We start from the raw sequence: 56,907 nt of genomic DNA, 5'->3' as shown, positions 1-56,907 counted from the left end.
GATCGAGCCGGACTTGTAGGCGTCCGGGGTGATCTTGTTGTCCGTACGGACGACGGAGACGTCACCCTTGCCGCTCTGCGCGTCGACCTTCCAGCCCTTCTCCGCGATCCAGTTGAGGAACGCGACGTCCTGCGTGTTGCCGAGCTGCGGCGTGGCGATCTTCTTGCCCTTGACGTCGTCCAGGGACTTGATCTTCTTCGGGTTGACGACGAGCTTCACGCCGCCGGACGCCGAACCGCCGATGATCTTCAGGCTCTTGCCGTTCGACTTGGTGTAGCCGTTGATGGCGGGGGAGGGGCCGATCCAGCCGATGTCGATGGAACCGGCGTTGAGCGCCTCGATCTCGGAGGGACCCGCGTTGAAGGTCGACGGCTTGATCTTGGTGCCGCCCAACTCCTTCTGGAACAGGCCCTCCTGGACGCCGACCAGCGCGGTGGCGTGCGTGAGGTTGGGGAAGTAGCCGATCTTCACCTCGTCGGCGGAGAGCTTCTTGGCGCCCGCCGCGACCGCGTTCTGCTTGTCGTCGTCGGTGGACTTCGAGCCGTAGCCGCAGGCGGTGAGCAGAACGGGGAGCGCTGTGATGACAGCGAGGGCGCGCAAGGTCTTGAGCGGTCGTACGGCAGACACGGAGGTGTCCTCTCAGGGAACGGGCGGATCAGGGAGGTGCCGATGGCGAGGGGGGTGAGGGCACGCACAGGTGTCCCGCTCGCCGGCCCGCGGTGGCATCGGTGCTGTCGCGCGGGTCGCGGGAAGCGAGCGGAGGTGCGTGGTGCCGTGGAGCCGGCCTCAGGATGTGCTGCGGGCGGCCGTCAGCAGGGCCGACAGATGGCGCTGGACGTGCGGCCGAAGTCGATGTGGCGGCGCGAGGTCAGGAGGGGAAGCGGCCGCTGTGCGCGCTTGAGCGTTCTCATGGCCCCCCGATCCCTAGTATTCCTACCTGGCTGGTAGGGATCGTGGCAGAAAGTGGCGCCCACCCCAAGGGCGTGTTCATATGGTGGACGCCACTATCTCAAATACTGGGATATGATCGCTTCTCGGACTCTTCTCCCAAGGCTTCGCGGGCTGTTTTCGCAGGTCAGGAGGGCAGGACGAACGGCGGGTGGACGCCGTTGAGAACGTAGTCACCGACGTCGCGGAGCCGGTGGGCGACGGGGGCGTGCAGGGTGTGCGCCCGGGCGTTGCGCCAGAAACCGTCGAATCCCAGCCGGGCGGAGGTGGCACGGGCGCCGACGATGTCGAGGGCGCGGGCGGTGGACTCCTGCGCGGCGCGGGAGGCGGCGGCCTCGGCCATGGCCACCAGGGCGGCCGTCTCGGCGTACGCGTCGTAGGTGATGTCCTCGCCGTGGGCCAGCAGGTCCTGCACGGCGGCCACCGCCTGGTCGGCGAGGGCGGAGGCGGAGCGGGTCAGGACGGTGAGTTCGCCGTAGACGGTCAGCACCTGCGGGTCGTGGGAGGTGCCGGGCGGCCAAGTAGGGTGCTGCCAGGGCGAGTTCGCCGTGCGGCTGTCGTCGCGGACCTCGGCGAGCACGCCCTCGGCCATGCCGAGACAGAGCTGCACGGAGACGAGGCGGCCGACCGGTGAGGCGAGGGCGGACCGGGGCGACAGGATGTCCTCGTCCGTGGACAGCGAGCCGAGCACGTCGCTCGCCTTCACCGGCACGTCGTCGAACTCCACGCTGCCGCCGGCCGCGAGGCGCTGGCCGAAGGTGTCGGTGTCGCCGTCGATCCGTACGCCGCGATGGGCGGGGTCCACCAGGACGGCGAAGGGCTCGCCGGTGTCCTCGCGCACGCCGCGCACGGCGAGGCGGTCGGCTACCAGGGCTCCGGTGGGGTAGCTCTGCCTGCCGTTGAGCACCAGGCCGCGGGAGGTCCGGGCCAGCGGCAGCGGCGGCTCCTGGCGGGCGAAGGAGCCGCCCCAGCACCACTCCGCGGCCGCGGACCGCTCCTCGATCCGTGCGCCGGGCGCGGGTTCGGCGAGGAGCCGGGCACTGTACGACAGGAAGTAGTGGCTGCCGAGGAGTTGACCGATCGCGCCGTCGGCCGCGGCGATCTCCCTAACGACGGCGTAGACCGTGGGCAGGTCCGCGCCGCCGCCCCCCGACTCGGCCGGCGCCAGGAGCGTCAGCAGGCCCGCCTCGCGCAGCCGGGACACCTCGTCGAACGGGACCTTGCCCGCCTGCTCCCTGGCCACGGTGTCCGTGGCCAGGTCGTCGGCCACCTCCCGCGCCACGCGCAGCCAGTGCGCGTGGCCCGGCCCGGGGCTCTCGGACGGCGAGGCGGGGCGGAACGGCGGCGAGGCCAGGCCCATGGAAGTGCTCTCCTCAGTCTCGGCGGCAGGGAGCGGCGTCGGCGCCCTGCTGCTGGTCGGGCACGTACTTGTAGCCCAGGCGGCGTACGGTGACGATCCGGTGCCGGTTGGCCGCGCCCAGCTTGCGGCGCAGGCGGGCGATGTGGACGTCCACGGTGCGGCCGTCGCCGATGTGGTCGTAGCCCCATACCGCGGTCACCAGCTGGTCGCGCGTCTGTACGTGGTGGGGGTGCAGCACGAGATGTGCCAGCAGCCCGAACTCCAGGTAGGTGAGGTCGAGTTCGCGTCCGCCGATCTCGGCGACGTGGCGCGCGGGATCGATGCGTACGAGGTCGTCGTCCCGCGTCGGCCGGGTCGGCGCCGCGGCCGTGGTGACGACCGGCCGGATCTCGGGCCGCGGCCGGTCCTTGGCGAACAGCTCGGCGGGATCGGTGCCCTCGGGGACGAGGACGAGATAGCCGACGAGCGGCGCGGAGGTGCGGCCGCGGGCCTCGTCCAGGACGGCACCGTCGACGACGGCGTCGCCGAGCACGGGGTGGCCCACCAGGCGGAGATGGCGCGTGTCGGGCAGCGGCTGATCGTGCGGGGTGGCCTGGGCCGGAAGTGCTGTGGTCATGGGGGTTGTCCCTCAGAAGTGTGTCGAGCCATCGGGCGCGCTGGGTGAGTCGCCTGATCGCCTGGGAAGGGGGCGGAGAGGCGCCGGCGAAGGGGTGGGCCGGGTGCCTTACGCGAGACAGCAGGCGGCGCTGACGACGTGACCGAAGTCGACATGCCGACGACGAACGAGTCGTTGCTGCGTACGGGACATGTCCCTCATGCTGCGCATCCGCTTCGCGCAGCGTCAAGCTTTCCCTAGTAAATCGATAGGGAAAGTAGGGAAAGTCTCACACTCTGAGAACGAACGGGCGCCGACCCTTCGCCCGCCGTCTCTACTCGCCCCGGTGGACGGCTACTTGGTGAGGTCCGCGACCAGCTGGTCCATCCCGGGCAGGGCGAGCAGCTGCCGCTGGAAGCCGGGAGCGCGCTGCCGGAAGGCCGGGTCGTCGAGGACGCGGCGGCAGGCGTCGGTGAGAGCGGTGGCGGCGTCCTAGGGGCGCACCGTGAGGCCCAGACCGAGGTCGGTCAGCCGATCAGCGTTGACCGGCTGGTCGGCGAAGAGCGGGACCGCGACCATCGGCACACCGGCGGACAGGGATTCGCGGATGCCGTTGGCCCCGGCATGCGTGACGAACAGGTCGCAGGCCGGCAGCAGCAGCCGCTGCTGGACGAAGGAGGCGAGGTGGACGTTGCCGGGCCGCGGCCCGGTCCACGCGCGGGGGTCCTGGTGGGCGCCGAGCGCCACCACGCCCTGGCACGGGAGGGCCCCGAGCGCCTCGACGACGTCCTTCAGGACCGAGTCGCCGCTCAGCATGTGGCCGGTGTTCGACCCCAGGGTCGCCAGCACCAGCGCGAACTCCGGCAGGGGCCGCGCGGCATGTGCCGCGGCCAGCTCGGCGAGCGCGTCGAGACCGTCGTCGATGGTCCGGCCGGGATGTTCGATCAGCCCGTCCGTGAAGAAGACCACGGTGGCCGCAGGGGCAGGAAGCGGGCATGGTCGGGGCGGGGCTGCTCCGGGTCCACGCCGAGCGGCAGACCGGGCTCGGCCAGCAGGTACTGCACGTCGTGCTCCGGGGTGATCAGCAGCGGCGGGACGTGGCCGGCGGTGCTCCAGCTCAGGCGCCAGCCCGGTCCCTCGGTCACGTCGGCCCTGCGGTCAGCCCGTCCGCAGAACGTCGAGTGCCGCCAGCGCCACATGCAGTTCGGTGCGCTGCTCGCCCGACTCCAGGTCGCACTCCAGCAGCCGCTCGACGGTGCGCAGCCGCTGGTAGACCGTCTCGCGGGAGAGGTTGCCGCGGCGGGCCGTGGTGGTCTTGTTGCCGGCCGCGTCGAGGTAGTGGCGCAGGGTGGTCATGAGATCCGTGCCGTGCCGGGTGTCGTGGTCGACCAGGCGGCCGAGCAGGCGCTCGGCGTACTCCTGGATACGGACGTCCTCGCGCAGCGCGAACAGCAGCCGGCGCAGGCCGATGTCGGACAGCTCGTGGAAGGAGCGGCCCTCGGGCGGCCGCGTGCCGGGCGGCACCGCCTCCACCGCGCGCCCGGCCTCGCGGAAGGAGCGCGCGGCGTCGGAGAGGTCCGTCACCTCGGAGCCGACGCCGACCACGGCCTGCGGATCGACGGCGAGCACGGCACGGCTGAGCCGCTCGGCCGTCGGCCGCCACGGCCCCGACCCGGCGCGCAGGCCGAGCAGGACGCCGAGCCGGCCGGGCGCGAGCACGCCGGTCAGCGCCGGAACCCCGGCTGCCCGCAGGTCCTCGGTCACCCGGCTCTCCGCCTCCGCGTCGCCCGCCTCCGTCCGCAGGTCCACCCGTACGGCGACGAACGAGCAGTCCGCGACGGGCAGGCCCAGCGCGGCGAACCGGGCCTGCGCGTCGGCGGCGGAGCTGTGGCGCTGTTCGGCAAGGTCGCGCAGGGCGCCCCGGTGGGCGGTGCGCTCCCAGGGCGTGGCGTGGATGAGACGGGCGATGGTCAGGGCCATCGCCGTCCGCTCCAGGACGGTGACGTCCTCGGGCCCGAAGGCGGCGGAACCCGCGCGGACCGGGAGCATGACGGCGCGCCCCCGGCGCTCGCCCTGGTACTCCACCGGTGCCACCAGCCAGCCCTCGGGACCGCACACCTCGGTGCGCTCGCGGGACGGTACGGCCCTGGAGCGCCGTTCCCAGCCGGCGAGCGCCTCCTGCACCGTGCAGCCGGAGGGCTCGCAGATCAGCGCCTGGTGCGCCAGGTTCTCCAGGACGACGGTCCGGCCGCTCATCTCCGCCGCCGCGCGCACCACCTCCTCGGGGTCCGCGCCGCGCAGGGTGAGCGCGGTGAACGCCTCGTGGATGCGCTGCGTCCGGCGCATCGCGTCCGCCTGGTTGCCCAGCAGCAGCGCGTGGACGACCTGGGTCACGTCCAGGAAGTTGACGTCCGCGGCGAGCGTGACCAGCGGCAGGCCACGGACCCGGCAGGCGTCCACGAGGGCGGGCGGCGGGCGGTGGTAGCGCCGTACGAGCTCGATGACCAGGGCCGCGGCCCCGACGTCGGCGAGCTCGTCGACGTACCGGCGCACGCCGGCCGGCTCTTCGGGCAGGGGCATGCCGGTGGTCAGGACGAGTTCGCCGCCCTTGAGGAAGGACGCCGGGTCCGTCAGCTCGGTGATGTGCACCCAGCGCACCGCCCGGTCGAGGTGGGCCACCCCCGTGACGACCTGCGGCTGCCCGGCGGCGAGGACCGGCAGGGCCAGCGCGTCGGCGACGGTGAGCGGACGGCGCGCCCTGTCGGAGGGCGTTCCGATGGCCGTGGTGGAGGTCGTCCCGGTCGTCGTGGCGGTGGTCTCGCGCTCGGGGGGCTCGTTCTCGCGCATAGGGCCTACCTGCCCGCCCGGACACGGTGACAAGCGGCGCTGACCTGCACACGGGGGAGCGGACCCCCTCCACAGTGACCAGGATCGGCGGGACGGTCCGCGGTGCGGCTGACACAACGTCCGAACACCGCCCTCCGGCTGGACAGTTCAGGCGTTGTCGGCGCCCGCGGCGGCCGGGACGCTCGAAGGAACGGCGTACCCCGTACGGCCCAGGAGGCCACCATGACCGCACTGTCGCCGCACCTCCGCCAGGCCACGCCCGTCGTGGCGGCCCGGGGCGAGGGCGTCCACCTCTACGACGAGGACGGCCGCCGCTACCTCGACTTCACCGCCGGCATCGGCGTCACCAGCACCGGCCACTGCCACCCCCGGGTCGTGGCGGCGGCGCAGGAACAGGTCGGCTCGCTCATCCACGGCCAGTACACGACCGTCATGCACCGGCCCCTGAGGCAGCTCGTCGACAAGCTCGGGGAGGTGCTGCCCGCCGGCCTGGACAGCCTGTTCTTCACCAACTCCGGCAGCGAGGCCGTCGAGGCCGCACTGCGGCTGGCCCGCCAGGCCACCGGCCGCCCGAACGTCCTCGTCTGCCACGGCGGCTTCCACGGCCGTACCGTCGCCGCGGCCTCCATGACCACCTCCGGCATCCGCTTCCGTTCCGGCTTCTCCCCGCTGATGGGCGGCGTGGTCGTCACCCCGTTCCCCACGGCGTTCCGCTACGGCTGGGACGAGGAGACCGCGACCCGTTTCGCCCTGACGGAACTCGACTACACCCTCCAGACCATCTCCTCGCCCGCCGACACCGCCGCCGTCGTCGTCGAGCCGGTCCTCGGCGAGGGCGGCTACGTGCCCGCGAACCGCGCCTTCCTGGAGGGCCTGCGAGAGCGGGCCGACCGGCACGGGTTCCTGCTGATCCTCGACGAGGTGCAGACCGGCGTCGGCCGCACCGGCCGCTTCTGGGGCCACGACCACTTCGGCGTCACCCCGGACGTCCTCGTCACCGCCAAGGGCCTCGCCAGCGGCTTCCCGCTGTCGGGCATCGCCGCCTCCGAGGAGCTGATGAGCAAGGCGTGGCCGGGCTCGCAGGGCGGCACGTACGGCGCCAACGCCGTTGCCTGCGCGGCCGCCTGCGCCACCCTCGACGTCGTCCGCGAGGAGAAGCTCGTGGAGAACGCCGACGCCATGGGCGCACGCCTGCGCGCCGGACTCCAGGACATCGCCGACCGCACGCCCGCCATCGGCGACGTCCGCGGTCTCGGGCTCATGCTGGCCAGCGAGTTCGTCACCGAGGACGGCAGCCCCGACCCGGACACCGCCTCCGGGGTGCAGCGGGCCGCCGTCGACGAGGGCCTGCTCCTGCTGCTGTGCGGGGCCTGGAACCAGGTCGTGCGGATGATCCCCGCGCTGGTCGTCGACGAGAGCGCGGTGGACGAGGGACTCCAGGCGTGGGCGAAGGCGGTGGCGGCCGGCACGGCCGGTTAGGCGGCACGACCCGCTGGACGGCCCGGCCACGGACGCCCGCCCCTGCCCACCGCAGACCCAGCCCAGCCACCGGGAGGCACCCCATGACCGACACACCCACGCAGTTGTTCATCGGCGGCGCCTGGGCCGACGCCGTCGACGGCGCCACCATGGCCGTCGACGACCCCGCCACCGGCGAGATCCTCGCGCACGTCGCCGACGCGGGCCCCAAGGACGCCCGGCTCGCGGAGGACGCGGCCGTCGGCGCCCAGCGGGAGTGGGCCCGTACGGCGCCGCGCGCCCGCAGCGAGATCCTGCGCCGCGCCCACGAGATCATCCTCGACCGCACCGACGAACTCGCGCACCTGATGACCGCCGAGATGGGCAAGCCGCTGGCCGAGGCGCGCGGCGAAGTCGCCTACGCCGCCGAGTTCTTCCGCTGGTTCTCCGAGGAGGCGGTGCGGGTCGACGGCGGCTACGGCACCCTCCCCGACGGCCGCAACCGCATGCTGCTCACCCGCCGTCCGGTGGGCCCCTGCCTGCTCATCACCCCGTGGAACTTCCCCCTCGCCATGGGCACCCGCAAGATCGGTCCCGCCGTCGCGGCGGGCTGCACCATGGTGCTCAAGCCGGCCCCGCAGACGCCCCTGTCCAGCCTGGCGCTCGCCGCGATCCTCCAGGAGGCGGGGCTGCCCGACGGCGTGCTGAACGTCGTCACCACCTCCCGGGCCGGGGAGGTGTGCGAACCGCTCCTGCGCGGCGGGCGCATCCGCAAGCTCTCCTTCACCGGCTCCACCGCGGTGGGCCGGCTGCTGCTCGCCCAGTGCGCCGACAACGTCGTCAGGACCTCCATGGAGCTGGGCGGCAACGCGCCGTTCATCGTCTTCGACGACGCCGACCTCGACGTGGCCGTGGACGGGGCGATGGTCGCCAAGATGCGCAACATGGGGGAGGCCTGCACGGCGGCCAACCGCTTCTTCGTCCACCGTTCCGTGGCCGAGGAGTTCGGGCGGCGGCTGGCCGCGCGGATGGGCGCGCTCGTGGTGGGTCCCGGCACCCGCGACGGCGTCGACGTCGGCCCGCTCATCGACAGGGCCGGCCGGGGCAAGGTCGAGGAGCTCGTGGCGGACGCGGTGGAACGCGGCGCCCGCGTACTCGTCGGCGGCCGTACCCCCGAGGGGCCGGGCTGCTTCTACCCGCCGACCGTGCTCACGGACGTCGCTCCCGGCAGCCGTCTGATGGACACGGAGATCTTCGGGCCCGTGGCCGCGATCCTCACCTTCGACGAGGAGGACGAGGTCGTCGACCGCGCCAACGACACCCCCTGGGGACTGGTCGGCTACCTCTTCACCGAGGGCCTGGACCGGGCCCTGCGCGTCGGCGAACGGCTGGAGGTCGGCATGGTCGGCCTCAACACGGGCCTGGTCTCCAACCCGGCGGCCCCCTTCGGCGGTGTCAAGCAGTCCGGCCTCGGACGCGAGGGCGGCCGGGTCGGCATCGAGGAGTTCCTGGAGTACCAGTACCTGGCGATTCCCGTGCGCTGACCGGGCCGCCGGGTGCGGGACCGGTGTGGCTCCGCCCTAGACGGGTCTGTCCGCGGTGCTCCTCGCCCTCCGGGCGGAGCGCAGGTAGGCGGACCAGCCGCCGGGCGGAGTCTCGCCGACTTCGAGGGCACGCAGCCTGGCGAGGACGGCGGGGTTCTGGACGTCGAGCCAGTCGACGAACTGCCGGAACGACACGAGCCGTACGTCCTTCTTGCCGGCGATCTGTTTGAGGGTCTCTTCGACGGCGTCCATGTAGATGCCGCCGTTCCATTCCTCGAAGTGGTTGCCGATGTACAGGGGCGCGCGGTTCGTCTCGTAGGCGCGCTGGAAGCCGGCCAGGTAGGAGTGCGTGGCCTGGATGCGCCAGGCCGGGTAGTTGTAGGAGGGGGCGCGGGTGGAGTTGCGGGACTGGTTGGCGAGGATGTTGTAGTCCATCGACAGGACCTCGAAGCGGTGGCCGGGGAACGGGATGCTCTGCAGGGGCAGGTCCCATACGCCGTGCTTCTTCGAGGGCCAGCGCTGGACGCCGCCGGGCGAGGAGGCGTCGTAGCGCCAGCCGAGCTCGCGGGCGACCGGCAGCAGGTTCTCCTGGCCGAGCAGGCAGGGGGTGCGGCCGCCGATGAGCTCCTTGTCGTAGTCGAAGGGCAGCGACGGGTGGTCGTGCCAACCGGTGGTGGTGCGCCAGGTCTTGACGAACGTGCGGGCCTGTTCGATCTCGCTGCGCCACTGGGCGGGCGTCCAGTTGGCCACGGAGCCGGAGCCGGAACAGAAGTGGCCGTTGAAGTGGGTGCCGATCTCGTGTCCGTCGGTCCATGCCTGGTGGACGTACCTGAGCGTCTCCTTGAGGTGGGCGTTGGTGAGGTAGCCGATCTCGGAGGCCCCCCGGGGGTTGTTGGGCGGGTCGTAGAGCCGCTTGCGCTCTTCGGGGAGCAGGTAGAGGCCGGAGAGGAAGAACGTTATGGGGGCGTCGTGCCGGCGTGCCAGTTCGAGGAAGCGCGGGAACAGGCCGGTGCCGACCTCGCCGGCGCCGTCCCAGGAGAAGACCACGAACTGCGGTGGCCGTTGGCCCGCCTCGAGAGGCGTGGGCGCCGCGGGCTGTCTGGGCTGCGGACCGGTGTGCGCGGTGGAGCCGTCGCCGATGAGCCGGGGCACGGCCTGCGCGGCGCCACCCGCGGGCCCGTCGGGGAGGCGGCCGGGGTCCGCCGGGGCTCGGCCGTGCTGTGTGCCGTGCCCGCACCCGGCGAGCGTCGCGGCGGCTGCGCCGAGGCCGACGCCCAGGCCGAGGCGTGCCGCCCTTCTGCGGCTGAGGTCACTCATGGGCATCCCAACCCGCGCCGTGCGAGGGCGCGTTGTGCGTCCCCCCATGGACAATCAGAACTATTGCACCATAGAGCAGATAAAATGATTAACGTCCTATTTCTGACGGCGTGGCACGCAAAGGGCTGCTCAAGAGCGTGTGAGGTTCCGGCATGGCCGCCGGGCCGGGTCTGCCCAGGCGCCGTGCCGGCCGCCTCGCCGGATGCGAGGATGAGGGCGCCATGACAGCAGGGTGGTGTTCTCGCACGCTACGGGCCGCGGTGTTCGCGGCCGTCTGCGTGCTGCTCGCCGCCCTGGGGCACGTCCTGATGTCCGGAACCGACGTGCCCGCGTGGGCACTTGGCGCCGGCGCGGCCGTCACGGGCGGTGCGGGCTGGTGCCTGGCGGGCCGCGAACGCGGCCTCCCGCTGATCGTGACGGTCGTGGTCGCCGCCCAGACGGCGCTCCACTCGGCGTTCTCGCTGGCCCAGTCGGCGGCGGGCGGTACGGACTCCATGGACGCCATGCACATGGGCTCCGCGCCGTCCATGGGTTCCATGGGCTCCATGCCCATGGGGCAGATGGCCATGGACGGCATGCACGGGGACGCCACGCACATCGACCTCATGAACACCATGGGTCAACCCGTCGGCGGCACCTCGTCGTTCGGCATGCTCGCCGCCCATCTCCTCGCCGCGCTCCTGTGCGGGCTCTGGCTGGCCCATGGCGAACGCGCCACGTTCCGCATCCTGCGGGCGCTCGCCGCCCGGCTGACCGCGCCGCTGCGGCTGCTGCTCGCGCTGCCCGACACCCCGGACCGTCCGCGCCTCCGCGCCCGCCGGCACCGCTCGGAACGGGCGCCGCGTCTCCTCCTCGTCCACGCGATCACCTCTCGGGGCCCGCCCGCGGGGACCGCTGTCGTCTGAGACAGCCGGTACCCCGAGGCCGCCCGACCGCGCCTCGGGTCACGGTCGTACGCCCGCGCAGGCGCCGTACGGCCGTCTCCCCGTTGCGGACCATCCGAGAAGGACATCAGGTGATCACTCCTGCCCTCCGCCAAACCCGCCGCGGCCACGCCGCACAGGACGAGTCGACGACCGCCTGGGCGCTGGCCGCGCGCGGCGGCGACACCGTCGCCGTGGACCACTTCGTCCGCGCCCTGCACCGGGACGTCCGGCGCTACGTCGCCCACCTGTGCGCCGATCCGCAGGCGGTCGACGACCTGGCGCAGGACACGTTCCTGCGCGCCCTCGGCAGCCTGCACCGCTTCGAGGGCCGTTGCTCGGCCCGCGTCTGGCTGCTGGCCATCGCCCGCCGCGCGGTGACCGACAGCTACCGGTACGCCGCCGCCCGGCCCCGACTGTCCGATGCGGCCGACTGGCAGCTGGCCGTGGAGAAGGCCCAGCCGCGCGGCCTGCCGGGCTTCGACGACGGCGTCGCCCTGCTCGACCTTCTGGCCGCACTGCCCGAGGAACGCCGTCAGGCCTTCGTCCTCACCCAACTCCTGGGCCAGTCCTACGCCGAGGCGGCCGAGGTCGCCAACTGCCCGGTCGGCACGGTCCGTTCGCGCGTGGCACGGGCCCGCGAGACGCTGCTGGCCGCACTGAACGGAGTGACCGGACCCGCGCGCACATGAAACGACGACCGGCCCTCACATGCGGCGGGATGTGAGGGCCGGTCTGCGCGGCCGGCCCACAGGGGCCGGCGGCTCTACCGCCGGGCGGCCCGGCGCCGGCGTGCCACCAGCACCGCGCCCGTGCCGGCGGCGACGGCCGCGGCGGCCGCCCCCGCGAGGGGCAGCGTCGCGCCGGATCCGGTGCTCGCCAAGTCGCCGTCCGCGGCGGGGGAGTTCGGGTCGCCGCCGGTGGAGTCGCCGCCCGAGGAGCCGCTGCCGGAGCCGGCACCCGTGCTCGGGGTGGCGGTGGCGGAGCCCCCGGAGCCGCCCGTCGAGCCGGCACCGCCGGTCGCCGTTCCGGAGCCGCCCGTCGAGCCGCCGCCCGCGACGGCGAGCGTGATGGCGGCCTTGTCGTCGGCGGTGTTCGTGTCGAACGGCCGGGGTTCACCGGCCAGTTCCACCGATCCCTCGGCCCGCGGCACCGCCTTGTCGATCCTCAGCTTGAACGTGTAGATCTCACCACGGCCCTCGTCCTCCCAGGACTCGCTGGTGCCGCACTCGTAGGTGCGGGCGGCCACCTTGTCGCAGAAGCCGTGGCCCTTGGTCACCGTCGTCCCGGCGGGCATCTTGATCCGGACCTTGGTCACCGAGACGGTCCCGTCCCGCAGCACCCAGGCCGGTCCCGCGTTGGTGAACTTCACGGTCAGGTCGACCGTGTCGCCGACGGCGCCCTCGAGCCGGTCGCCCGTCACCTGGAAGTCGGCCGTGTTGTCCGCGGTCACCTTCACGTTGGCGTCGTCCCAGTCGGGGTGGTCGCCGCTGGGGCCGGCCGGGGTGGCGTCGGGCCGCTCCACCAGCTTGACCGCGGGGCCGGTGCCGCGCACGGGCTCGCTCGCGTTGTCGTCGAGGCCGGGCTCGGTGGTCTCCACGACCACGCGCAGCCGGTCGTAGAGCGCGTGGTCGAGGACCTTCAGGGTCAGGGCCTTCTCGGGCGCGTAGACCGTGCCGGGCTCGAGGGTCTGGTCGAACTCGCAGACCGCCTGGGACCGGCTCGGCTCCTCGTCGTAGGAGGGGATCTCGTAGCGCAGGCAGTTGGCGGGCAGTTCGGTGTGGCTCAGCCCGCGGGTGACGGTGTACGTGAGCCAGACCTTGTCCGCCGCCGCGGTGCCGGTGTTGGTGAAGGTGACCGGAACGTCCACGCTGCTGCCCGGCTTCACCCCGTCGATCGGGGCCACCTTGCCCAGTCTCACGGCCGCGGAACCGTCGTCGGCGCCGGCGGGTGCGGCGCCCAGGGCCATGAGGGCGACGGCACCGACCGCGCAGGCGGTCTGGCGGAGCGGACGGCGGCCGGGAGAGCTCTGAAGCATGTGGGGGGTCCTCTGGTGAAGCGTCGATGGCGGACGAACGAACTGCGTGGGAACGCGAGTTCCCTCACAGGAGACATACGGGGGAGCCGGATGGTTGCGCTGTGACGGACGAGTGCGCCGGTGACGTGCGGGGCGTGTTCCACCGGGGTGTCCGCGATGCGGGACGGCTCTCTTGACGTGGCCGCGCGCCGGACCGACACTCCAGTTGGGAATCCTAGTGAATGGGTAGGGAAGTATGAGGCGCCTCGAGCCGGTCACCGTCCGCGTGATCCGTGCGCTCCTTCTCACCTCCCGCCGCCACATCGACCTGCAGCGCGTGTGCAGCTCGATCAGCCCCCAGGGCTGAGTAGCCCGACGTCGCTTCCGCCGCGCGTACGTCCGCGCCCGCTCCCGGGGAGAACCATGTCCGTCACACCGCTGGCCGCCCACATCGACGACCGGTCCGTGCCCGTCTTCCGCGGCCGGATCGGCAGCGACGCCCGCAGCGGCCACTACGCCGTTCCCGGCCGCTACCGCCTGCACCTGTCGACCGCCTGTCCCGACGGTCTGCGCATCGCCGTCACCCACGGCCTGCTCGGCCTCGACGCGGTCTGTCCCGCGACCTTCCTGCCCGCCGTCCCCGACTGCCCCGAGGGCGGCCACTCCGTCCTGCGCCCGCTGTACGAGGCGAGCGCGCACCGCTACACCGGTCCGGCGATCGGGCCGGTCCTCAGCGACGACTGGTCCGGGCGGATCGTGAGCACCCACGCCCCGGACATCATGCGCGACCTCGCCCGGCGCTTCGGCGGCGACCGGCCCTCGCCGTACCCGTGCGGCGCCGAGTCGGAGATCGAGGCCGTGGAGCGGATGTGCGCCGGCGGCATCGAGGACGCCGCCCAGCGCGCCGGAACGGCCGGCGGTGATCAGGACGAGCGCGTCGCGGCCCTCGACACGCTGCTGGAGACGCTGGCCGCGCTGGAACGCTGGCTGGTCGGGCGCACGTACCTGATCCGTGACGAAGTCACCGCCGCCGACGTCGAGTTGTGGGTCGCGCTGGTCCAGCTCGACACCGTGCACCGCCACCATCTCGACGCCTGCGCGGTGCAGCGCATCGCCGACCACCCGGAGCTGTGGGCCTACGCCCGCCGCCTGACCGCCCACCCGGCCTTCGGCCCGCACCTCGACCTCGACGGCATCGAGCGCCGCCACCACGCCCGCTGCCGGGGGCTGGAGGCCGCCGGATCCGCCGTCCAGATCCTGGACTGGGCCAGGCACGCGGGCTGTTAGCCGGTCCACTCGGTGGACCGACATTGACAGACGATCCGGCACATGTCTTAAATTCCGGGCAACCGTCCCGACGGACGGACCCTTTCCAGCAGACGCGAGGCCCGCAGGGCCGGAACAGCGACGGTGACCTCATGGACGCAGCTCCCAGGACGGCCGCGAGCCGCCTTCAGGGCTGCGTACGGCCGTACGCGAACCCGCTCGTCGCCGACCGCGCCGTCGATCTGCTCCGCGTGAACAGCGCACTGTGTACCGCACCGGGCCGCGCCCGCCGCCAGGGCTGACACCTCTCCGCAGTCCTCGCACCTTCTGAGCATCTTCTGACGAACACCGCACGTGCGGTGTGCCGTTGTCCGCCCAGCCCACGGTTCACGCGCATCCGGGTGCGCTGCGTCCTGCCGCAGCGCACGCCCGCCGCGGCCCGGGCTGTCCCACTCCGCCGGAGCCCGCCATGAGCCAGCCCCCAGGCGCCGCCGTGTCCCTCGCCGAGGCACCGCCCGCCGACACCCCGTCAAAACCTCCCGCCGCGCAGCGAGTTCTGCCGCTGAGACGCCCCGGCCGGTGGATCGCCACCGCCGTCGTGCTCGTCCTCGCCGCCCAGTTCGTGCACGGCCTGACGACCAACCCGTTCTACCAGTGGGACCGCTTCGGCTACTGGTTCCTTCGGCCGACCATCCTCGACGGACTGCTCATCACGCTCGAAGTGGCCGCCTACAGCGCGGTGCTGGGCCTGCTGGGCGGCATCCTGCTCGCGCTCGCCCGGCTCTCCGGGAGCCCGGTGCTGCGGGCGGTCAGCTGGACCTACACCTGGGCGCTGCGCTCCATCCCGCTCATCGTGGTCCTGCTCTTCCTCTACAACTTCAGTGCCCTGTACAGGACGTTGAGCGTCGGCGTCCCCTTCGGGCCCGCCTTCTTCTCCTTCGACGAGTCCAGGCTCGCCACCGACATGGTCATCGCGGTCATCGGCCTCAGCCTCAACGAGGCGGCCTACGCCGCCGAGGTCGTCCGCGGCGGCATCCTCTCCGTCGACCAGGGCCAGCACGAGGCGGCCGCGGCGCTCGGCCTGCCGAAGAGCTACCAGTTCCGGCGGATCGTCTTCCCGCAGGCGCTCAGGTCGATCACCCCGAACTACGTCAACCAGCTCATCGGCCTGATCAAGAGCACCTCGCTGGTCTTCTACGTCTCGCTGCTGGACCTGTTCGGCTCCGCTCAGACCATGGGCGCGACCTACCCGGGCGACATCGTGCCGCTGCTGCTGGTCGTCACCGTCTGGTACCTGATCCTGACGAGCGCCGTCTCCGTCGTCCAGTTCTACGTCGAGCGGCACTACGCCCGCGGCGCCACCCGCGCCCTGCCGCCGACGCCGCTGCAGAAGCTCCGCACCGCGCTCACCGACCTGCGAGCCCGCGTCCGCCGGGAGGCCGCCGTATGACCACCGACACGCTCGCGACGCCGGCCGGCGTCGAGGCGGCCACCGTCGAGGTGCACGACGTGCACAAGTGGTACGGCACCCACCGGGTCTTGGACGGCGTCTCCCTGACCGTCCGGCCCGGCGAGGTCACCGTGATCCTCGGCCCGTCCGGCTCCGGCAAGTCCACCCTGCTGCGCGTCATCAACCACCTGGAGAAGCCCGAGATCGGCCATGTCAGCCTCAACGGCGAGCTGATCGGCGTGAAGCGGCAGGGCGGCCGAAGGGAGATGGGGGTCCCCCCGGCCGAAGGCTGGGGGAGGCTCAAGGAGCTGAGCGAGCGGGCGATCCTGGCCCAGCGCGGCCGGATCGGCTTCGTCTTCCAGAACTTCAACCTCTTCCCGCATCTGACCGTCCTGGACAACGTGGCCGCCGCGCCGGTCGCCACCGGCCGGCTCGGCAAGCCCGAGGCCCGGGAACTCGCCCGCGAACTCCTCGGACGCGTCGGCCTCGCCGACCGCACCGGCGCCTACCCGCGCCAGCTGTCCGGCGGCCAGCAGCAGCGCGTCGCCATCGCCCGCGCCCTCGCGCTGCGCCCCGGCGTCATCCTCTTCGACGAACCCACCTCCGCGCTCGACCCCGAACTCGTCGGTGAAGTCCTCGCCGTCATCAAGGACTTGGCGGCCACCGGCACGACCCTCGTCATCGTCACCCACGAGATCGGCTTCGCCCGCGAGATCGCCGACCGGGTCGTCTTCATCGACGCCGGAAGGATCGTCGAGGAGGGCCCGCCCTCGGAGGTCCTCGACAAGCCCCGCCATGAGCGGACCCGGGACTTCCTGAGCAAGGTCCTCTGACCGCGCCGCCCCCCACGGACACCTCCACCCATTCCCCTTTCTCCCAGCGACAAGGAACGGTCATGTCTGTCCACTTCACCCGACGCAGCCTGATACGCGGCCTCACCACGGCGACCGCCGTCGCCACCCTCGCCACCGGGCTCGCCGCCTGCGGTGGGGACAGCGACGCCGCCACCACGACCGGCGCCGCCTCCGGCGGCGTGACCATCGGCCAGGTCTCCAACGGCGCGGCCAGGCCGACCACCCTCAAGGTGTCCGAGGTGAAGTCGATCAGCGCCGAACTGCCGGCCGCCGTCAGAAGGAGCGGCAGACTCACGATCGGCATCGGCGCCCTGCCGTCCGGATTCCCGCCGCTGGCCTACGTGGGCAGCGATCAGAAGACCCTCACCGGCGCCGAGCCCGACTTCGGCCGCCTGGTCGCCGCCGTCCTCGGACTGAAGCCGGAGACGAGGAACTTCACCTGGGAGAACCTCTTCGTCGGCATCGACAGCGGCAAGGTCGACGTCGCCTTCTCGAACGTCACCGACACCGAGGAGCGCAAGAAGAAGTACGAGTTCGCCTCCTACCGCCAGGACAATCTCGCCTTCGTGGTGCCGAAGAAGAGCACCTGGAACTTCGCCGGCGACTACGAGAACCTCGCCGGCAAGACCGTCTCCGTCAGCTCCGGCACCAACCAGGAGAAGCTCCTGCTGGAGTGGAAGGCCAAGCTGGCCAAGGAGGGCAAGAAGCTCACCGTCAAGTACTTCCAGGACAGCAACAGCGTCTACCTCGCCCTGTCCAGCGGCAAGATCGACGCCTACCTCGGCCCCAACCCCGGCATCGCCTACCACAACCGCCAGGTCGCGAACACGCCCAACGCCACCCGCACCGCGGGCACCTACTCCGGCGCCGGCGCCAAGCTCCAGGGCCTGATCGCGGCCACCTCGAAGAAGGACAGCGGGCTGGCCAAGCCGATCGCCGACGCCATCGACCACCTGATCGAGAACGGGCAGTACGCCCAGTGGCTCAAGGCCTACAACCTCTCCAACGAGGCCGTCGCCAAGTCCGAGGTCAATCCGCCCGGCCTGCCGCTCGACAACTCCTGACCCACCACGCCACGTCAGCACCGGAGCCGACACCCCATGTCCTCGCACATCCTGGACAACCCCGCCTGGGCCGCGCTCACCGGCCCCCACGCCCACTTCGCCGAACAGGTGGGCCGAGCCGCCCGGTACCCGGCCGACGTGGCCCCCTTCCACGCCGTCGCGGACACCGCGGACGTCACCGCCTGGGCCGACCTGGCCGCCCTCGTCGGCCCGGGCGGCACCGCGTCCGTGCGCGGTGTCACGCAGCCACCATCCGGCTGGGAGACCGTGCGCACCGGCCACGGCGTGCAGTTGACCGACACCGGCCTGCACGCCGCGTTCGACCCGGAGGCGGTGCGCCTCGGCCCCGACGACGTGCCCGAGATCCTCGACCTGGTCGCCCGCACCCGGCCGGGCCCCTTCCTGCCGCGCACCGTCGAGATGGGCACCTATCTCGGCATCCGCCGCCAGGGGCGGCTCGTCGCCCTGGCCGGTGAACGGCTGCGTCCGCCGGGCTGGACCGAGATCAGCGCGGTGTGCACCGACCCCGGTCACCGCGGCCAGGGCCTGGCGACCCGGCTGGTCCGCGCGGTCGCCGCGGTGATCAAGGAGCGCGGCGAACGCCCCTTCCTGCACGCCAGTGCCACCAACGCGGGCGCCATCCGCCTGTACGAGTCGCTCGGCTTCACCCCGCGCAGCCGTACCGTCTTCGCCCTCGTCCGGTCGCTCGAGGCCGCCGTACTGGAAGAAACGGCGTAGCGATGCCGTTGTCCCTGTCCAAGGCACTCGTACGGAGGTGGGGCACGTGACACGGATTCGCCGTGCCGTCCACCTCCACTCCCGGCCCCACATCGATCTGCAGCGCGTGGCCGGCGCCCTCTGTTGCTCCTGAACCGGTTTCACCGCCGCCGTGCACCCACCTCCGCGGGCCGGCGTGATCTCGTACGGACCTCCAGGAAAGGCACGCTTGTGTCCTCAACTCCCGCTTCCCGCCTGCACCTTGCCGTCGCCCTCGACGGAACCGGCTGGCATCCCGCCTCCTGGCGCGAGCAGGCGGCCCGCCCCCGCGAGCTGTTCACCGCCGGATACTGGGCCGATCTGGTCGCCGAGGCCGAGCGCGGCCTCATCGACTTCGTGACCCTGGAGGACGGCCTCGGCCTCCAGTCCTCCCACTACGGCGAGCTCGACGGCCGCACCGACCAGGTCCGCGGCCGCCTCGACGCCGTCCTGGTCGCCTCCCGGATCGCGCCCCTGACCCGGCACATCGGCCTGGTGCCGACCGTCGTCGCCACCCACACCGAGCCGTTCCACATCTCCAAGGCGATCGCCACCCTCGACTACGTCAGCACCGGCCGCGCCGGCCTGCGGGTGCAGATCAGCGCCCGCCCGCACGAGGCCGGCCACTTCGGCCGCCGCACGTTCCCGCCGATCAGCCTCGACGAACTGCGCACCCCGGCCGGCCAGGAGCGGCTGACCGAACTCTTCGACGAGGCCGCCGACCACGTCGAGGTCGTGCGCCGGCTCTGGGACAGCTGGGAGGACGACGCCGAGATCCGGGACGCCGCCACCGGCCGCTTCATCGACCGCGACAAGCTGCACTACATCGACTTCGAGGGCCGGCACTTCAGCGTCAAGGGCCCCTCCATCACGCCCCGCCCGCCCCAGGGCCAGCCCCTGGTCACCGCGCTCGCCCACCAGACGGTGCCGTACCGGCTCGTCGCCCGGCAGGCCGACGTCGGCTACGTCACCCCGCACGACGGCGCCGAGGCCCGCGCGATCGTCGCCGAGATCGGCGCCGAGCAGGAGGCCGCCGGGCGTGCCGGTGAACTCCTGCACGTCTTCGGCGACTTGGTGGTCTTCCTCGACGACGACCAGGCCGCCGCCGAGGACCGCCGCGCACGCCTCGACGCCCTGGCGGGCGAACCGTACGAGAGCGACGCGCGCATCTTCGCCGGTACGCCCGCCCAACTCGCCGACCTTCTGCAGGAGTTCGCGGGGGAGGGGCTGAGCGGCTTCCGGCTGCGGCCCGCCGTCGCCGGGCACGACCTGCCGGCCATCTCCCGGGGCCTGGTCCCCGAACTCCAGCGCCGCGGCGTCTTCCGCACCGCCTACGAGGCGAGCACCCTGCGCGGCCTGCTCGGCCTCGCCCGCCCCGCCAACCGCTACGCCACCCCCGCCGCCTGAGCCGGAAGGACCGCACCGACATGAGCAAGCCCCAGAAGCAGATCCATCTGGCCGCGCACTTCCCGGGCGTCAACAACACCACCGTGTGGAGCGACCCGGAGGCCGGCAGCCACATCGAGTTCAGCTCCTTCGCACACTTCGCCCGGACCGCCGAACGCGCCAAGTTCGACTTCCTCTTCCTCGCCGAGGGACTCCGGCTGCGCGAACAGGGCGGCCAGATCTACGACTTGGACGTGGTCGGCCGCCCCGACACGTTCACCGTGCTCGCCGCGCTCGCCGCCGTCACCGAGCGTCTCGGCCTGACCGGCACCATCAACTCCACCTTCAACGAGCCCTACGAGGTGGCCCGGCAGTTCGCCAGCCTCGACCACCTCTCCGGCGGCCGCTCCGCCTGGAACGTCGTCACCTCCTGGGACGCCTTCACCGGCGAGAACTTCCGCCGCGGCGGCTTCCTGCCGCAGGAGGAGCGCTACTCCCGCGCCAAGGAGTTCCTGGCCACCACGCACGAGCTCTTCGACTCCTGGCACGGCGACGAGATCGTCGCCGACCAGGCGACGGGTGTCTTCCTGCGGGACGCCAAGGCCGGCTCCTTCGTCCACTCCGGCCAGCACTTCGACATCCAGGGGCAGTTCAACGTCCCGCGCTCGCCGCAGGGCCGCCCGGTCGTCTTCCAGGCGGGGGACTCCGAGGAGGGACGCGAGTTCGCCGCCGCCGGCGCCGACGCCATCTTCAGCCGGTACGCCGCCCTGGAGCCGGGCCGGGCCTTCTACCAGGACGTGAAGAAGCGGCTCGCCAAGTACGGCCGCCGGCATGACCAGTTGCTCATCCTGCCCGCCGCGAGCTTCGTCCTCGGCGACACCGACGAGGAGGCGCGGGAGCTGGCGAAGCACGTGCGCCGGCAGCAGGTCAGCGGCGCCACCGCCATCAAGCACCTGGAGTTCGTCTGGAACCGGGACCTGTCCTCCTACGACCCGGAGGGCCCGCTGCCCGACGTCGACCCGGTGGTCGGCGAGGACCACATCTCCCGCGGCCGGGCCCAGGTGCGGATGTACCGCGACCCGCTGGCCACGGCTCGCGAGTGGCGCGAGCTCGCCGCCGCCCACAACTGGTCCATCCGCGACCTGGTCATCGAGACCGGCAACCGCCAGACCTTCGTCGGTTCCCCCGAGACGGTCGCGCGGACCATCGACGACCATGTGCAGACCGACGCGAGCGACGGCTTCATCCTCGTCCCGCACATCACCCCCGGCGGCCTCGACGCCTTCGCCGACAAGGTCGTGCCGCTGCTGCAGGAACAGGGCGTGTTCCGCACGGAGTACGAGGGCACGACCCTCCGGGACCACCTGGGCCTCGCGCACCCCGACACGGCGGGCGACGAGGTGCGGGCGGCGTCCTGAGGGCTCAGAAGATGCCCTGGCCGGGGACCAGGATCCCGCGCGGGTCGTACGTGCGCTTCGCCGCCGCCAGCCGCGGCCAGGCGGAGCCGAAGTGCGTGCGCCAGTCCGCTCGGGTGAAGGGGACGCTGCCGACCGGGTACTGCGTGCCGCCGACCGCCGCGGCCGCCTCGTAGGCGGAGCGGTTGGCGGCGAGGAGGCGGTCGACGGTGGCGGTGTCCTGCGGTGGCGTGGTGCGCAGGACGGCGAAGAGGTGGGGCACGGGGTCGTCGGGCGCGCGCAGCAGGGGCGTGGTGAGGCGTTCGCGCAGGACCGGGTAGACCAGGACGATGCCGGGGCCGACGTCGGCGGGGGAGAGGGCGTCCAGCAACTCACCCGCGACGGCGGCCACGTGCCTGCCGGGGAGCAGCAGATTGAGCCAGGGGTGGGCGTACGTCCACAGGCCGGCCTGCTTCAACGCCTCGACGGACGGGGCGATGCGGTCGAGGAAGTCGTAGTAGGGGCGGTCGGTGCGCTGGACGCCGGAGGCGTTGTGGCGCAGGCCGCGCAGCAGGACGGCGTCGTCCGGCGGCGGCCCGGCAGGCGGCCCGTACGACGCGGCCTCCAGGGTGGGGACGCGGAAGACGCCGCCGGCGTCCGCGGCGACCTGCCCCTCGACGTACGCGAAGCGTCCCTCCTCGACGAGCAGGCGCTGGTCGTCGAGGAACGTCTCCAGGTCGTCGTACGGCAGGAGGTAGTGCCGTACGGTCTGCGGAGCCCGCACCAGGCGCAGTTCGGCGCCGACGATGACGGCGCACTGGCCGAGACCGGCCAGGACGGCGTGGAAGAGGTCCGGGTGCCGGGTGGGGGAGCAGCGGGTGAGCTCGCCCGCTCCGGTGACGACGTGGAGTGCGGTGACGTTGTCGACCTGGGCGCCGTGCCGGTGGGTCATGCCGCCGAAGCCGCCGGCGGACAGGGTGCCGCCGACGGAGAGTTCGAGGTAGTCGGTGAAGACGGGCGGGGTGAGGCCGTGGGCGAGGGTGGCCCTGGCCACCTCGCTCCAGCGGGCGCCGGCGCCCACCGTGACGGTGGTGCTGTGCGGTCCCATGGGGCCGATGTCCGCGAGCGTCGCCGTCTCGACGACCAGTCCGCCCTCGACCTGCGCCTGGCCCTGGGTGGCGTGCCCCTGGCCGCGCGGCGCGACCGGCAGCCGGTGCGCGCCGCAGAACCGGACCATGGCGACGACGTCCCGGACCGAGCCGGGGCGCAGGACGGCGACGGGGCGGCGGTGCACGATGTGGCCGTAGTCGTCGGAGGCGGCGTCGAGCGACGCGTCGTCCATGACGAGGGTCCCGTCCAGATCGGGAACCTTCGCGAGGCGCCCGCCGGCCCCGGACTCGCCGGCGGCCCAGCTCCGCGCGCCCGGATCGAACCCGATCACCGCCGCACCGGTGCCCGCGACTCCCCGCAGAACGGCACGCCGTGACGGTGTGTGGGACATGCTCACTACCACCTCGCAGGCAGCTCGACCCGATCAACTCGGCCCCATACTAGGCGAGTTGTGTCCCCATGGCTGACCTTGCGCAACCGTGGCCCGGGCGGTGGCGGACATGGGTTGGAGGACGTCCCCCTCCCCCGAAGGTGACGTCCTCCAACCGCTCCCCCGGCGCCGGACTGTGGGCCGGCCGAACCGCGTGGGGGGCGGTCCGTGCTGTCACCAGCACATGACCGCTGTCTCCCCCGGACCCCACGCGGAGTACAGGCGAACGCGGACGTAGTAGCGGCGGCCCTTGACCAGGCGGGCCTTCATCGTGGCGTTGTGCGGCTGCCCGCCGTCGTCGCGGCCCGCGACGTAGCGGGGCTCGTCGTCCCGTTCCTCGAAGAGGACCAGGACGGAGTCGTTCGCACCGAAGGTGCCCACGGTGTACTCGCGGGTCTCCGGCGGGTCGATCACGAAGTCCGCCTGCTCGCCGGGCGCGAGACGCAGCGGCACCGAGCGGAAGGGCTCCAGCGCGGGCAGCCGGGGCGGATCGGCCGGCGGGTACCAGCGCAGCGCGAACTCCTTGTCGGCGGGCGAGAGCGTGCCCGGCGGGTTCAGGCCCGCACGGAACTGCTCCGGCTCCAGGATCAGCCCGCCCGGGAACGCGTACTCCATGATCGACTGCGGGTCCCAGGCCGAGCCGTTGACCTCGGAAGGGTCCAGCTTGCGCAGGACGTTGAAGAACGTCGTGTCCCGGCTCCAGAAGTTCGGCGGGCCCGCCAGATCGGCGTACACGGCCTCGTCGTCCCAGTGGATGCCGGCGAACGGGCTCTGGTGCTCGTGCAGCATGCCCAGTGCGTGGCCGATCTCGTGCAGGGCCGTCCCGCGCTCCCCGGGCGCGGTCAGGTCCCAGCCGAAGTTCATCGTGCGCTCCTGCTGCCCGGCCTGCAGGCAGTCCTTGCCCACGGCCGACCAGGAGCCGTCGCCGAGCTGGAAGCCGATGCGCAGCTCGGCCTCGGAGCGGTCGCCGACCTCGACGAAGGAGATCCCTATGCCGAGGTCCTGCCACTCCCGGAAGCACTCGCGCACCACGTCCCGCTGCTCCTTGGGGCCGACCCACGACACCCGTCGCGACTGCCCGGTCCCCGGGACGGGGATGACCGAGCCATCCTGGTCGCCGTCGAAGAAGTAGTAGTGCAGGACCGTGCCGTTGACCCACATCGCCCGCCCGGCGATGAGCGCACCGAGCCGCTCGGCGGTCAGCCCCGGTGTGAAGGCGGGGGCCGACTGCTGCGCGAGGGAGCAGTAGCGTCCGGTCATGCGGACAGACTGCCGTGAGGACGGCACCGGCGCCTGAGTCGAGGTCTACTCAAGTCACCCTGTATCAGGAATGAGTACTCGCACTCATACTCCCGTGACGACCTTCGAACGCGACGCGAAGACCCTGGAACTGCCCTGGCCGTTCACCGGACGTGAGGACGAGCTCGAGCTGATCCGCCGGTCCCTGACCGCGGGTCACCACGGCATCGTGGTGACCGGCCCGGCCGGCTCCGGCAAGACCCGGCTGGTCACCGAGGCCGTGCGCGGCAGCGACCGCGCCCGCGCGGCCGGCACGCCCGAGACCCGTCACATCCCCTTCGCCGCGTTCGCCCACCTCGTGCCCGAGGCGGTCTCCCTGCACCGGGCGGTCCAGCTCCTGTCCGGCGTACGCCTGCTGGTGGTCGACGACGCGCACCTGCTCGACGACGCCTCCGCCGCCCTCGTGCACCAGCTCGCCGTGCACGGCCGCACCCGGCTGATCGCCGTCGCCGCGGACGGCGCCCCGTGCCCGGGCGCGGTCTCCCGGCTGTGGACCGGCGAGCTGCTCCCGCGCCTCGCCCTGGAGCCGCTGTCCCGCGAGGACACCGAGCAACTGCTGGCCGCGGGCGTCGGCGGCGGCCTGGAGCCGCTCACCCTCAACCGCCTCCACCACCTGTGCCGCGGCGATCTGAGGCTGCTGCGCGACCTGGTGGACGCGGCGCGCGAGCACGGCCTGCTCACCCGCGCCACCGACACGGACGCCTGGTCCTGGCGCGGACCGGTGCCGGTCACGGCGACCGTCCGCGAACGCGCCGCCCGCGTCCTCGTGGACGCCGACCCGCGAGAGCGCGCGGAGCTCGAACGACTCGCCTTCGCCGAACCCCTGCCGCTGCACCTGGCCGACCTCGACCTGCACCTCCTCGAGAACCTCGAGGCCGGCGGCCTGATCCGGCTCGACGACCACGGCACCGTCCGCCTCGCGCACCCGCTGCACGGCCCGGTGCTGCGCGCCGCGGCCGGCCGGCTCAGGGCGGCCCGGCTGTCGCGTACGCCGGCCCAGTGCGAAGCGGCGCTCTCCGCCGAGGCGGCCGCGCTGACCGGGCGGATCGAGCGCGGGGACGTACGACCTGCGGCCACGCCGGTGGGGGAGTGGCTGGCCCAGGAGGGCGCGACGGTACCGGCGGGGTATGCCGCCGTGCGCGCCCGATTCGCGCGGCTTCGGGGGGAGCTGCGTGAAGCGGCGGCCTGGGCGAGGGAGGGGCTGCGGGACACCGTGCACGACGCGTCCTGCCGCACCGAACTCGCCCTGGCCGCCGCGCAGTCGGGGGACGCGGCCGCGGCCGAGGAGACCCTGGCGGGCTGCCCGGACCTGCGGGAGGCGTCCGCCTGGCTGGCCGCGGCCCGCGGGGACGCCGAGGCGGCCGTGGCGGCGATCGGTGACGTCGCCGACGGCATGGTGCGGACGTACGGAGCGGGCGGCGAGTGCACGGACACCGCCTTCGCGCTCTACGACCTGGTGCGCCTCGGGGCCCCGGAGAAGGCGGCCGAACGCCTGCCGGCCGGCGGGGTGTTCGCCCGGCACGCCGAGGCGCTGGCCCGTGCGGACGGGCCGGCCCTGGACCGGGCGGCCGAGGCCCTGGAGGAGCGCGGGTTCCTGCTGTTCGCCGCCGAGGCGCACGCCCAGGCCGTCCGCGCGCACCGCGACCCGCATGCCGCACGCACCTCACGCACGCGTGCCGTCGCGCTGGCCCGCCGCTGCCAGGGCGCCCGCACCCCGGCCCTGTCCGGCCTGGTCCTGGGCGAACTGACCGCGCGCCAGCGTCAGATCGTCACCCTCGCGGCCGCGGGCCTGAGCAACCGCCAGATCGCGGAACGGCTCACGCTGTCCATCCGCACCGTGGGCAACCACCTCTACAGCGCCTACGCCCGCCTCGGCGCGAGTGACCGGGGTGCGCTGCCGTGGCTCGTCGAGCTGCCCGAGGTGCAGCCCGCCTGAGCCGCGCCCATGAACCGGCGGTCTGACCCCCAGTATTCGGGGGAGGGGTCAGGCCGCCGCCTTACGCCCTGCCGCCCTCACGTCTTGATGCCCTTGTGGGACAAGGGCGTTCAGGCCGCGCCGAACGCCGTGAACGCCCAGCCCGTCGCCTGGTGCAGCGCGTCGCCGGGCAGCGCGGCACGCGCGTCGCGCAGCGCCTCCGCCAGCGACAGGCCCGTCTCCAGGCCCTTGTGCAGCGCGAGCATCAACGGCACCACGGCGGCGTCGTTGACCGGCGCGCTGCTGGCCACCACGCCCGCCGTGCCCAGCGGCAACAGGGCGGTGACCAGGCCGAGGAGCTCGTCCGCACCGACCGAGGCGAGCCGGGCGGTGTCGCAGCAGGACAGGATGATCCGGTACGGGCTGCGGTCGAGGCGCTCGAAGTCGTGCACGATCAGCGGGCCGTCGGCCATCCGCAGCGAGGAGAACAGCGGGCTGTCGGCGCGGAACGTGCCGTGCGCGGCGATGTGGGCGAGCGCAGCTCCGTCGAGCTCCTCCAGGACGCGCGTGGCGCGCGCGTCGTCCTCCTCCAGCAGCAGCGGGGTGCCGTAGCGGTCGGCGAGTTCGGACACCTCCGCGCCGCCGGTGGCCAGCCCCGGGCCGCGCACCAGGACCTGGCGGCCGCCGGGCGGCGGCTCGGTCTCGCGGGCGCGCAGCCAGCTGCTCGCCGACGGCGACACGCTCAGCACCCTTTCGCGCAGGCTGGGCAGCAGCGCCCACGGCACGCTGTGCAGCCGGCCCGGCGGGACGACGACGACCGGCCCCGAGCCCAGGTGGGCGGTGGCCGGGCCGAGCAGCAGCTCCTCCAGTCGGCGGCCCATGGCCTCGACCACCGGGAGCCGGCCCTCCGCGCCCGGGTGCGCGAGCCGGCGCAGTCCGGCCTGCACATGCGCGGCCTCGACCTCGGCGTCGGCCAGCAGCCCCGCCTCGAACCGCCGCACCCGCCCCTGCCCGCACAGCAGCACCTGCACGCGCCCGTCGAGCACGGCGAGCTCCACCAGCCGCACCTCGCCGAGCCGTTGCAGCAGCCGGGCGGGTGTGAAGCGGTCCTCGGCGCCGGGCGCGGCACCCCGCAGATGCAGGGTCCGGGAGCGGATCTCCCGCTCCAGGCGCCGCTGTTCGCGCTCCAGGACCGGGATCGGGCGGCCGTCCCTGCGCCCCTCCTCCGCGCGTGCCGCGATCTCGCGGAACGCGGTCAGATCGCCCAGCAGCGCCGGGTCGGCGGGCGGCCTCGTCGGCGGTGCGGTCAGCACGGTGGCCCGCCACCGCTCGCTCCAGGTCAGCAGCCGGCGCGGGCCGCCGGAGTCGAGGCTGGCCTGCTGGGCCAGCGCGGCCAGTTCGGCGCCCTGCTCGGTGGCGCGGGCGCGCAGTTCCGAGGCGCCCAGCGTCATCCGGTGGTCGTCGAGCACGTCGAGCCCGCGCCGGCACGCCTCCAGGACGCCCCGCCCCGAGCCGGCCGCCCGGGCCCGCAGCGCCTGCGCGGCCCAGCCCGTCATCCGAGCCAGCGGCGGTCCGACGTGCCGGGAGCGGGCGGCGACGGCCAGATGCCGCTCCGCGTCCGCCGTCCAGCCCAGGCCGAGCGCGATCCGGCCCGCCAGCAGCGAGGCCTCCGGGGCGGCCGGGGCGCCGAAGGACGCCAGTCGTTCGGCCACCGCCGCCGCGTCCGCGACCAGGCGCCCCGAGCGGCGCCCGGAGGCCACCCGCGACTGCAGCAGCACCAGTTGGGCGTGCGTCTCCCACCAGGGGCGGCGCTGCCCGGAGAACAGCCGCACCGCCAGCGCCGCGCGCGCGATCGCCGTGTGCGGATCGCCCGCGAGCCGGGCCGCGCGGGCCGCGACCAGCAGCAGCTCGGCCTTGCGCGTGGACTGCCCGCCGATGCCGTCCAGCGCCCCGATCGCCGCGTCCGCGACGGTGAGCGCCTCCGGGGCGAGCCCGGCCGCCATCAGCACGTCGCAGCGGCGGATGGAGAGCATGAAGGACGGCGTGCCTAGCTTGGCGTAGCGCTCCTCGGCCTCGTCCATGAGCCGCAGCGCCGCCGGAATGTCGCCCTGGCGGAAGGCGGCCAGGCCCCGGCTCTCCACCACGTCCGCCTTGTCGTGGTCCTGGCCGGTGGTGTCCCACAGCGCCTCGGCCGCGGTGAAGTCGGCGTCCGCCCGGTCCACCGCGCCGAGCGCCAGATGCACGGTCGCCCGCAACGTCAGCGCCCGCGCCGTCCAGATGACGTCGTCTGCCTGCCGCAGCACCGGGATGGCCCGGCGCACGTCCTCCAGCGCCTCGCGGTGCCGGCCCAGCACCCAGGAGGCGTAGGCCCGCCGGAACAGCACCCGCGCGCGGGTGTGACCGCTGCTGACCGCGACGCCCCGCTCCAGTGCCTCCAGACCCTGCCGTGTGCGCCCCGCGTGCACCAGTGCCACCCCGAGCGCGGCCAGTACGTCCGCCTCCCGGTCGGGCGCCTGCGCGCGGGCGGCGAGGTCGCGCGCCTGGCGCAGATGGTGCAGGGCCATTCTCATGTCGCCCCAGTCGCGCTGCCAGATGCCGATGACCTGGTGGGCGACGGAGGCCCGCCAGGGCGACGGATCGGCGTCGAGCACACCCTGCGCCCGGGCCCGGGCCTCGCCCGGGTCGGCGAACACCATCGGCAGCAGTTCGAGCACCGTGTCGCTTGCCCCTGTCACTCCACGGATAGTAGTGGCCCCTGGTAGCGGCCACACCGGTTTGGTGCTGTATCAACCAAAGGCCCCGAGACTCTGATTGACGACCGCCGCCTCACCGGGAGGGCCTGCCATGGCGCCACAGCGATTCCGAGAGCAGTTCGACCAGATCCAGCGCTCGATGCCCGACGTCTCCCTGGCCCTGGGGCCCGACGACGCGGCCGAGTTCATCTACGAGAAGGGTGTGGTCCTCGCCCGTGACGGTGAGGAGGCGCGCCTCGTCGAGGACACCGTTCGCGCGCACTTCACCGAGGCGACCGGCCTGACCGCCGACCGCGTGCAGCGCGTCAGCCCGGAGACCAACCGCTCCGGCATCACCCGCATCCAGGTCGGCGACCCGGGCCACGGGGACCGGCACGGCGACCGGTCGGTCGCGCACGCCCTGCGGGCCATGCGCGAGCACGAGGGGCGCCAGCGGCGCCGCCTGGTCAGCCGCAACCACGTGGTGTCGATCGCCGTCAACTCCTGTCCCGGCGACGAGCCCGTGCCCGCCCCGCTCACCCAGGGCACCAACCCGGTCGCGGCCGAGGGCCGTCACGACGCGGACAGCGCCGTGGGCGTCCTGGTCATCGACAACGGCCTCACCCACGACTACGGCGCGGTGCCGCTCCTCGCCCACGTCCAGGGCGACCTGCACGGCACCGAGACCGACGACCAGGGCAACCTGCTGCAGTACGTCGGCCACGGCACCTTCATCGCCGGCCTGGTCGCGGCCGTCGCGCCCAACACGGACATCACCGTGCGCAGCACCCTCAACGACGCCGGCGCGATCCTGGAGTCCGAGTTCGGCGAGCGGCTGTTCGCCGCGGTCGACGAGCACGGCTGGCCGGACATCATCAGCCTCTCCGCCGGCACCTCCAACGGCCGGGTCGACGGCCTGCTCGGCGTCGAGGGCTTCATGCAGGAACTGCGCGGGCAGCGCACCCTGATGGTCGCCGCGGCCGGCAACAACGCCAGCGCCACACCGTTCTGGCCCGCCGCCTACGCCTCCCTGCCCGACTTCACGGACATCGTCCTGTCGGTCGGCGCGCTGCGCAGCGACGGCGAGTTCGGCGCCTGCTTCTCCAACCACGGTGCCTGGGTGAGCGCCTACGCCCCCGGCGAGCGCCTGACCGGCGCGCTGACCGGCTTCGACGCGCCGGTGCCGTACCTCTACCAGCACTCCACCTACGACGCCTGCCGCTTCGGCTTCACCTACGCCTGCACCTGCCAGTACCCGCGCCACACCGGGGCGCTCAGCGAGGCCGGCACGCCCACCGCGGCCAAGGCCGACCAGGTCATGTTCGAGGGCTACGCGCACTGGAGCGGCACCTCGTTCGCGGCGCCCGTGGCCGCGGGCATGGTGGCCGCCTACATGACGGCCAACAAGGAGGGCGACCCGCGCGCCGCGTGCAGGCAACTGCTCACGGCGAACACCGAGTTCGCGGAAGTGCGCGGGGCGCATGTACCGGCGCTGCGCCCGCCCGGCTGGCGCCCGGGTCCGGTCGTACAGCTCCTTCCCGGAGCATGAGGTCCGGAGCGGCCCCTTCCACGGCGTACGATGTCATGCCGTACTCGAGGGGTGGAACCGTGGACCGAGCAGATGTCGGCGCGCTGGTCCAGTCCGCCGTCGACGGTGACGCGGCGGCCTGGAAGGCGCTCGTGGAAGGGCTGAGCCCACTGGTGTGGTCCGTCGTGCGCTCGCACCGGCTCTCCGAGGCCGACGCGCACGAGGTGTACCAGACGGCCTGGTTCCGATTTGCCCAGCATCTGGGCCGGATCCGGGAGCCGGAGAAGGCCGGGGCATGGCTGGCCAGTACCGCGCGGCACGAGTGTCTGAAGGTGCTCAAGAGCTTAAGGCGACTGACCCCGACGGACGATCCGCAGCTGCTCGACCGGGTCAGTGAGGACCGTACGCCCGAGCAGTCGTTCCTCGACCTGGAGGAGGCGGCCGCGCAGAGCGAGCGGATCCGGCACCTGTGGCAGGAGTTCGAGGAACTGGGCGAACGCTGCAGGCAGTTGCTGCGGGTCCTGATGGCCACGCCGCCGCCCAGCTACCAGGAGGTGTCCGCGGCCCTGGGGATCGCCGTGGGCAGCATCGGACCGCTCCGCCAGCGCTGCCTGCGGCGCCTGCGGGCACGACTCGAGGCACGGGGAGCGGTATGAGCGACATGGACGACGACATGAGTGACATCGGCGGCGAGGACGCCTTCGAGGGCGAGTTCCAGGGCGACGACCTGCACCTCGACCTGCTGGAGGAGGAACTGCGCCGGGCCACGGCCATCCTGGACCCGGTGCCGCCCGACCTGCGCCAGATCGCCGTCGAGGCCTTCGCGTTGCACGACCTCGACGCGCAGATCGCCGAGCTGACCTTCGACTCGGTGGTCGACGCGATCCCGGTGCGGGGAGCGGTGGACGTGCCGCGCATGCTGACGTTCCACGCGGGCGGGGTGACCGTCGACGTGGAGCTGTCCGCGCAGGGCCTGATGGGGCAGGTGCTGCCGCCCCAGACGGCCGGGGTCGAGGTGCTCAGCGGCCCGGTCTCCGGCTCGCCCCTGGAGACCGACGCCATGGGGCGCTTCACCTACGGCGAGCCTCCCGCCGGCCCGTTCGCGCTGCGGCTGCGGACCGGTGAGGGCGTGCTCGTCACCGACTGGCTGACGGCCTGAGGACGCGGGACCCTGCCCTCACCGGGTGCTCACCGGATGCTCACCAGGTGACGGGCAGGGTCCGCGGTCCGCGGATCATGGTCTTGCGGCGCCAGACGACCTCGTCGGCGGGCACCGCGAGCCGCATGGCGGGCAGCCGCTCCAGCAGCGTGTCGACGAGCAGTTCGGTCTGCAGGCGCGCCAGCACGGCACCGGTGCAGTAGTGCGGACCGTTGCCGAACGCCAGATGCGGGTTCGGATCGCGGTCGGGGTCGATCCGGTCCGGGTCGGGGAAGACCTCCGGGTCGCGGTTGGCGGCCAGGTAGGAGACGTAGACGGGCTCGCCCGCGCCGATGCGGTGGCCGTGCAGCTCCACGTCCTCCAGCGCGATACGGGCCAGCCCGACCGAGGAGCGGTGCGGGATGAAGCGCAGCAGCTCGTCGAGGACGGGCCCGCGTGCTTCCGGCTCGCGCATCCGCTCGGCCAGCTCCGGCCGGGAGAGCATCAGGAACAGCATCTGACCGCAGTTGTGGGTGACCGCCTCACCGCCGATCTGCAGCGGACCGGCGAGCCCCACGGCCTCCTCCTCGCTGATCTCGCCCCGCCCCACGGCGGCGCCGAGCAGCGCGTACACATCCTCGTCGGTGCTGGCGGCCCGCGCGCGGACGGTGTCGGTGATCCACCCGTACATGCCCTTCTTGGCGCGGTCCGCGGCCTCGGCCCCGCCCGAGGTGGAGATGATCTGCCGCGTCCAGGCGTGCACCCGCTCTCGGTCGGCCACGGGCACGCCCATCACCTCGCTGACCACGGTGATCGGGAACGGCTCCAGCACCCGCTCCACGAGATCGGCCGGCGGCCCGTCGCGCACGACGTCGTCCACCAGTTCGTCGAGGATCGCCTGCGCCCGCGGCCGCAGCCGCTTCATCGCCCCCACCGTGAACGCGCCCGCGATCGGCCTGCGCAGCCGGTTGTGGTCCGGCTGGTCGGCCCAGGCCAGCGAGCCCGGCCGCGGGGCGAAGTTGGGGGCGAGCCGGGTCACCTGACGGCGGGTGACCTCGGCCCGGCCGAACCGCGGATCGTTCGTGATCAGCTTCACGTCGTCGTACCGGGTCGCCAGCCACGCCCAGCCCTCACCGTGCGGCAACCGGATCCGCGTCAACGGCCCCTCACGCATCAGCCCCGCGAGCACCGGATCGAACTCGGTCCCGTCCAGATCGAGCGCGGGCCACTCCCGCACCGGCGGCACCTGCTCCGTCAACGTGCTGATCTCCTCGCTCATGCCTTCCACCCTGGGGCCGGGGATGGGGGCTGTCGCGCGGGAGTGCTCCAGGCGGAGGTCGGCCCGTCAGGGGCCCGTGACGGCGTCGACGAGCGCGGCCAGCGCCGTGGCCAGGGGGGGCAGGCCGGGGTGGGCGGGGCCGCCCGGTTCGGTCATGTACGTGTCGCGGCGGATCTCCACCATCAGCGCGCTGACCCGGGGGTCCTTGCCGTAGAACTCCAGCGGTACGTAAGCGCCGCCGAAGGGGCTGTCGAGGCCCGTCTCGCCGCACGGCGCGAACGCCTTCCGTGCCGCGTCCCGCAGTCGGGGCGGGGTGTGGAAGGGGTCGGTGCCGAGGCAGACCGGCGGACGGGGGCCCGTGCCGTGGAGTTCGTAGGGGAGCGGGACGGCCGGGTAGGAGTGGACGTCGATGATCACGGCGCGTCCGGTGGCCGCGAGCCGGTCGGCGACCGCGTCGGTCATGGCCTGGGCGTACGGCCGGAAGTAGCGGGCGAGCAGCGGCTCCGGGTCGGTGGCCGCGGAGCGCAGTGCCTCCCGGTGCGTGGTCCGGGTGTAGACCGCGCCCATGCCGACCGACAGCATCTCCTCCCGTTCGTCGGGGAAGCGCTCCGGGTCGACGACCAGCCGGGAGAGCCGGTTGACGAACCTCCAGGGCGCGACCGCCGACAGGGCGCCGGCCGCTTCGGCGATCCCGGCCGTGTGCGCGTCGGTGATGTGGTCGAGCTCCCGCTCCAGCGCCGTGTCGTCCAGCACGATGCCCGCACGCACGTCGGCCGGGATGTCCCGCGCCGAGTGCGGCACATGCAGGATCACGGGGGAGCCGGCGGCGCCGGGCAGGTGGGCGAAGGACGGGGTGGCGCGGGGCACGGGCTGCTCCAGGGGCGGCGCGGTGTCGGGTCCGGGGCGTACGGGACGTGCGGGGCGTCGAGGACCGGGATGTGCGGGGTGTCCCCGGTCAATGATCGCGTGGCGTCATCCGTACGACCGCGACGCCGCCCGCCAGGTCGACGGTGGTGCGGTGCGGCGGCGCCCCGTCCTCCTCGTCGTCCCGCAGGATCAGTGCCGACCGGCGCTCCTCGAGCTCGTTCTGCTTGCCGGGGGAGAAGCTCGCGTGGAGCTGCTCGAAGCCCGTCGCCGAGATCTGCCCCTGGCGCCCGTCGTTGCGCCACGGCAGCAGTCCCGCCTGGCCGGCCCGCAGCAGCAGCTGATCCGCGAAGGCGACGGCGGTCAGCAGGATGACCAGGCCCGGCAGGGTCATGAAGACGGCGAACTCCATGCACCCGAGTATCCCCCTCGGCACGAGGCCGCATTGTCGGACCCCTCGCCTAGTCTCGATCCATGACCGTCCACGAGCTCTCGCGCACCGACGCCCGCCGTATCGCCGTCCGCGCCCAACTCCTGGACGCCGCGCGGCCGGACGGGCTGCTCGGCGTGGTGCGCGGGCTGACCCTGCTGCAGATCGACCCGATCGCCGCCGTCGCGCCGAACGCCGACCTCGTGGCGTGGAGCAGGCTCGGCCCGGCGTACGCGCCGGGCGAGCTGGCCGCGGCGCTGGAGAAGCGGACGCTGGTGGAGCTGCAGGCGATGGTCCGCCCGGCGGAGGACATGGCGCTGTACCGCGCGGAGATGGCCGAGTGGCCGGAGCGGGGGACGCCGTCGTCGTGGCGGGAGTACCACCGGACCTGGGTGGCGGCCAACGACGCCTGCCGCCGGGACATCCTCGCCCGGCTCACCGCCGAGGGCCCGCTGCCCTCCCGTGCGCTGCCGGACACCTGCGCCGAGTCGTGGCGGTCGAGCGGCTGGACCAACAACCGAAACGTCACCAAGCTCCTGGAGCTGATGGTGCAGCGCGGCGAGGTCGCCGTGGCCGGACGCCGGGGCGGCGACCGCCTGTGGGACCTGGCCGACCGGGTCTACCCCGAAACCGCGCCCGTCCCGGTCGAGGAGGCCCTGCGCATCCGCGACGAGCGGCGGCTGAAGGCCCTCGGCATCGCCCGCGCCCGCGGACCGGAGTGCCAGGTCGAGCCGGCCGACGTCGGCGAGGCGGGCGAACCGGCCGTCGTCGAAGGCGTCCGGGGCAAGTGGCGGGTGGACCCTGCACAGTTGGGCCAGCCCTTCGAGGGCCGCACGGCCCTGCTGTCCCCCTTCGACCGCCTCGTGCACGACCGCAAGCGCATGACGGAACTCTTCGCGTACGAGTACCAGCTGGAGATGTACAAACCCGCCGCCAAGCGCCGCTGGGGCTACTTCGCCCTCCCGGTCCTCCACGGTGACCAACTGGTCGGCAAACTCGACGCCACGTCCGACCGCAAGACCGGCGTCCTCCGCGTCAACGCCCTCCACGAGGACGTCCCGTTCACGAAGACGATGACCGCGGAGATCGACCGCGAGATCGAGGATCTGGCGCGGTGGTTGGGGCTGGATCTGGAACGGGAGCGTCAATGACCGCGCCCCGGCCGGGAGTTGGCCCGGCCGGGGCGGCGGTTATGCGGTGCTTCTTGCGTCAGCTCAGGGACGCCAGGGCCTCGTTCCACGTGGCCGACGGGCGCATGACCGCGGCCGCCTTGGCCGGGTCGGGCTGGAAGTAGCCGCCGATGTCGACCGGCTTGCCCTGGACGGCGAGCAGCTCGTCGACGATCTTCTGCTCGTTCGCGGCGAGCGTCTCGGCGAGCGGGGCGAAGGCCTTCGCCAGGTCCGCGTCGTCGGTCTGCTTCGCCAGCTCCTGCGCCCAGTACAGGGACAGGAAGAAGTGGCTGCCGCGGTTGTCGATGCCGCCGACGCGACGGGTCGGGGACTTGTCCTCGTTGAGGAAGGTCGCCGTGGCGCGGTCGAGGGTGTCGGCCAGCACCTTGGCGCGGGCGTTGCCGGTGGCCGTGGCGTACTGCTCGAAGGCCGGGACCAGGGCGAAGAACTCGCCGAGCGAGTCCCAGCGCAGGTAGTTCTCCTTGACCAGCTGCTGGACGTGCTTCGGCGCGGAGCCGCCGGCGCCCGTCTCGAACAGGCCGCCGCCCGCCATCAGCGGGACGACCGACAGCATCTTGGCGCTGGTGCCCAGCTCCAGGATCGGGAAGAGGTCGGTGAGGTAGTCACGCAGCACGTTGCCGGTCACCGAGATGGTGTTCTCGCCGCGGCGGATGCGCTCGACCGACAGCTTGGTGGCGTCGACCGGGGCGAGGACGCGGATGTCCAGGCCCTCGGTGTCGTGCTCCGGCAGGTAGGCGTTGACCTTGGCGATCAGGTTGGCGTCGTGCGCGCGGGTCTCGTCCAGCCAGAACACCGCCGGGTCGCCGGTGGCGCGGGCGCGGGTGACGGCGAGCTTCACCCAGTCCTTGATCGGCGCGTCCTTGGTCTGGCAGGCGCGGAAGATGTCGCCGGGGGCGACCGGCTGCTCGATGACGGCGTTGCCGCCGCCGTCGACCAGGCGGACCGTGCCGGCGGTCTTGATCTCGAAGGTCTTGTCGTGGGAGCCGTACTCCTCGGCCTTCTGCGCCATCAGGCCGACGTTCGGCACCGAGCCCATGGTCGAGGGGTCGTAGGCGCCGTTGGCCCTGCAGTCCTCGATGACGGCCTGGTAGACGCCCGCGTAGGAGGAGTCCGGCAGGACCGCGAGGGTGTCGGCCTCCTGGCCGTCCGGGCCCCACATGTGGCCGGAGGTGCGGATCATGGCCGGCATCGAGGCGTCGACGATCACGTCGGACGGCACGTGCAGGTTGGTGATGCCGCGGTCGGAGTCGACCATCGCCAGCTCGGGACCGTCGGCGATCTCGGCGTCGAAGGAGGCCTTGATCTCGGCGCCCTCCGGCAGGGCCTCCAGGCCCTTGTAGATGCCGCCCAGGCCGTCGTTCGGGGACAGGCCGGCCGCGGCGAGCGTCTCGCCGTACTTCGCGAAGGTCTTCGGGAAGAAGGCGCGCACGACGTGGCCGAAGATGATCGGGTCCGAGACCTTCATCATCGTGGCCTTGAGGTGCACGGAGAACAGGACGCCGTCCTGCCTGGCGCGGGCGACCTGCGCGGCGAGGAACTCGTTCAGCGCGGCGGCGCGCATCACGGAGGCGTCGACGACCTCGCCCTCGAGGACCGGTACGGACTCGCGCAGCACGGTGGTGGTGCCGTCCTCGGCGACCAGCTCGATCCGCAGGGAGCCGGCCTCGGAGATCACCACGGACTTCTCGGTGGAGCGGAAGTCGTTCTGCCCCATGGTCGCGACCTCGGTCTTCGAGTCCGAGGACCAGGCGCCCATGCGGTGCGGGTGGGTCTTGGCGTAGTTCTTGACCGAGGCGGGGGCGCGCCGGTCGGAGTTGCCCTCACGCAGGACCGGGTTCACGGCGGAGCCCTTGACCTTGTCGTAGCGGGCCTGGATCTCCCGCTCCTCGTCGGTCTTCGGGTCGTCCGGGTAGTTCGGCAGCGCGTAGCCCTGGCCCTGCAGCTCGGCGACCGCGGCCTTGAGCTGCGGGATCGACGCCGAGATGTTCGGCAGCTTGATGATGTTGGCCTCGGGCGTCTTGGCCAGCTCGCCCAGTTCGTGCAGGGCGTCCGGGATGCGCTGGTCCTCGGTGAGGTACTCCGGGAAGACCGAGATGATGCGCCCGGCCAGCGAGATGTCCCGCGTGGACACGGCGACACCCGCCTGCGAGGCGTACGCCTGGACCACCGGCAGGAAGGAATACGTCGCCAGGGCCGGGGCCTCGTCAGTGTGCGTATAGAAGATGGTCGAGTCAGTCACCGGGTGCTCCGCTCCACGTCTGCAACATTGCTCGACATCAAGATATCTCGTGATCGAGGCGGGCTCGAAAGGGGTCGGCCACTCGTCCCGCACTCCGGTACCCGATCCGGGCGACTCGAGCGCCCCGCGGCGCGCGCGAGCACCCCGCCCCGCGGCGCGGCCCCGGACGCCACCGGCGCAGCCGCCCAGGCCGCCGGCGCACCGCACAGGCCACCGGTGCAAGCAATGGCGCCGCCCGTGCAACCAAAGGGGCGATTGCCGGGTCCTGGAAGTTGATCGTGCATTTGATCGTCGACGACCGGATCTGACCACCCGGCCGCCCGAGCGAAAGCTGACCATGAGATATCGCACCAGAGTGACGGCCCCCGCGGCCGCCCTGATCGGTACCGCCGCCGTCCTGACCACGGGGAACGCGGCCCACGCTCGTACTTCCACCTCGAAAGCCGCCGGCAAGGACCCCGGCACCCCGGGCCCCGAGACCCTCGGCGACTCCGTCTTCCCCGGCCTCGGCAACGACGGCTACCGGGTCTCGGCCTACCACCTCGACCTCGCCTACGACGCCACGACCCGGCTGGTCGACTCCGCGGCGACGATCTCGCTGACCACGACCCAGGCCCTGAGCCGCTTCTCCCTCGACGCCCTCGGCCTCGACATCCGCACGGTCCGCGTCGACGGACACAAGGCCGCCTTCGAGCAGTCCGGCGAGAAGCTGCGCATCACGCCGAAGACCGCTCTGGCCGCGCAGGAGCGGGTCAGGGTGCGGGTGGAGTACTCCGCCGACCCGCGCCGCACCCTCGCCCACACCGCCTGGGTGCCCACGCCGGACGGCTTCGCGCTGTGCCCGCAGCCGGACTCCGCGCACACCGCCTTCCCGTGCAACGACCACCCCTCGGACAAGGCGGACTTCAGCTTCCGCGTCACCGTCCCGAGCGGGCTGCGCGGCGTCGCGAACGGCGTCCTGACCGGCACCGAGGTCCTGTCCGACGGCCGTACCGCGTACTGCTACCGGTCCCGCTCGCCGATCGCCACCGAACTGGTGCAGATAACCGTCGGCGACTACGTGATCAAGGACCGGCAGGGCCCGAACGGCCTGCCGCTGCGGGACGTCGTGCCCACCGCCCGCGCCGCCGCCCTCGAACCGGCGCTCGCGCTCACCCCGAACCTGGTCCAGTGGCTGGAGGCGCGGCTGGGGGCCTTCCCGTTCGAGACGTACGGCCTGCTGCCGTGCAACTCCGACGACGCCAACGCCTTCGACTTCACCGGCCTGGAGACGCAGACCCTCACCCTGTACAAGCCGAACTTCCTGCTCCAGCCCGAGAAGAGCATCGGCTCGCACATGATGCACGAGCTGGTCCACTCCTGGTTCGGCAACCTCGTCAGCCCGGGCAACTGGGCCGACCTGTGGCTGAACGAGGGCCACGCCGACTTCTACGGACTGCTCTACCGCTACGAGCGCGGCTGGGCCGACTCCCTCGGCCTGACCACCATGGAAGCGCGGATGAAGGACACCTACGCCCGCGGCGACCAGTGGCGCCACGACTCGGGCCCGGTGGCCGGACCGAACGCGGCCAACCTGTTCGACAGCCAGCGCTACCTGGGCGGCGTGCTGGTGCTGTACGCGCTGCGCCAGGCGGTCGGCGAGGACGTCTTCAGCTCCATCGAGCGGACCTTCCTCGACCGGCACCGCAACTCCTCGGCGACGACGCAGGACTACATCGCCGTCGCCTCGGAGGTCTCGGGCCAGGACCAGTCCGGCTTCCTGACGGAGTGGCTGTACGGCACGAAGACGCCGCGGATGCCCGGTCACCCGGACTGGAGGGTCACGCCGGTGAACTCGGCGCTCGCCTCACCGCACAGCCGCCGCGGCGGGCACTACCACGACAACTCGGCGACCCTGTAGGTCGGTCGAGCGCGGACCCAGCGGGTCAGTCGAGCGGCGACCCGGTGGGCCGGTCGAGGCGGGTGGCGCTCGCGTCGCCCGCCTCCTCGTGCGCGTGGCGCTGCTGCGGGATCACCACGGAGCCCTGCTGCAGCGCCACCGTGCGCGCGGGCGCCGGGATGCGGATGCCCTCGTCGCGGTAGCGCCGGTGCAGCGCCTTGATGAACTCGTGCTTGATGCGGAACTGGTCGCTGAACTCGCCCACGCCCAGGATGACCGTGAAGCCGATGCGCGAGTCGCCGAAGGTGTGGAAGCGGATCGCCGGCTCGTGCTCCGGCACCGCGCCGTCGACCTGGGTCATCACCTCGCCGATGACCTCCATCGTCACGCGCTCGACCTGGTCCAGGTCGCTGTCGTAGGCGACGCCCACCTGCACCAGGATCGTCAGCTTCTGCTCGGGACGCATGTAGTTGGTCATGTTCGTCCGGGCGAGCTCGCCGTTGGGGATGACGACGAGGTTGTTGGAGAGCGCGCGGACCGTCGTCTGACGCCAGTTGATGTCCTCGACGTAGCCTTCCTCACCGCTGCTCAGCCGGATGTAGTCGCCGGGCTGCACGGTCTTGGAGGCGAGGATGTGGATGCCCGCGAAGAGGTTGGCGAGCGTGTCCTGCAGAGCGAGCGCGACCGCGAGTCCGCCCACGCCCAGGGCGGTGAGCATCGGCGCTATGGAGATGCCCAGCGTCTGCAGCACCACCAGGAAGCCTATCGCCAGGACCAGCACGCGGGTGATGTTGACGAAGATCGTGGCCGATCCGGCGACGCCGGAGCGGGAGGCGGTGACCGCCCGCACCAGCCCGGCGATCACCCGGGCCGCCGTCACGGTGACCGCGAAGATGAGGACCACCGTCAGCACCTGGTTGACGTGGTTCTGCACGGTTCTGGTCAGCGGCAGCGCCGCGCCCGCGGAGGCGGCCCCGCCGACCACCGCCGCCCACGGCAGCACCGTCCGCAGCGCGTCGACGATCACGTCGTCGCCGCCCCAGCGGGTGCGGTCGGCGTGCTTGCCCAGCCAGCGCATCAGGATGCGCAGCAGGAACGCGGCCAGCAGGCCGGCGGCCACCGCGATTCCTGCGATGACCAGGTCGTCCACGGTGACAGCGCGGTTCACCGGTCACCTCCGGAGGACAGATCTGCGGCGGACGGCGCCGCGGAGTACCGGATGTGAAGTGTCGTCACGTTTCCACCTGCTCGCATTCGAATGTACGGCCGCCCATCCTGCCGTACCCGGCAGCGGGGTTCGGCACAGGACCGCATCGGGTACGACGGATCCATCACATGTCCGTGAACGACCCGTGGCGTCCCGCGCCCGAGGCGAACCGGGCCGCACCCTCCAGGCTCTGGGCCAACACGTCCATGCCGTGCCGGAGTTCGCCGCGCATGGCCGCCGACTCGTCCTGGCCGTCCTGTTCCAGCACCGACGCCCGGTCGCCGCGCAGGCACGCCTGCGGGAAGCGGGCGATCTCGCCGGCCAGGGCCTCCGCCTCGGCGCGTGCCGTGCCGGTGGCGACCACGCGGTTGGCGAGGCCCATGTCGTACGCCTCCTGCGCCGCGACCGGGCGGCCGGTCAGGATCATGTCCATCGCGCGGCTCTGCCCGATCAGGCGGGGCAGGCGGACGGTGCCGCCGTCGATCAGCGGCACGCCCCAGCGGCGGCAGAACACGCCGAAGACCGCGTCCTCCTCGGCCACCCGCAGGTCGCACCACAGGGCGAGCTCCAGACCGCCGGCCACCGCGTGGCCCGCGACCGCGGCGATCACCGGCTTGGACAGCCGCAGCCGCGTGGGGCCCATCGGGCCGTCGCCGTCCTCGGCGACGCGGTTGCCCCGTTCGGTGCCGATCGCCTTGAGGTCGGCGCCCGCGCAGAAGGTGCCGCCCTCACCCCACAGCACCGCCACCCGCGCCTCCTCGTCCGCCTCGAACTTCCGGAAGGCGTCGGCGAGTTCGGTCGCCGTAGGACCGTCCACCGCGTTGCGGGCCCCGGGACGGGAGAGGACGACGGTGGTGACGTGTCCCTGGCGCTCGGTACGGACCGGCATCTCGGATCCCCATTTCCTGTGCGAGGCTGATGTTGTCTCACGAGGGAGTGTTCCTGATGGCGGTCGAGGGTGCGCAGCTGCCGGTCGCCGTCGTGACGGGAGCCAACCGCGGCATCGGGTACGAGGCGGTACGGCAGCTTGCCGAACGCGGCCACCGCGTGGTCCTCGGCTCCCGCGACCTCGCCAAGGGGCGGGCCGCGGCCGCGCGCATCGACCAGGCCGGGGAGCGCGTCACCGCCGTACAGCTCGACGTCGCCGACGAGGCGAGCGTGGCCGCGATGGGGGAGTGGGTCACGCGGGAGTTCGGGCGCACGGACGTCGTCGTCAACAACGCCGCCATCCTCTACGACACCTGGGCCCAGGCTCGCTCCGCCGACCTCGGCGAGGTCCGGCGCGCGTTGGACACCAACCTGTTCGGGGCCTGGCGCGTCACCCAGGCGCTGCTGCCGCTGCTGCGGCGCAGCCCGCATCCGCGGGTGGTCATGGTGAGCAGTGAGGGCGGTTCGCTGGCGTCGATGAGCGGCGGGACGCCCGCCTACAGCGTCTCCAAGGCCGCGCTCAACGCGCTGACCCGACTGCTCGCGGGTGAGCTGGGCGGGCAGCGCATCCTGGTGAACGCGATCTGCCCGGGCTGGGTCGCCACCGACATGGGCGGCCCCGGCGGCCGGCCCGTCGAGGAGGGCGCCGCCGGCATCGTCTGGGCGGCCACACTGCCCGACGACGGCCCGAGCGGCGGCTTCTTCCGAGACGGCGCCCCCGTGCCGTGGTGACGCCTGCCCGCTTCGGACGACCGATTGCTGACGTGCCGCCGACCCGGACGACCGGCAGTCGCACCGACGCGTCGGCGTCCGTGTCACCCGGCGCCGGCGGCACGATGAGCCCCGTGCCGTGGTGGTGACGTGCGCCCGGTCCGGTCGACTGACGGATGACGCCCTGCCGGTTCAGACGACGGTCAGCCGCGCCGGCGGGGACGGTGCCCGCCGGCCCTGGTGAAGCCCCGTCGCCTCAGACGACCTTCAGCCGCACCGGCGCGCCCAGCGGGTCCGCCCGGGGGCAGGCTGGGCGGGGCTTCTCCGGGGACGATCGGCCCGCGTGCCCGAATGACGCCCGCCCAGTTCAGATGGCCGATCGATGACGCCCCGTCGCCTCAGATGACCTTCAACCTCACCAGCGCACCCAACGTCAGCGCCCCCGGCACCAAGGGCAGCCAGACCGTGATGATGCGGTAGGCGAGGACGACGGCCGTGGCGACGGCTGCCGGGGCGCCCGCCGCCACCAGGGCCACGATCAGCGCCGCCTCCACCGAGCCGATCCCGCCCGGCGTCGGCACCACCGCGACGGCGACCGTGGCCGCCAGATACGCCACGGCCATGTGCACGGGCGGCACCGGCAGCCCCAGCGACAGGCCGACCAGGACCAGCCCCGCCGCCTGGAGCGCGGGGAAGGCGAGCGAGCCGCCCCACAGGGCCAGCGCCCGGGAGGGGCGGGTGTGCACCGAGCGCAGCTCGCCCAGCGCCGTACGCAGGAAGGACAGCGCGGCCGCCCGCAGCCGTCGTACGAGAAGCAGGAGCGCGGCGGCCCCGAGCGCGACCGCCGCGGCCGTGAGCAGCAGCGGGCCCATCGAGCCCTGAGGCAGCAGGCTGCCGAAGCGCAGCGCGCCGGGGAAGGCGAGCAGCAGCGTGATCAGCAGCGCCACCCGGGTGACCGACTCCGCCAGCAGATACAGCGCCAGGGCGGCCGAGGAGCGGGCGAGCGGGATGCCGCACACCGTCATGAAGCGCAGGTTCACCGCGCCCGCGCCGAGCCCGGTCGGCAGCAGGTGGTTGGCCGAGCCGGCCGCGAACTGCGTGGCCAGCAACCGCCGCCGGGGCAGCCGGTCGACGACCGCGCCCTGCCGGGTGAACGCGGCCGCCACCCAGGTCAGACAGGTCGCACCGGCAGCCGCCAGCAGCCACGGCCACTCCGCCGCCCGCAGATGACCGAAGCCCTCCGCGAGGACCGACCGGTGCTGCACGGCGACGACGGCGACCAGCAGGAGCGGAACCAGGCACAGGACCTGGCGGACCGGGACGCGACGGGGGAGTCGTCCCGGAGGAGGGCCTTGGGGGAGTTGAACCGCGGTCACATCCGGAGAGGTTCTCCGCACCGCGCCAACTGCGGGTTGCGGGATCGCGGACAGCGTCTTACGGACGGGCAGCGGGTGGGGAGGCAGGGGCATGGAGTCCTTCGTGCGGGGGGACGGAGCGGCGGGAGTGTTGACCTCAACAACGCTCGAGGTTCTACGTTTTCTCCCATGAGCATGGAGACCACAGCGTGGACACAGCTGCACAGTGTCATGACCGCCCAGCAGGAACGGCGTCCCGTGGCGCGCGCCACGCTGCGCCGTATCGCCGCCTTCGCCCGTCCGCACCGCGCCCGTATGGCGCAGTTCGTGCTGCTCGGGGTGGTGACGGCACTGCTCGCCGTCGCGACGCCCGTCCTGGCCGGCCGCGTCGTGAACGCGATCGTGTCGGGCGACGACGAGGGCAAGGTCGTACGCCTGGCCCTGCTCATCGCGGTGATCGCGGTCGCCGAGGCGGCCCTGGGCATTCTCGGCCGCAGGCTCTCGTCGACGCTCGGCGAGGGGCTCATCCTCGATCTGCGGACGGCGGTGTTCGATCATGTGCAGCGGATGCCGGTCGCGTTCTTCACACGCACACGTACGGGCGCACTGGTCTCCCGACTCAACAACGACGTCATCGGCGCACAGCGCGCCTTCAGCAACACCCTGTCCGGCGTGGTGACCAACCTGGTCACGCTGGTGCTGACGCTCGTCGTGATGCTCACCCTGTCCTGGCAGATCACCCTGCTCGCCCTGGTGCTGCTCCCGGTCTTCGTGGTGCCCGCCCGGCGCATGGGCAGCCGGATGGCCCGCATGCAGCGGGAGGCGGCCGAGCTGAACGCGGCCATGGGCACCCGTATGACCGAGCGGTTCTCCGCGCCCGGAGCCACCCTGGTCAAGCTCTTCGGACGCCCCGACGAGGAGTCCGTCGAGTTCTCCGCGCGCGCCCGCCGGGTCGCCGAGATCGGTGTGCGGACCGCGACCGCCCAGTCGGTGTTCATCACCGCCCTGACCCTGGTCTCCTCGCTGGCCCTCGCCCTCGTCTACGGCCTCGGCGGCTGGTTCGCCCTGCGCGGCAGCCTGCAGCCGGGCGCCGTCGTCTCACTCGCGCTGCTGCTGACCCGCATGTACGCACCGCTCACCGCGCTCGCCGGCGCACGCGTCGAGGTGATGAGCGCCCTGGTCAGCTTCGAGCGCGTCTTCGAGGTGCTCGACCTCAAGCCGCTGATCGAGGAGAAGCCGGACGCGCGGGCCGTGCCCGACGGTCCGGTCTCCGTCGAGTTCGACGCCGTCCGCTTCGGCTACCCGTCCGCCGACAAGGTCTCCCTCGCCTCCCTGGAGGAGGTCGCCTCGCTCGACACCCGCGGCGGCGCCGAGGTCCTGCACGGCATCTCCTTCCGCGCCGAACCGGGCCAGACCGTCGCCCTCGTCGGCTCCTCCGGCGCGGGCAAGTCGACCATCGCGCAACTGCTGCCGCGCCTGTACGACGTGGACGAGGGCGCCGTCCGCATCGGCGGCACCGACGTCCGCGACCTCACGGCCGCCTCGCTGCGGGCCACGCTCGGCATGGTCACCCAGGACGGCCACCTCTTCCACGACTCGGTCCGCGCCAACCTCCTCCTCGCCGCCCCCGAGGCCACCGACGCCGACCTGTGGGACGCGCTGCGCCGCTCCCGCCTCGACGATCTCGTACGGTCCCTGCCGGACGGCCTGGAGACGGTGGTCGGCGAGCGCGGCTACCGCCTCTCCGGCGGTGAGCGCCAGCGCATGACCATCGCCCGTCTGCTGCTGGCCCGCCAGCGCGTGGTCATCCTCGACGAGGCCACCGCCCACCTCGACAACACCTCCGAGGCGGCCGTCCAGGAGGCCCTGACCGAGGCGCTCGAAGGCCGCACCGCGGTCGTCATCGCCCACCGCCTGTCCACCGTGCGGGCGGCGGACGTGATCCTGGTGATCGAGGCCGGGCTGATCGTGGAGCGGGGCACGCACGAGGAACTGCTCGCGGCGGGCGGCCGGTACGCGGAGCTGTACCAGACCCAGTTCGAGCAGCAGTCCGCGGGCGTGGCGGACATCGCGGCGGCCGGGGAGGCGGTGGCGTAGCGGCCGCCGGCAGGGCGCCGGATCGAACAATCCTCGCGCACCGTATTGACGGTCACCCTTGGCATGCTTAGCCTTCCCGGCTTGAGAGCGCTCCCAAGCCGCAAGAGCCCTGGTCACATATGGCCTAGACCTGGGAAATGAAAGTACCGCTGTCGTTCGCGCGCTTTCCCTCCTGCTGAAGGGTGCACCGATGTCAAGTGACAGAGTTCAGCCGTTAAGAGCGGTGCGGTGGTCCGCGCCCCGGTGGCGGGCCGCCGTGTTCCTGGCCGTCGCCGGCCTCCTCAGTACCGTCCTCACCGTGTTCGGCTCGGCGTCGGCCGGCGCCGACACGGTGGGCGCCGGCAGTTACACCACCACGGCACCCGGCCCGCTGCCCTCCGGATGCGCCGACCTGTCCACCAACCCCCGCCACTGGGTGACGGCGGACGCCCCGGCGGGCGCCGTCCCCACCAACGACTGGTGGTCGTCGATCCTGTGGAAGCGCACCAACTGCGCCTACGGGGAGCCGCTGTTCGCGCAGCCGCTCGGCTTCCGGGCCCAGTCCGGAGGGCTGGGGGTCTCCTACAGCACCAAGCCGACGATCTCCGGCAGCGGCAAGGGGGTGGGCGAGTACCACTTCGACTACAAGGAGGACTTCGTCGTCGGCGTCTCCGGTCTGGCCGCCCCCGAGGTGAAGGTCGACGACTGGAGCGACTGGACCGTCAGCCCCTACCTCAGCGACGGCGCGCACACCCTGCGCGCGACCATCGGCTCGGGCCTGCCCTTCGCCTACTTCCGTGCGACGGGCGGCGCCGCGCAGATCAAGACCGCTGCCGGCGCGACGGTGGACGTCTGGTCCAACTCCGGCTCCACGATCGGCTACACGGTCGCCGGACACGACTACGTCGCCTTCGCCCCGACGGGTGCCTCCTGGTCGGTCGACGGTCCGACCTTCACCTCCTCGCCGACGGACAAGGACTACTTCGCCGTCGCCGTGCTGCCGACGACGCCGTCCACCTCGAGCGCCGACCGGGCCGCACTCGCGACCGAGTACGCCAAGTACGCCTACGACCACGTCACCGGCACCACCGTGTCCTACCGGTACGACGAGGCGGACAGCACGGTCACCACCACCTACCGCTACACGACCAGGGCCTTCGAGGGGTCGGCCACCGGCACGGTCGCGGCTCTGCTGCCCCACCAGTGGCGCCACCTGTCGCAGGGCAGCCCGCTGCCGCAGACGTACATCTCCTCCCGCGGCCCGCTGAAGGTGCTCACCGGCATCACGTCCTTCTCGACGGCGATGGTCTTCCACGGGGTGCTGCCCGAGATACCGGGGGTCGCCGACAGCTCCGGCGCCGACGCGACGACGCTCCAGAACTACCTGAACGCCGAGAAGACCGACCCGACCCGCCAGCAGAGCGACGACACGTACTGGACGGGCAAGGGGCTGGGGCGTGCCGCGCGACTGGCGGAGATCGCCGACCAGACCGGCAACACCGATGTCCGCGACGCCGCCCTGTCCGCGATCAGGTCCAAGCTCACGGACTGGTTCACCGCGTCGCCCGGCAAGACGGGCCACCTGTTCTACTACGACGACAAGTGGGGCACCCTGATCGGCTATCCGGCCTCCTACGGCTCCGACCAGGAGCTGAACGATCACCACTTCCACTACGGCTACTACATCGCCGCGGCCGCGACCCTCGCCAGGTTCGACCCCACCTGGGCCGACGCCGACCACTACGGGGGAATGGTGGACCTGCTCGTCCGGGACGCCGACAACTACGACCGCAGCGACGAACGCTTCCCCTATCTGCGGGACTTCGACATCTACGCCGGCCACGACTGGGCCTCCGGCCACGGCTCGTTCGCCGCGGGCAACAACCAGGAATCCTCTTCCGAGGGGATGAACTTCGACAACGCGCTCATCCAGTGGGGCACCGTCACCGGCAACAAGGCCGTCCGGGACGCGGGCATCTACATGTACACGACGCAGGCCGCCGCCATCGAGGACTACTGGTTCGACACCCATGACGAGGTCTACCCGGGCGACTTCGCGCACAAGGAGGTGGGCATGGTCTGGAGCAACGGCGGTGCCTACTCCACCTGGTTCTCCAGCGCCCCCGAACAGATCCAGGGCATCAACCTGCTGCCGGTGACCGGCGGGCACCTCTACCTCGGTGACAACCCGGCCTATGTGAAGGCCAATTACCAGGAGATGCTCGACCAGGCCGGCAGGACCCGGCCCGGCATCTGGCCCGACATCTGGTACGAGTACCTGGCTCTGGGCGACGGCGACGCGGCCCTCGCGGACTTCCGCGCCGACAGCTCCTTCACCTCCGAGGAGGGCGAGAGCAAGGCCCACACCTTCCACTGGATCCGCAACCTCGCCGCCCTCGGCACCGTGGACACCGGCGTCACCGCCGACAGCCCGCTGACCGCGGTCTTCGTCAAGGACGGCGAACGCACCTACGTCGCCGCCAACACCACCGGCGCCGAGACCACCGTGCACTTCTCCGACGGAACCACCGTGCCGGTCCCGGCCGGCAGGACGGTCACGGCCGGTGCCCACACCTGGACCGGCGGCGGCGGGCCCGGCGGCACGGACCCCGATCCCAGCCCCACTCCGACGCCGACACCCACCCCGACGCCGCCCGGGGACCCGGGGACGTCACCCACGTTGTACCTGAGCGCCGGCGGGACGCTGACCGGCGCGGCCGGGACCGCGGACAGCGTGACCGTGGCGTCGGCCGACAGCGTCAACCACGACGGCACTCCGTACAAGCCGCAGACCTTCCGCGCCACCGGCCTGACCATGAAGTACGCCGGCGGGGCCACCCGGTTCGATCTCGCGGTCGACGCCCAGGAGAACGTCGGCAACGGAATCCAGCTGCAGGTGTCGTACGACTGCACCGGCAGCGGGACGTGGGACCGCGTCGAGACCTACCGGTACTTCGCCACCGACCCCGTCCCCGGCTGGGAGCACTACACGGACAAGGCCGGACTGCTCTCCGCGACCGGCACGTCCTGCGACCTGAAGGACGGGACCGTACAGGTCAGGATCTGGAACGCCCTGGGGCACGCTCCCAGCACCGTCGCGACCGGCGCCCTGTCCACCGTCCAACTGCCCTGAAGCGCCGGTCATCTGGCGATCAGCAGGAGCGTAGCGCGGGCGTGGAGCGTGTAGACGGTGCCGGCGCCGCCGAGAAGGCTCTCGGAGCCGGGGGCCGCGACCTGGTCGGGGCCCTCGGCCCAGGTCGAGGTGTCGGTGACGCGGTACCAGTTCTTGCCCGCGCCCGGTGAGGGCAGGGTGAAGTCGACGTCGCCGGACCAGCCGTTGTAGCCGACGTACAGCGCGGCGGCCGGGTCCGCGAACTCGGTGCCGTCGATGCGCCAGGCGAGGGCGTGGTTGTTCGGGTCGGACCAGTACGTGGTCTCGGGGGTGGTGCCGGCGGGAGTGAACCACTGCAGCTGGCCCATGCCGTTGGCATTGGTGTCGGAGGCCGTGTAGAAGGCCGCCGGGCGCAGCGCCGGGTGCGCCTTGCGGAAGGCGATCAGGCGCTGGACGTAGGTGCGGAAGGTGCTCTGGTCGCCGGTCCAGTCCTTGGTGAGCCAGTTGGCCGAGGAGTCGAGGTTGTAAGGGTTGTTGTTGCACTTCAGGGAGCGCAGGTACTCGTCGCCGCCGGTCAGCATCGGGGTTCCGGCGGACAGCATCAGGAACGCGAAGCCGTTGCGGGCGGCGCGCCGCTGGTCGGCGGCGGCACCCCCCTGGTCCCAGGAGAGGTTGTGGTCCGAGCCGCCGTCGGAAGGACCGTACGGCCAGGGCTGGTTGTTGTTCTTGGCGTTGCACCGGTACAGATCGGCGAGGGTGAACCCGTCGTGGGCGACCATGAGGTCGATGGAGTTGTAGGGGGCGCGCCCGTCGTCCTGGTACAGGTCCGAGGATCCGCTGAAGCGGGTGGCGAGTTCACCGGGGGTGACGTCCTCCACGCCGAGGGCGTTCTGGCTGCGCCGCAGCGCGTCACGGAACTTGTCGTTCCACTCGGACCAGCCGGCCGGGAAGTTGCCCACCTGATAGGTGCCGCTGCCCAGCGCCCAGGGTTCGGCGATCCAGTCGGTGCCGGTGCCGCCGCCCTTGGGCCGGGCCGGCATCAGGGCCGTGATGCGGTTCAGGGCGGTGCCGGGGTCGGTGCGGCTGTACTGGAAGCAGCCGTGCCGGCAGGTGTTTCCGAGGACGGGCGCGAGGTCGAAGCGGAAGCCGTCGACGCCCAGGGAGTCCTTCCAGTAGCCGAGCGAGTCGGTGATCAGGCTGCCGGTGACCGGGTCGTAGGTGTTGACGTTGCCGCCCACACCGGTGTTGTCCCACGGGCTCTGCAGGTCGGACGTCAGCGAGTAGTAGGTGGGATTGTCCAGGCCGCGCAGCGACAGCAGGCTGTAGGTGTTCTTGTCGCTCGCGTTCCACGGGCCGCCCTCGCCCGTGTGGTTGTAGACGACGTCCGTGAACACCTTGATGCCGGCGTCGTGGTAGGCCTTGACCATCGCCTTGAACTCGCGGGTGGGGCCGCCGGGGCTCTTGTCGGAGGCGTATCTGCGGTCGGGCGCGAAGTAGTCCAGGGTCGAGTAGCCCCAGTAGTTGTCCCCGGTGGTCGAGGTCGCCTCGGCGTCGTTCGCGTCGTTCTGCGTCTCCTGCACCGGCAGGAACTCCACGGCCGTGACGCCGAGTGCGGCCAGACCGGACGCCTGGCGGGCGGCGCCCGCGTAGGTGCCGCGTTCGGCCGCGGGCACGGAGGGGTCGTTCTCGGTGAGGCCGCGGACGTGGACCTCGTAGACGACGTCGTCCTTGAGGGCGCGGGTGGGCTTGGTGCCGGTGCTCGTGGTGTCGTCGCGCAGCACGATGCCCTTGGGGGCGAGGGCGCCGTCGTCCACGGCGCGGTACTGCGGGCCGGTGCCGTAGGCCGTGCTGACCGCGCCGCCCGGCGTGACCGGGTCGTGGCTCAGCTCTCTGGCGTACGGGTCGGTGAGGAGCTTGTTGGGGTCGAAGCGGTTGCCGGCGGCGTCCACGTCGGTGATGAAGCCGGTGCTCGATCCCTTCGTCCAGGCCGGGTCGTAGGGCCAGTTGGGGCCCCAGGCGCGGTAGCCGTAATAGACGGCGCCGGTGATCCCGTACTGGTCCCGGAGGGTGGACACCGCCACGTCGGCGGACCAGACGCCGGTGGCGGAGTCCTTGGTGAGCGGGACGACCGCGGCCTCCTGGCTGCCTGATGCGGCGCGGTACAGGTACAGGTCGATGCGCGTGGCCCGGGACGAGTAGACCCGGAAGCCGATCGCCGTGCCCGCGGCGTCGTAGTGCGCGCCGAGCGCACCGCCCGTCGCCGCCGCCGCGCGTGCCGTGAACGGGCCGGGGGCCGTCAGGGCGCCGAAGCTCGTGGCCAGAACCAGGGCCGCCGTCATGGTGGCGAGACGGCGTCGACTTCGCGGCAGGGCAGGGCGTGTCGAGGTCATGGCGGCTCCCGGGACGCGGGCGTGCGAAGAAAGCCTCGGCGCCGGCTGTCGCGCCGCTGGCTGAAATCCCTTGCAGAACGTTGCCGCAAGATAGTGCAGCCGCCCTGCGCGGTGAAGACCTCGCGCAGGGTTCGATGCGATCGCGGCCACGCACGACCGGGTTCACCACGGGCAGTTGGCCGCCGCCGACGCGTGCGGCCGGTGTGAGTCCTTGCACACCTGGCGGCAGCTGACCGGACCCGCGAATCGGGGTAGCCTCCGAACACCGCCCTTGACCTGCAGCAGCAGGCAGGGAGCAGACGAATCGGGAGTCCTCGTGCTTCGAACCATGTTCAAGTCCAAGATCCACCGCGCCACCGTCACCCAGGCCGATCTGCACTACGTCGGCTCCGTGACCATCGACGCCGATCTGCTCGACGCCGCCGACCTGCTGCCCGGCGAGCTGGTGCACATCGTCGACATCACCAACGGCTCGCGCCTGGAGACGTACGTCATCGAGGGCGAGCGCGGCTCGGGTGTGATCGGGATCAACGGCGCCGCCGCCCATCTCGTGCACCCCGACGATCTCGTGATCATCATCAGCTACGCTCAGGTGACCGACGCCGAGGCCAGGGCACTCGAACCCCGGGTCGTGCACGTGGACCGCGACAACCGCATCGTGGCCCTGGGCGCCGACCCGTCCGAGCCGGTGCCGGGCTCGGACCAGGAGCGCAGCCCGCAGGCCGTCCCGGCCTGACCCTCACCACCCCGGACCAGGAGCGTGCCGATGAGCGAGATCGAGATCCGCGACGACCGGGCGGACGGCCGCCTGGAGGCGACCGGCGACGGCACGGACGGCGAAGTCGTCGGCCACATCGAGTACTTCGTCCTCGAATCGCCCGCGCGCGCCCTGGTCCCCGTGCACACCATCGTCGAGCCGGCCCACGAGGGGAAGGGCATCGCGGGCTCGCTGGCCCGGGAGTTCTACGCCATCGCCGAACGCGAGGGCATCGTCGTCGCCCCGCTGTGCCCGTACGTCGTCAAGTGGGCCGAACGCCACCCGGACGAGGCCCCGGCCGCCGACCCGGAGCTGCTGCGTGCGGCGAAGCGCTGGCTGGTGGAGCACCCGGGCCGCTTCTGAGGGGCGCGACGGGCCGACGGCCGGACCGACGGGGGCGGCGCGCCCTGCCGACCCGTCGCCCTCCCTCCACCGTCCCGCCGCCCCGTCCCCCTCTTCCACCAGGTCGCCCTCTTCTCCGGCGCTCGCCTCCTCCCTCCACCGCCCCCGTCTGGATCTGCCCGGACTGCGCGTGTGATGCCGTCGGCACGACGCTGGAGGCCAGGCCCGGGCTGACCGACGGTGTGGTGAGGCGGTGACCGCCTGGAACATCCCGCACCTCTACGGCGTCCGCGCCTGGCTGCCCCCGTCCAGCTCGGACGAGGCGGCGCTGGAGGCCCAGGCGCGCCGAGAGCTCACGCAGGCCGTGGAAGAGGTCCTGGGACCGTCGCCGCAATCGGCCCGGGTGCGTATCGAGGCCCGCTACGGCACCGCCGCCGGTGTGCTGATCGACGCCTCGCGTGACGCGTCCGTGCTGGTGGTGGGCAGCCGGGGGCTCGGCGGCTTCTCGGGACTGCTGCTGGGATCGGTGGCCAGCACTGCGTCCAGCACGCCGCCTGCCCGGTCCTCGTGGTCCGGGGCGGCGAGGAGTAATCCCCCCGGCGTCACCGGAACGCACCACTGCCCCGCCCGCCGCGTCGCGGTCCGGCGCCACCCTCGCGAACCTGGACGTACGGAGACCAGGCGCATCCCGGCGCTGCGGAAGTGAGGCGGCATGCACGATCCCGATCCGCCGTTCCGGCCGGTGCGCCGGCGGAACGGCTATCTGCCGCTGGAGGATCTCGGCCTCATCGGGGACGGAACGACCACCGCCCTGGTGGGCCTGGACGGCTCCATCCCGTGGATGTGCCTGCCTCGCTTCGACGCCGAGCCGCTCTTCTGCGGCCTGCTGGACCACGCACGCGGCGGCCATTTCACCCTGGCGCCGGAGGACCTGGTGGAGGCGCGGCAGCGCTATCAGCCGGACACCGGCGTCCTGACGACCGAACTGCGCAGCCGCACCGGTCTGGTGCGCGTCACGGACGCGCTGGTCCTGCGCTCCGGGGCCGACCTCACCGACGACGCGCCGGCCGACCGGTCCGAACTCGTGCGCTCGGCGGTCGTGCTGGACGGGAGCGTCCGCCTGCGGGCGGAGCTGGAGCCGCGCGGCGGCACCCAGGTGCGCGCCCTGTTCAGCGGACTGGAGGTGCGCCCCGACCGGCATCCGGACCTACGGCTCCACCTGCGCTCCAACCAGCCCCTGACCGGCCTGCACAGCACCCATGACCTGCGGCAGGGCGATCGTCTCGACCTTGTGCTGTCCTGGGGCCGCTTCCGCCGCCACCACCGCTTCGACACCGACACCATGCTGCGGACCACCGCCGACGCCTGGCACCGCTGGATGGGCCACTTCACCTACGGCGGCCCCGAGGAGGCCTTGGTCAGACGGGCCGCGATCACGCTCAAGCTGTGCGACGACTGGGCCAACGGCTCGCTGGTCGCGGCCCCCACCTCCTCCCTGCCCGCCCCCATCGGCGGCATCCGCAACTGGGACTACCGCTACACCTGGATCCGCGACGCGGCCTACGCCGTGTTCGCGCTGCGCCGCATCGGCTTCACCGGCGAGGCCGACGCCTTCCTCGGCTGGGTCCTCGACGCCTTCGAGTACAGCGGACGGCCGCGGATCATGTACGGGCTGCGGGGCGGACTCGTACCGGACGAGGTCGAGGACGGCGAGCTGGAGGGCTACCAGCGCTCCGCCCCGGTCCGCTGGGGCAACGGCGCCGCCGACCAGCGCCAGCACGACGTCTACGGCGAGATCCTGGACTGCGCCCACCAGTGGCTGCGCTCCGGCGGTGAGATCCAGCCCGTGCTCTGGGCCGGCCTGGCCGGGCTCGCCGACACCGCCGAACAGGCCTGGCGCCAACCGGACCAGGGGATCTGGGAAGTGCGCAGCGAGGGGCGGGTGTTCACCTACTCCGCCGGGCTGTGCCAGGTGGCCCTGGACCGGGCCGCGCAGATCGGTGAGCGGCTCGGCCTGCCCGGGCGGATCACCGAGTGGCGGGCCTCGGCCGAGGAACTGCGCCGGCTCGTCCTGGAGCAGTCCTGGGACGAGAGGGCCCAGACCCTCAGCGCCCACCTGGACGGGGGCGGCGTCCTGGACGCGAGCCTGCTCGCCCTCCCGCTGCGCCAGGTGATGCCGGCCGGTCACCCGCGGATGGTGGCGACCACCAAGGCCGTCGCCGAGCGGCTGTCGGCGGGCGACGGGCTGCTCTACCGCTACCTGCACGAGGAGTCCCCCGACGGCCTGGCCGGCGACGAGGGCGCCTTCGTGCTGTGCAGCTTCTGGCTGGTCGACAACCTGGTCGGGCAGGGCCGGATCGAGGAGGCCGAGGAGCTGTACGCATCGCTGTGCGCCCGCAGCAGCCCGCTCGGGCTGCTGTCGGAGCAGATCAACCCCTCGACAGGAGAGTTCATGGGCAACTTCCCGCAGGCGTTCAGCCACATCGGCGTCATCGCCAGTGGCGTGAACCTGGCCCGGGCGACGGCAGGCGGACGGAGATGATCAGCAGGTTGGCCGTCCTCGGCGGAACCGGCGACCTCACGGCGCGCTGTCTGCTGCCCGCGCTGGCCGCCCTGCACGCGACGGGACACCTCGGCGACCGGCTGCAGTGGACCGGCGCGAGCAGGGAGGACTGGGACACCGGGCGGTACCGGCAGTGGGTCGCCGAGCAGTTCGAGCGGCACGACACCTTCAGCCCGGCCGGCGCCAGGGAGGAGATCACGGCCGCGGCCCGCTACGTCCGGGCCGACGTCACCGACCCCGCCGACGTCGCCGCGGCCGTCGCGGGCGAGGGACCCGTCGCCGTCTACCTCGCCCTGCCCCCGGCGCTCTTCCCGCCCGTGGTCACCGCCCTGCACGAGGCGGGTCTGCCCGCGGGCAGCAGGATCGTGCTGGAGAAGCCGTTCGGGGAGGACCTGGCCGGCGCGCAGGAGCTGAACCGGCTGCTCGCCGACCTCGTACCGGAGCAGGCGGTGTTCCGCGTCGACCACTTCCTGGCCATGACGACCGTGCAGAACGTCCTGGGCAGCCGCCTGGCCAACCGGGTGCTGGAACCCATCTGGAACAGCACCCACATCGCCGAGATCGAGATCGTCTGGGACGAGACGCTGGCCCTGGAGGGCAGGGCCGGCTACTACGACCACGTCGGGGCACTGAAGGACATGCTGCAGAACCACCTCCTGCAGCTGCTCTGCCTGGTGGCCATGGAACCGCCGGTCACCCTCGGCGAGCGGGACCTGCGCGACCGGAAGGTCGACGTGCTGCGCTCCGCACGGATGCTGACCGAGTCCGACGTCGTGCGCCGCACGCGCCGCGCGCGCTATCTCGCCGGCCGGATCGGCGGCCACGACCTGCCCGCCTACGTCGACGAGGACGGCGTGGACCCGCGGCGCCGCACGGAGACGTACGCCGAGGTGGAACTGGAGCTCGACAGCTGGCGCTGGGCCGGGACGACCTTCCGGCTGCGCAGCGGCAAGGCGCTCGGCGCGGACCGCAAGGAGGTCGCGGTGCGCTTCCGCCCGGTGCCGCATCTGCCTTTCGGGCACAGCGGGGAGGCGCTGCCCAACGTGCTGCGCTTCAACCTGGAGCCGGAGGGGCTGGCCATGGACCTCACGGGGATCGGCGCCCACACCGACGAGCTCGCGCCGCTCTCGCTGAGCGCGCGGATGGAGCCACCGGGCCTGCCCGCCTACGGCCGGCTCCTGCTGGACGTGCTGCGCGGCGACCCCGCCCTGTCCATCCGGGGCGACGAGGCCGAGGAGGCGTGGCGGCTCCTGGAGCCCGTCCTGTCCGCCTGGGAGAAGGACCTCGTGCCCCTGGAGGAGTACCCGGCCGGCTCCGACGGACCGCCCTCGCGCGAGCGGCACCCGGACGGTCTGCGGCGGCGGGAGGCCCTGCTGCACGATCCGGCGATCCCACCGGAGCACGGCTGACCGGCCGGGCGGACAGGAAAGGTCCGTGATGTCCCGCAGCAGCGAGCCCCGCTCCCCGTGCATCGTGGTCATCGGCGTCTCAGGCACCGGCAAGACCACGGTGGCCCGGCTGCTCGCCAAGCGTCTGGACCTGCCCTTCGCGGACGCGGACGACGCCCATCCGCCCGCCAACATCGCCAAGATGGCGGCCGGCGTGCCCCTCGACGACGCGGACCGCGAGCCCTGGCTGGAGGCCGTCGGCCGCTGGCTGCACGCGCGCGACGAGGCGGGTACCGGCTGCGTCCTCGCCTGCTCGGCGCTCAAGCGGCGCTACCGGGACACCCTGCGGGCGGCCTGCCCGGGCGTCTTCTTCCTGCATCTGACCGCCGGTCACGAGCTGCTGGCGCAACGGCTCGGCCACCGCAGGGACCACTTCATGCCCGCCGCGCTGCTCGACTCGCAGCTGGCCGCGCTGGAGCCGCTCGAACCGGACGAGCAGGGCGCCCGTCTGGACGTGGGACCACCCCCCGACCAGATCGCCGAGACGGCCCTGCGGCTGCTGCCCGGCGCATGAAAGCCTGGCACGGCACGTCCACCGCCCTGCCCGCGAAAGGTCCCGCGACCGCATGCTCGCCCTGCTGCACACCTCCCCCCTCCACGTCCCGGTCTTCGACGCCCTGCGCGACGAGCACCACCAGGGCCTGGAACTACGGCACTTCGTCCATGAGGAGCTGCTGAACCGGGCGCGCCGCGAGGGCCCGGAGGCGGTGGCGGACGAGCTGGGTGCCGTACTGGACACGGCAGTCGCCGAGGGCGCCGCGGCCGTTCTGTGCACCTGCTCCACCCTCGGCGCCGTCGCGGAGGCGG

Annotated in this window: 49 protein-coding genes (2 of these 49 only partly in view); 30 read left to right on the top strand and 19 right to left on the bottom strand. The window is 72.6% G+C overall.

Annotation, left to right across the window (positions count from 1 at the left end; genetic code table 11):
- The 6 genes from ACFU97_RS30410 to ACFU97_RS30385 all read right to left on the bottom strand — a co-directional run.
- Positions 1-627, bottom strand: partial view of an aliphatic sulfonate ABC transporter substrate-binding protein gene (locus tag ACFU97_RS30410; protein ID WP_384262935.1) — the 5' portion only. 480 nt of this gene lie to the left of the window's left edge; 627 of the gene's 1,107 nt are visible here — the first part of the coding sequence; its start codon is at positions 625-627; its stop codon lies beyond the left edge, outside the window.
- A 448-nt stretch (positions 628-1,075) separates the two neighbouring features.
- Positions 1,076-2,308, bottom strand: coding sequence for an acyl-CoA dehydrogenase family protein (locus ACFU97_RS30405; RefSeq protein WP_384262932.1), 1,233 nt, complete (start codon positions 2,306-2,308; stop codon positions 1,076-1,078).
- A 13-nt stretch (positions 2,309-2,321) separates the two neighbouring features.
- Positions 2,322-2,924 carry a winged helix-turn-helix domain-containing protein gene (locus tag ACFU97_RS30400; protein WP_384262929.1) on the bottom strand — a complete coding sequence of 201 codons (603 nt, stop codon included), beginning with the start codon at positions 2,922-2,924 and terminating at the stop codon, positions 2,322-2,324.
- Positions 2,925-3,395: 471 nt separating this feature from the next.
- A complete protein-coding gene (locus tag ACFU97_RS30395; protein ID WP_384262926.1) occupies positions 3,396-3,872 on the bottom strand; it encodes a glycosyltransferase in 477 nt (158 codons plus the stop codon).
- Positions 3,848-4,048: a SpoIIE family protein phosphatase gene (locus tag ACFU97_RS30390; RefSeq protein WP_384262924.1), complete on the bottom strand. Its 201-nt coding sequence runs from the start codon at positions 4,046-4,048 to the stop codon at positions 3,848-3,850. Before ACFU97_RS30390 ends, ACFU97_RS30395 begins: the two co-directional genes overlap by 25 nt.
- A 13-nt stretch (positions 4,049-4,061) precedes the next feature.
- Positions 4,062-5,750, bottom strand: coding sequence for a PucR family transcriptional regulator (locus tag ACFU97_RS30385; RefSeq protein ID WP_384262922.1), 1,689 nt, complete (start codon positions 5,748-5,750; stop codon positions 4,062-4,064).
- 222 nt (positions 5,751-5,972) lie between these two features.
- On the opposite strand from ACFU97_RS30385, the gene ACFU97_RS30380 reads away from it, so the two are divergent.
- Together ACFU97_RS30380 and ACFU97_RS30375 are read left to right on the top strand one after the other, a co-directional pair.
- The gene (locus ACFU97_RS30380; RefSeq protein WP_384262919.1) at positions 5,973-7,229 is read left to right on the top strand and encodes an aspartate aminotransferase family protein; all 1,257 of its coding nucleotides are present in this window, start codon (positions 5,973-5,975) and stop codon (positions 7,227-7,229) included.
- Positions 7,230-7,312: 83 nt separating this feature from the next.
- The gene (locus tag ACFU97_RS30375) at positions 7,313-8,752 is read left to right on the top strand and encodes an NAD-dependent succinate-semialdehyde dehydrogenase (protein WP_384262916.1); all 1,440 of its coding nucleotides are present in this window, start codon (positions 7,313-7,315) and stop codon (positions 8,750-8,752) included.
- Positions 8,753-8,788: 36 nt separating this feature from the next.
- Here ACFU97_RS30375 and ACFU97_RS30370 read toward each other — a convergent pair whose 3' ends face one another.
- Positions 8,789-10,069 (bottom strand): hypothetical protein, encoded by a 1,281-nt coding sequence (locus tag ACFU97_RS30370; RefSeq protein ID WP_384262914.1) that lies wholly within the window; start codon positions 10,067-10,069, stop codon positions 8,789-8,791.
- 221 nt (positions 10,070-10,290) lie between these two features.
- Between ACFU97_RS30370 and ACFU97_RS30365 the strand changes: the two genes are divergently transcribed.
- Together ACFU97_RS30365 and ACFU97_RS30360 are read left to right on the top strand one after the other, a co-directional pair.
- Complete coding sequence (locus tag ACFU97_RS30365) at positions 10,291-10,974, top strand: hypothetical protein (RefSeq protein WP_384262912.1); 684 nt, start codon at positions 10,291-10,293, stop codon at positions 10,972-10,974.
- Between the two features lie 110 nt (positions 10,975-11,084).
- A complete protein-coding gene (locus ACFU97_RS30360) occupies positions 11,085-11,684 on the top strand; it encodes a sigma-70 family RNA polymerase sigma factor (protein ID WP_384262909.1) in 600 nt (199 codons plus the stop codon).
- Positions 11,685-11,758: 74 nt separating this feature from the next.
- Here ACFU97_RS30360 and ACFU97_RS30355 read toward each other — a convergent pair whose 3' ends face one another.
- Positions 11,759-13,030, bottom strand: coding sequence for a hypothetical protein (locus ACFU97_RS30355; RefSeq protein ID WP_384262906.1), 1,272 nt, complete (start codon positions 13,028-13,030; stop codon positions 11,759-11,761).
- Between the two features lie 235 nt (positions 13,031-13,265).
- On the opposite strand from ACFU97_RS30355, the gene ACFU97_RS30350 reads away from it, so the two are divergent.
- From ACFU97_RS30350 to ACFU97_RS30305, 10 genes are all read left to right on the top strand, one after another.
- On the top strand, positions 13,266-13,376 hold the full coding sequence (locus tag ACFU97_RS30350; protein WP_384262904.1) for a putative leader peptide: 111 nt from the start codon (positions 13,266-13,268) through the stop codon (positions 13,374-13,376).
- A 56-nt stretch (positions 13,377-13,432) separates the two neighbouring features.
- On the top strand, positions 13,433-14,296 hold the full coding sequence (locus tag ACFU97_RS30345) for a glutathione S-transferase C-terminal domain-containing protein (protein WP_384262902.1): 864 nt from the start codon (positions 13,433-13,435) through the stop codon (positions 14,294-14,296).
- A 131-nt stretch (positions 14,297-14,427) separates the two neighbouring features.
- Positions 14,428-14,577 carry a hypothetical protein gene (locus ACFU97_RS30340; RefSeq protein WP_384262899.1) on the top strand — a complete coding sequence of 50 codons (150 nt, stop codon included), beginning with the start codon at positions 14,428-14,430 and terminating at the stop codon, positions 14,575-14,577.
- 167 nt (positions 14,578-14,744) lie between these two features.
- Positions 14,745-15,725, top strand: a complete 981-nt coding sequence (locus ACFU97_RS30335; RefSeq protein WP_384262897.1) for an amino acid ABC transporter permease — start codon at positions 14,745-14,747, stop codon at positions 15,723-15,725.
- Entirely contained in the window at positions 15,722-16,558 is an 837-nt protein-coding gene (locus tag ACFU97_RS30330; RefSeq protein ID WP_384262894.1) for an amino acid ABC transporter ATP-binding protein, read from the top strand. The genes ACFU97_RS30335 and ACFU97_RS30330 overlap by 4 nt, the downstream gene beginning before the upstream one ends.
- Positions 16,559-16,620: 62 nt before the next feature.
- Positions 16,621-17,643, top strand: coding sequence for an ABC transporter substrate-binding protein (locus tag ACFU97_RS30325; RefSeq protein WP_384262891.1), 1,023 nt, complete (start codon positions 16,621-16,623; stop codon positions 17,641-17,643).
- 36 nt (positions 17,644-17,679) lie between these two features.
- Positions 17,680-18,381 (top strand): GNAT family N-acetyltransferase, encoded by a 702-nt coding sequence (locus ACFU97_RS30320; RefSeq protein ID WP_384262888.1) that lies wholly within the window; start codon positions 17,680-17,682, stop codon positions 18,379-18,381.
- The gene (locus ACFU97_RS30315; protein ID WP_384262885.1) at positions 18,263-18,514 is read left to right on the top strand and encodes a putative leader peptide; all 252 of its coding nucleotides are present in this window, start codon (positions 18,263-18,265) and stop codon (positions 18,512-18,514) included. The genes ACFU97_RS30320 and ACFU97_RS30315 overlap by 119 nt, the downstream gene beginning before the upstream one ends.
- Before the next feature lie 77 nt (positions 18,515-18,591).
- On the top strand, positions 18,592-19,806 hold the full coding sequence (locus ACFU97_RS30310; RefSeq protein WP_384262882.1) for an LLM class flavin-dependent oxidoreductase: 1,215 nt from the start codon (positions 18,592-18,594) through the stop codon (positions 19,804-19,806).
- 20 nt (positions 19,807-19,826) lie between these two features.
- The gene (locus ACFU97_RS30305; RefSeq protein WP_384262879.1) at positions 19,827-21,203 is read left to right on the top strand and encodes an NtaA/DmoA family FMN-dependent monooxygenase; all 1,377 of its coding nucleotides are present in this window, start codon (positions 19,827-19,829) and stop codon (positions 21,201-21,203) included.
- A gap of 4 nt (positions 21,204-21,207) precedes the next feature.
- On the opposite strand, the gene ACFU97_RS30300 is transcribed toward ACFU97_RS30305, so the two are convergent.
- Together ACFU97_RS30300 and ACFU97_RS30295 are read right to left on the bottom strand one after the other, a co-directional pair.
- Positions 21,208-22,680, bottom strand: a complete 1,473-nt coding sequence (locus ACFU97_RS30300) for an FAD-binding protein (RefSeq protein ID WP_384262876.1) — start codon at positions 22,678-22,680, stop codon at positions 21,208-21,210.
- A 213-nt stretch (positions 22,681-22,893) separates the two neighbouring features.
- The gene (locus ACFU97_RS30295) at positions 22,894-23,979 is read right to left on the bottom strand and encodes a M12 family metallopeptidase (protein ID WP_384262873.1); all 1,086 of its coding nucleotides are present in this window, start codon (positions 23,977-23,979) and stop codon (positions 22,894-22,896) included.
- A 70-nt stretch (positions 23,980-24,049) separates the two neighbouring features.
- On the opposite strand from ACFU97_RS30295, the gene ACFU97_RS30290 reads away from it, so the two are divergent.
- Positions 24,050-25,954, top strand: coding sequence for a LuxR C-terminal-related transcriptional regulator (locus tag ACFU97_RS30290; protein ID WP_384262870.1), 1,905 nt, complete (start codon positions 24,050-24,052; stop codon positions 25,952-25,954).
- A gap of 110 nt (positions 25,955-26,064) precedes the next feature.
- Here the strand turns inward: ACFU97_RS30290 and ACFU97_RS30285 are convergent, their stop codons facing one another.
- The gene (locus ACFU97_RS30285) at positions 26,065-28,629 is read right to left on the bottom strand and encodes a CHAT domain-containing protein (protein WP_384263031.1); all 2,565 of its coding nucleotides are present in this window, start codon (positions 28,627-28,629) and stop codon (positions 26,065-26,067) included.
- A 148-nt stretch (positions 28,630-28,777) separates the two neighbouring features.
- On the opposite strand from ACFU97_RS30285, the gene ACFU97_RS30280 reads away from it, so the two are divergent.
- The 3 genes from ACFU97_RS30280 to ACFU97_RS30270 are packed head-to-tail and all read left to right on the top strand — an operon-like array spanning position 28,778 to position 31,352.
- Positions 28,778-30,214: a S8/S53 family peptidase gene (locus tag ACFU97_RS30280; protein ID WP_384262867.1), complete on the top strand. Its 1,437-nt coding sequence runs from the start codon at positions 28,778-28,780 to the stop codon at positions 30,212-30,214.
- Positions 30,215-30,273: 59 nt separating this feature from the next.
- A complete protein-coding gene (locus tag ACFU97_RS30275) occupies positions 30,274-30,849 on the top strand; it encodes an RNA polymerase sigma factor (RefSeq protein WP_384262864.1) in 576 nt (191 codons plus the stop codon).
- Positions 30,850-30,854: 5 nt separating this feature from the next.
- The gene (locus ACFU97_RS30270; RefSeq protein WP_384263028.1) at positions 30,855-31,352 is read left to right on the top strand and encodes a hypothetical protein; all 498 of its coding nucleotides are present in this window, start codon (positions 30,855-30,857) and stop codon (positions 31,350-31,352) included.
- Between the two features lie 40 nt (positions 31,353-31,392).
- Here the strand turns inward: ACFU97_RS30270 and ACFU97_RS30265 are convergent, their stop codons facing one another.
- From ACFU97_RS30265 to ACFU97_RS30255, 3 genes are all read right to left on the bottom strand, one after another.
- Complete coding sequence (locus ACFU97_RS30265; RefSeq protein ID WP_384262861.1) at positions 31,393-32,610, bottom strand: cytochrome P450; 1,218 nt, start codon at positions 32,608-32,610, stop codon at positions 31,393-31,395.
- Between the two features lie 66 nt (positions 32,611-32,676).
- On the bottom strand, positions 32,677-33,477 hold the full coding sequence (locus ACFU97_RS30260) for an N-formylglutamate amidohydrolase (RefSeq protein ID WP_384262858.1): 801 nt from the start codon (positions 33,475-33,477) through the stop codon (positions 32,677-32,679).
- Between the two features lie 88 nt (positions 33,478-33,565).
- Positions 33,566-33,886, bottom strand: a complete 321-nt coding sequence (locus ACFU97_RS30255; RefSeq protein WP_384262856.1) for a DUF6191 domain-containing protein — start codon at positions 33,884-33,886, stop codon at positions 33,566-33,568.
- A 62-nt stretch (positions 33,887-33,948) separates the two neighbouring features.
- On the opposite strand from ACFU97_RS30255, the gene ACFU97_RS30250 reads away from it, so the two are divergent.
- Complete coding sequence (locus tag ACFU97_RS30250) at positions 33,949-35,055, top strand: DNA glycosylase AlkZ-like family protein (protein ID WP_384262853.1); 1,107 nt, start codon at positions 33,949-33,951, stop codon at positions 35,053-35,055.
- Between the two features lie 58 nt (positions 35,056-35,113).
- On the opposite strand, the gene ACFU97_RS30245 is transcribed toward ACFU97_RS30250, so the two are convergent.
- A complete protein-coding gene (locus tag ACFU97_RS30245; RefSeq protein WP_384262851.1) occupies positions 35,114-37,333 on the bottom strand; it encodes an NADP-dependent isocitrate dehydrogenase in 2,220 nt (739 codons plus the stop codon).
- 337 nt (positions 37,334-37,670) lie between these two features.
- Between ACFU97_RS30245 and ACFU97_RS30240 the strand changes: the two genes are divergently transcribed.
- Positions 37,671-39,233: a M1 family metallopeptidase gene (locus tag ACFU97_RS30240; protein WP_384262848.1), complete on the top strand. Its 1,563-nt coding sequence runs from the start codon at positions 37,671-37,673 to the stop codon at positions 39,231-39,233.
- Between the two features lie 25 nt (positions 39,234-39,258).
- Here ACFU97_RS30240 and ACFU97_RS30235 read toward each other — a convergent pair whose 3' ends face one another.
- Both ACFU97_RS30235 and ACFU97_RS30230 read right to left on the bottom strand, forming a co-directional pair.
- Positions 39,259-40,380 carry a mechanosensitive ion channel family protein gene (locus tag ACFU97_RS30235; protein WP_384262846.1) on the bottom strand — a complete coding sequence of 374 codons (1,122 nt, stop codon included), beginning with the start codon at positions 40,378-40,380 and terminating at the stop codon, positions 39,259-39,261.
- 163 nt (positions 40,381-40,543) lie between these two features.
- Positions 40,544-41,308, bottom strand: coding sequence for a crotonase/enoyl-CoA hydratase family protein (locus ACFU97_RS30230; protein WP_384262844.1), 765 nt, complete (start codon positions 41,306-41,308; stop codon positions 40,544-40,546).
- Positions 41,309-41,364: 56 nt separating this feature from the next.
- Here ACFU97_RS30230 and ACFU97_RS30225 point away from each other — a divergent pair, with 56 nt between their 5' ends.
- Positions 41,365-42,078, top strand: coding sequence for an SDR family oxidoreductase (locus tag ACFU97_RS30225; RefSeq protein WP_384262841.1), 714 nt, complete (start codon positions 41,365-41,367; stop codon positions 42,076-42,078).
- A gap of 377 nt (positions 42,079-42,455) precedes the next feature.
- Here ACFU97_RS30225 and ACFU97_RS30220 read toward each other — a convergent pair whose 3' ends face one another.
- The gene (locus ACFU97_RS30220) at positions 42,456-43,526 is read right to left on the bottom strand and encodes a YbhN family protein (RefSeq protein ID WP_384262838.1); all 1,071 of its coding nucleotides are present in this window, start codon (positions 43,524-43,526) and stop codon (positions 42,456-42,458) included.
- A gap of 81 nt (positions 43,527-43,607) precedes the next feature.
- Between ACFU97_RS30220 and ACFU97_RS30215 the strand changes: the two genes are divergently transcribed.
- The gene (locus ACFU97_RS30215; RefSeq protein ID WP_384263026.1) at positions 43,608-45,509 is read left to right on the top strand and encodes an ABC transporter ATP-binding protein; all 1,902 of its coding nucleotides are present in this window, start codon (positions 43,608-43,610) and stop codon (positions 45,507-45,509) included.
- 256 nt (positions 45,510-45,765) lie between these two features.
- A complete protein-coding gene (locus tag ACFU97_RS30210) occupies positions 45,766-48,621 on the top strand; it encodes a glycosyl hydrolase (protein ID WP_384262836.1) in 2,856 nt (951 codons plus the stop codon).
- An 8-nt stretch (positions 48,622-48,629) separates the two neighbouring features.
- On the opposite strand, the gene ACFU97_RS30205 is transcribed toward ACFU97_RS30210, so the two are convergent.
- A complete protein-coding gene (locus ACFU97_RS30205; protein ID WP_384262833.1) occupies positions 48,630-50,990 on the bottom strand; it encodes an alpha-amylase family glycosyl hydrolase in 2,361 nt (786 codons plus the stop codon).
- Positions 50,991-51,306: 316 nt separating this feature from the next.
- Between ACFU97_RS30205 and panD the strand changes: the two genes are divergently transcribed.
- From panD to ACFU97_RS30170, 7 genes are all read left to right on the top strand, one after another.
- Positions 51,307-51,726, top strand: coding sequence for an aspartate 1-decarboxylase (panD, locus tag ACFU97_RS30200; protein WP_384262831.1), 420 nt, complete (start codon positions 51,307-51,309; stop codon positions 51,724-51,726).
- A gap of 30 nt (positions 51,727-51,756) precedes the next feature.
- Positions 51,757-52,110 (top strand): GNAT family N-acetyltransferase, encoded by a 354-nt coding sequence (locus ACFU97_RS30195; protein WP_384262828.1) that lies wholly within the window; start codon positions 51,757-51,759, stop codon positions 52,108-52,110.
- Positions 52,111-52,342: 232 nt separating this feature from the next.
- Complete coding sequence (locus tag ACFU97_RS30190; RefSeq protein WP_384262826.1) at positions 52,343-52,795, top strand: universal stress protein; 453 nt, start codon at positions 52,343-52,345, stop codon at positions 52,793-52,795.
- A 6-nt stretch (positions 52,796-52,801) separates the two neighbouring features.
- Entirely contained in the window at positions 52,802-54,631 is a 1,830-nt protein-coding gene (locus ACFU97_RS30185; RefSeq protein WP_384262822.1) for a glycoside hydrolase family 15 protein, read from the top strand.
- Entirely contained in the window at positions 54,628-56,061 is a 1,434-nt protein-coding gene (locus ACFU97_RS30180; protein WP_384262820.1) for a glucose-6-phosphate dehydrogenase, read from the top strand. The genes ACFU97_RS30185 and ACFU97_RS30180 overlap by 4 nt, the downstream gene beginning before the upstream one ends.
- A 28-nt stretch (positions 56,062-56,089) precedes the next feature.
- The gene (locus ACFU97_RS30175) at positions 56,090-56,614 is read left to right on the top strand and encodes a gluconokinase (RefSeq protein ID WP_384262817.1); all 525 of its coding nucleotides are present in this window, start codon (positions 56,090-56,092) and stop codon (positions 56,612-56,614) included.
- A gap of 52 nt (positions 56,615-56,666) precedes the next feature.
- Positions 56,667-56,907, top strand: partial view of an aspartate/glutamate racemase family protein gene (locus tag ACFU97_RS30170; RefSeq protein ID WP_384262814.1) — the 5' portion only. It continues 392 nt past the right edge of the window; only the first 241 of its 633 coding nucleotides appear in the window; it begins with the start codon at positions 56,667-56,669; the stop codon falls past the right edge of the window.

Source organism: Streptomyces sp. NPDC057616 (assembly GCF_042800575.1).
Taxonomy (GTDB): Bacteria; Actinomycetota; Actinomycetes; order Streptomycetales; family Streptomycetaceae; genus Streptomyces.
The sequence above is the reverse complement of the archived record's forward strand: the minus strand, read 5'-3'. Positions and strand labels throughout refer to the sequence as shown.

What these genes read in the sequence shown, in the direction of transcription:
- ACFU97_RS30405 (WP_384262932.1), bottom strand. Translation starts at nt 2,308, where the DNA reads ATGGGCCTGGCCTCGCCGCCGTTCCGCCCCGCCTCGCCGTCCGAGAGC.
- ACFU97_RS30400 (WP_384262929.1), bottom strand. Translation starts at nt 2,924, where the DNA reads ATGACCACAGCACTTCCGGCCCAGGCCACCCCGCACGATCAGCCGCTG.
- ACFU97_RS30385 (WP_384262922.1), bottom strand. Translation starts at nt 5,750, where the DNA reads ATGCGCGAGAACGAGCCCCCCGAGCGCGAGACCACCGCCACGACGACC.
- ACFU97_RS30380 (WP_384262919.1), top strand. Translation starts at nt 5,973, where the DNA reads ATGACCGCACTGTCGCCGCACCTCCGCCAGGCCACGCCCGTCGTGGCG.
- ACFU97_RS30375 (WP_384262916.1), top strand. Translation starts at nt 7,313, where the DNA reads ATGACCGACACACCCACGCAGTTGTTCATCGGCGGCGCCTGGGCCGAC.
- ACFU97_RS30370 (WP_384262914.1), bottom strand. Translation starts at nt 10,069, where the DNA reads ATGAGTGACCTCAGCCGCAGAAGGGCGGCACGCCTCGGCCTGGGCGTC.
- ACFU97_RS30365 (WP_384262912.1), top strand. Translation starts at nt 10,291, where the DNA reads ATGACAGCAGGGTGGTGTTCTCGCACGCTACGGGCCGCGGTGTTCGCG.
- ACFU97_RS30355 (WP_384262906.1), bottom strand. Translation starts at nt 13,030, where the DNA reads ATGCTTCAGAGCTCTCCCGGCCGCCGTCCGCTCCGCCAGACCGCCTGC.
- ACFU97_RS30350 (WP_384262904.1), top strand. Translation starts at nt 13,266, where the DNA reads ATGAGGCGCCTCGAGCCGGTCACCGTCCGCGTGATCCGTGCGCTCCTT.
- ACFU97_RS30345 (WP_384262902.1), top strand. Translation starts at nt 13,433, where the DNA reads ATGTCCGTCACACCGCTGGCCGCCCACATCGACGACCGGTCCGTGCCC.
- ACFU97_RS30340 (WP_384262899.1), top strand. Translation starts at nt 14,428, where the DNA reads ATGGACGCAGCTCCCAGGACGGCCGCGAGCCGCCTTCAGGGCTGCGTA.
- ACFU97_RS30335 (WP_384262897.1), top strand. Translation starts at nt 14,745, where the DNA reads ATGAGCCAGCCCCCAGGCGCCGCCGTGTCCCTCGCCGAGGCACCGCCC.
- ACFU97_RS30330 (WP_384262894.1), top strand. Translation starts at nt 15,722, where the DNA reads ATGACCACCGACACGCTCGCGACGCCGGCCGGCGTCGAGGCGGCCACC.
- ACFU97_RS30325 (WP_384262891.1), top strand. Translation starts at nt 16,621, where the DNA reads ATGTCTGTCCACTTCACCCGACGCAGCCTGATACGCGGCCTCACCACG.
- ACFU97_RS30320 (WP_384262888.1), top strand. Translation starts at nt 17,680, where the DNA reads ATGTCCTCGCACATCCTGGACAACCCCGCCTGGGCCGCGCTCACCGGC.
- ACFU97_RS30305 (WP_384262879.1), top strand. Translation starts at nt 19,827, where the DNA reads ATGAGCAAGCCCCAGAAGCAGATCCATCTGGCCGCGCACTTCCCGGGC.
- ACFU97_RS30300 (WP_384262876.1), bottom strand. Translation starts at nt 22,680, where the DNA reads ATGTCCCACACACCGTCACGGCGTGCCGTTCTGCGGGGAGTCGCGGGC.
- ACFU97_RS30295 (WP_384262873.1), bottom strand. Translation starts at nt 23,979, where the DNA reads ATGACCGGACGCTACTGCTCCCTCGCGCAGCAGTCGGCCCCCGCCTTC.
- ACFU97_RS30290 (WP_384262870.1), top strand. Translation starts at nt 24,050, where the DNA reads ATGAGTACTCGCACTCATACTCCCGTGACGACCTTCGAACGCGACGCG.
- ACFU97_RS30285 (WP_384263031.1), bottom strand. Translation starts at nt 28,629, where the DNA reads ATGGTGTTCGCCGACCCGGGCGAGGCCCGGGCCCGGGCGCAGGGTGTG.
- ACFU97_RS30280 (WP_384262867.1), top strand. Translation starts at nt 28,778, where the DNA reads ATGGCGCCACAGCGATTCCGAGAGCAGTTCGACCAGATCCAGCGCTCG.
- ACFU97_RS30270 (WP_384263028.1), top strand. Translation starts at nt 30,855, where the DNA reads ATGGACGACGACATGAGTGACATCGGCGGCGAGGACGCCTTCGAGGGC.
- ACFU97_RS30265 (WP_384262861.1), bottom strand. Translation starts at nt 32,610, where the DNA reads ATGAGCGAGGAGATCAGCACGTTGACGGAGCAGGTGCCGCCGGTGCGG.
- ACFU97_RS30255 (WP_384262856.1), bottom strand. Translation starts at nt 33,886, where the DNA reads ATGGAGTTCGCCGTCTTCATGACCCTGCCGGGCCTGGTCATCCTGCTG.
- ACFU97_RS30250 (WP_384262853.1), top strand. Translation starts at nt 33,949, where the DNA reads ATGACCGTCCACGAGCTCTCGCGCACCGACGCCCGCCGTATCGCCGTC.
- ACFU97_RS30240 (WP_384262848.1), top strand. Translation starts at nt 37,671, where the DNA reads ATGAGATATCGCACCAGAGTGACGGCCCCCGCGGCCGCCCTGATCGGT.
- ACFU97_RS30230 (WP_384262844.1), bottom strand. Translation starts at nt 41,308, where the DNA reads ATGCCGGTCCGTACCGAGCGCCAGGGACACGTCACCACCGTCGTCCTC.
- ACFU97_RS30225 (WP_384262841.1), top strand. Translation starts at nt 41,365, where the DNA reads ATGGCGGTCGAGGGTGCGCAGCTGCCGGTCGCCGTCGTGACGGGAGCC.
- ACFU97_RS30220 (WP_384262838.1), bottom strand. Translation starts at nt 43,526, where the DNA reads ATGCCCCTGCCTCCCCACCCGCTGCCCGTCCGTAAGACGCTGTCCGCG.
- ACFU97_RS30215 (WP_384263026.1), top strand. Translation starts at nt 43,608, where the DNA reads ATGGAGACCACAGCGTGGACACAGCTGCACAGTGTCATGACCGCCCAG.
- ACFU97_RS30205 (WP_384262833.1), bottom strand. Translation starts at nt 50,990, where the DNA reads ATGACCTCGACACGCCCTGCCCTGCCGCGAAGTCGACGCCGTCTCGCC.
- ACFU97_RS30195 (WP_384262828.1), top strand. Translation starts at nt 51,757, where the DNA reads ATGAGCGAGATCGAGATCCGCGACGACCGGGCGGACGGCCGCCTGGAG.
- ACFU97_RS30185 (WP_384262822.1), top strand. Translation starts at nt 52,802, where the DNA reads ATGCACGATCCCGATCCGCCGTTCCGGCCGGTGCGCCGGCGGAACGGC.
- ACFU97_RS30180 (WP_384262820.1), top strand. Translation starts at nt 54,628, where the DNA reads ATGATCAGCAGGTTGGCCGTCCTCGGCGGAACCGGCGACCTCACGGCG.
- ACFU97_RS30175 (WP_384262817.1), top strand. Translation starts at nt 56,090, where the DNA reads ATGTCCCGCAGCAGCGAGCCCCGCTCCCCGTGCATCGTGGTCATCGGC.